Origin of the sequence: Actinomadura fibrosa (genome assembly GCF_900659615.1) — a bacterium.
GTDB lineage: Bacteria > Actinomycetota > Actinomycetes > Streptosporangiales > Streptosporangiaceae > Spirillospora > Spirillospora fibrosa.
In genome coordinates this window covers 1-54,319 of record NZ_CAACUY010000041.1, presented here as the reverse complement: position 1 = coordinate 54,319, position 54,319 = coordinate 1, and the positions used below count along the sequence as shown (strand labels likewise).

The window sequence follows — 54,319 nt, the reverse complement described above, 5'->3', positions numbered from 1 at the left end:
CGAGGCGAAGGCCCGGAACTGGGCGAACGTGTTCACGGTCTTCGAGACCGTGACCTACCAGGTCCGGGACCTGACCCTCACCGTGGGCGAGGACGTCGCCTTCGGGCACGCCTTCGCCCGCCTCAGCGGCACGTTGCGGAACGGGACGGCCACCGACGGCATGTGGGTCCGGGTCACCTACGGGCTGCGGAAGATCGACAGTACCTGGCTGATCGCCCACGACCAGGTCTCCGTGCCCCTGGACATCGCGTCCGGCAAGGGAGTGACCGACCTCCACCCCTGACAGCCCGCTGCGGTACCACACCCATGGAGACGACCATGAGCGCCATTCCCGCGCCCGCCGCGCTCTCCGACTACCTGACCGGCACCTGGAAGGCCGACCCGGGGTCATCGGCGGCGACCTGACGTTGCACGGCGTCACCCGCTGGGTGGACCCTGCGGGCCGTCGTCAGCGCGCACGTGGTGGCGATCTTCGGCCAGCCGGTGTTCGCCGACGTGCACCATCCCGTCCATCTGCACCTGGTCGGGTTCCGGGTGCTGTCACGTGGCGGCAGGCGCCCATTGCCTCACGACGCGGGTCTCAAGGACACCGTCTCGCTCCGGCCCGGCGAAGCAGCGGAGATTATTACGCGCTTCGACGGCTACCGCGGCCGCTACCTCTTCCACTGCCACAACGCCGAGCACGAGGACATGGGGATGATGGCCAACTTCGAAATCGTCTGATGGCCGGTGCCTTCAGCGCTTGCGGTAGTACGTCAGGAACATGTCGACTCCCCTGGTGATGAGGTCATCGGTGAACTGGGGGTCGAGCTTCTCGCCGTAGGCGCTGTGCACGATGTGGGGGTACAGCACCAGCGCGTAGAACTGGACGAGCGCCAGGTCCATGTCGGGGATGTCCAGGTCGTCGCGGGCGCCGAGCGCGGCGGCCAGCGGTTCGGCGAACCGGTCGGGCCCCTGCTCGCGCCAGGCGCGGCCGAGGTCGGGGAAGCGCCGGGCCTCGGCGGTGATCAACGCACGCAGGGCCAGCACCTCGGGCTGGGCGATGCCCTCGACCCACTCGCGCGCGGTGGCGGTCAGGATGTCCTCAAGGTCGCCGGTGCGCAGGCGCTCGCCCATGGCGCGGACGGTCCGCCCGAGGGCCTGTTCGAGCGCGTCGGTCACCACCTCGTTGAACAGCTCCTCCTTGCTGGCGAAGTGGTTGTAGACGGTCACCTTGGACACGCCGGCCTCGGCGGCGATGTGATCCATTCCGGCGCTGAAGCCCTGCTCCAGGAACCGCCGGCGGGCCGCGCGGACGATCGCGGCCCGCTTGCGCGCCGCGCGCTCTCCCGTCGGGACCCGCCTGCTCGTCGTCGTCATGCGGCCATCTTATCTGAACTGTACTGTTGAGTTCAGATGTACTGTTCTGTACAGTTCAGTTAGTCGCGCGGTGCGACCGCCGACAGGTCCCAACGGATGGAGAGGAAGCGAGATGAGGAACGAGCTCACGATCCTGGGCATCTCCGGAAGCCTTCGCGCCGGCTCCCACAACACCGCCTTACTGCGGGCCGCCCGGATGCACACGCCACCGAGCATCGACCTGGAGATCTACGACGGGCTGCGTGACATCCCGCCGTACGACATGGATTTGGACACCCCCGACCGCAGGCCCGCGGCCGCGCAGGACCTGCGCGACCGGATCACCGAGGCCGACGGCCTGCTGATCGCGACGCCGGAGTTCAACTACTCCGTCCCCGGCGTGCTGAAGAACGCCATCGACTGGGTCAGCACCGACTGGACCGGCACCGAAGGGGAACCGCTGCGCCGCAAGCCCATCGCCATCGCCGGCGCCGCCCCCACCGGCTTCGGCTCGGTGCGCGCCCAGCTCGCGTTGCGCCAGGTGTTCATCTGGCCCGACTCGGACGTCGTCGCCCAGCCCGAGCTCATCGTCCACCGCGCTCACGAGCGCTTCGACCCGGACGGCAACCTCGTCGACACGACCACCGTCAAGCTGCTGCGGGGCCTGCTGAACGCCCTCGCCGCCAAGATGGAGGCCTACGCGCGAACCAGGGTGAAGGCCGCCTGACGGCCGCGGTGCGGCTCAGTCGACCGGCGCCGCCTGGAGGCGGCTCTGCACGATGCCTTCGACTCCTTGCAGGAAGGTGTCGGCGATCAGCGCCGGGTCGAAGAGGCAGCCCGCCGCCATGGCGCCGTCCCTCAGCATGACCAGGTGGCGCCCGTCGGCGTCCGCGGGGGCGTCGCCGATGCGCGCCAGCAGGTCGGTGACCGTGTCGAGGAACCACTGCCGGTGCCGCAGGACGGTCTGGTGGACCGGATGGGCCGGGTCGGGGAACTCGGCCGCCGCGTTGAGGAAGGCGCACCCCCGGAACCCCTGGGACTGGATGCCCTCGGCGATGGATCTGGCGACCGCGCGTACGGCCTCGACGGGCGAGCCGGAGGCCGCCTGGGCGGCGGCGACCTGGCCGCGCATCATCTCGTCGGCCCGATCGAGGTAGGCCAGGACGAGGTCCTCCTTGCCCGCGAAGTGCCGGTAGAGCGTCGCCCGGGTCACTTGGGCCTCGGCAATGATCCGGTCGACCCCGACGGAGTGGATCCCCTCCGTGTAGAAGATCCGCGTCGCCGTGTCGAACAGTCGCGAGCGCGCTTCGGAGACCTTGCCGTTGCCGTCGGCGGCGTTGCGCGTCATGGCCTCAGTGTACGCCGTGAGGGAGAACGTTCGTTCTTGACATAACGATGCTCTGGCACTCATGATGGCCAAAGAGACAGAACGTTCTCCCTCAGGCTGGATCTCCGATCCGGTCATCTCCTCCGCCCAGGAAGGCACTCGCATGGACACCCTCACCGAACGCGCCTCCGCTCCGTCCGGCGCGCCCGCGACTCTGCGCAGGCTCTACCTGCTGCGCTTCGCGTTCGCCGCCGTGTGGGCCGGGCTGCTGTTCGCGACCGCGTCGAAGCTGGGACCGGCGAGTGCGGTCCTGCTGGTGATCTATCCCCTGTTCGACGTGGCGGCGGCGGTCGTGGACGTCCGGTCCGCCAAGGCCAGTGGCGGCCCGGTCCGGGGCCTGTACGCCAACATCGCGCTCAGCACGCTGACCGGCATCGGTCTGGCTCTGGCCGCGATGTCCGGCATACCCGCCGTCCTGCGCGTCTGGGGTGCCTGGGCCATCACCGCGGGGCTCGTCCAGCTCGTCGTCGGCGCCCTCCGCCGCCGGCTGGGAGGCCAGTGGGCGATGATCGTCAGCGGCGCCATCTCCACCGTCGCCGGCGCCTCGTTCGTCGCGCAGGCCGGTGGCGATGACGCGTCGCTGCGCAATCTCGCCGGTTACGCCCTCCTCGGCGGCGTGTTCTTCCTCGTTTCCGCGCTTCGCATCACGCGGGACGACGCCGGTGCGGCGGGCTGATCTCCGGACCGGCCCGATCGGTCGCAGCGATCGGGCCGCGGCCGCCGGACGTGCCGCAACGGCCTCGAAGGCACCGCTCAGGCCGGGGCGGACAGGTGGATCGAGGCGAGTTTGGCTGGATCGACGACGATGTGGATGCCGGTGATCCGGCGTTCGATGACGGTGAAGGCGATGACGGACAACGGGGTTCCGTCGGAGCGCCAGGACATGTGGCCCGGGACGCCGTTGACCAGCACGGGACGGTGGCGGGCGGCCTGGCCGGAGAACATGCGGGCGCCGGAGGCGACCTCGGTGGCGCCGAGGGTGACGACCACGCCGCCGGGGGTGTCGACGGTCAGCTTCACGTCCGGGTCCAGGACGCGCAGGAGCGCTTCGAAGTCGCCGCCGAGGGCGGCGGCACGGAAGGCCCGGACGGCCTCGCGGTGATCGCGGCCGGGGTCCGCCGGCCGGCCCGCGGCCCGGACCTTGCGGCGGGCGCGGCTGGCGGTCATCTTGGCGGCGCCGGCCGAACGGCCCAGGATCTGGCCGATCTCGTGAAACGGCACCGCGAACATGTCGTGCAGGACGAACGCCAGGCGCTCGCTCGGGGTGAGCGAGTCGAGCACGACGAGCAGGGCGAGGCCGACCGAGTCGGCCAGCGCCACCTGCTCGTCCGGTGCGGGGTCGTCGGCGGGTGTGACCACCAGGTCCGTGAACCGTTGACCGTAGGCGGCTTCGGGGTGGGCCTGGCGGGATCTCAGGAGGTCGAGGCTGATCCGTCCGACGACGGTGGTCAGCCAGCCCGCCAGGTTGGCGATGGTCGCCTCGTCCTGGCGGACGAGGCGCATCCAGGCTTCCTGCACGACGTCCTCGGCGTCGGCGTGCGAGCCCAGCACACGGTAGGCGACGGCGCGCAACCGGTCGCGCTGGGCTTCGAACGCCTCGGTCACGAGGTCGGAGGGACGGGCGGTCACCGGGTGCGCGGCTGCCGGAACGAGATCCGGTTCCCGTCGGGGTCCACGGCCTCGGCGCGGACCCCGAACGGGTAGTCCACCGGTTCGGGGTCGGTGAAGGTGACGCCGCGCCGCCGCAGGACCTCGAAGTCCTCGCGCAGATCGCCGGATTCGAGGACCAGCACGCCGGGCGCCGCGCTCCCGCCCGCCTCGTCCGGGCTTCCGGCGGCCTTCTCGTCCGGCCACAGGATGATCCGCACCGGGTGGTCGGGGACGCCGACGGCGAGGAAACGGCCGTCCGGCCCCGAGTAGTCGATCTGCTTCTCCAGTCCGAGCGCGCCGGTGTAGAACTCCAGCGCGCGGTCCTGGTCGGTGACGTGGACCGTCACGAACATGATGCCGTTGATCATTTGTCCTCGCTTCACTCGCCGGTGCGACGGCCGTCGATCCGGTCGTCACCCCCATGACGAGTGCCGGCGGGAGAAGGTAACAGGAGCGCGTGCCCGAGCTCTGACACCGGAAAGGGCTCAGGGCCGGCAGACCGGGTGGTCTGGCGGCCCTGGTGGGCGGGTCATGGTCAGGCCTTGTTGAAAGTGTGCTTGGCCCAGAGGTAGGAGGCGGCGGCGATGCCGGCGCACCAGGCGGTGGCGATGGCTCCGTCGTGGCCGATCGGGGAGCCGAGGAGCAGGCCGCGGAGGGTCTCCATGATCGGGGTGAAGGGCTGGTACTCGGCGAACCAGCGCAGGGCGGTGGGCATGGAGTCGGTGGGGACGAAGCCGGAGCCGAGGAAGGGCAGCAGGATCAGGGGCATGGGGGCGTTGCTGGCCGCCTCGGGGCTGGAGGCGTTCAGGCCGAGCGCGACCGACAGCCAGGTGATCGCGACGATGAACAGGGTGAGCAGGCCGAGGGCGGCGAGCCACTCGACGGGGGTCGCGTCGGGCCGGAAGCCGATCGCCAGGGCGATGCCGACGAGGACGGCCATGCCGAGGAGCTGCTGGACGACGCTGCCGACGACGTGGCCGGTCAGGACGGCGGGCCGCCAGATGCGCATGGTGCGGAAGCGGGCGATGACCCCCTCGGTCATGTCGGTGGCGACCATCACGGCGGTGCCGGTCGCGGCCGTCGCCGCGGCCATGAGCAGGATGCCGGGCAGCACGTAGTTGACGTAGGTGCCCCGGCCGCCGCCGAGCCCGCCGCCGAGGGTGCCGCCCAGGACGTACACGAACAGCAGCAGCAGGATCACCGGCGTGACGACGAGCTGGATGGTCATGGACGGGTAGCGGATCAGCCGCTTGAGCTGGCGGCGGACCATCGTCGAGGAGTCGCGGGCGGCGAGGGCGAGGGTGCTCATCGGGTGGTCTCCGTGTGCTGCGGGCCGGTCTGCCGGCCAGTGAGGGTGAGGAAGACGTCGTCGAGGTCGGGGGTGTGCACGGACAGGCCGGCCGGTTCGATGCCGGCCCCGTCCAACCGGGCCAGCAGGTCGCGCAGGGACGCGACACCGCCGTCGGAGGGGACCTGGAGGGTGAGCCGGTCGTCGTCGGACGGGTCCACGAAGCCCTCGCCGAGCGCGGCGAGCGCGGCGCCGAGGGCGGCGTCGTCGGTGAACCGCAGCGACACGTGACCGCCGGGGATGAGCCGCTTCAGCTCGTCGGCGGTGCCTTCGGCGATCAGGCGGCCGTGGTCGAGCAGCGCGATGCGGTCGGCGAGCTGGTCGGCCTCTTCGAGGTACTGGGTGGTGAGGAAGATGGTGACGCCGCCGGCGACGAGGTCGCGGACGATGCCCCACATGGTGCGGCGGCTGCGGGGGTCCAGGCCGGTGGTGGGCTCGTCCAGGAAGATCAGGCGGGGGTCGCCGACCAGGGTCATCGCCAGGTCCAGCCGGCGGGCCATGCCGCCGGAGTAGGTGGAGGCGGGCTTGCCGGCGGCCTCGACCAGGTCGAAGCGCTCCAGCAGTTCGGCGGCCTTCCGCTTGCCGTCGCGGCGGGACAGGTGCTTCAGGTCGGCCATGAGGAGCAGGTTCTCCTCGCCGGTGAGCAGCTTGTCGACGGCCGAGTACTGGCCGGTGACGCCGATCGCGCCGCGCACGTCGTCGGGCCGCCGGTTCAGGTCGTGGCCCGCGACCCGGACCTCGCCGCCGTCCGCCTGGATCAGGGTGGACAGGATCTGCACGGTCGTGGTCTTGCCGGCGCCGTTGGGGCCGAGCAGCGAGAAGATCGTTCCTTCGGGGACGGCCAGGTCGACGCCGTCGAGCACGACCTTCTCGCCGTTCTTCTTGTCGCGGTAGGACTTGCGCAGCCCGGTCGCCGCGATGGCCAGGTCCGTCATGGGACTCTCCTTCTTCGGGACGCGGATCAGAGGCTGCGGGCGGCGATGTCGCCGTGGCTGGTCGTGGCGCGGATGGTCAGGCCGGCGGTGCCGTCGTTCTTCAGGGAGTTGCTGACGCGGCCGTGGGAGGTGCCGGCGTCCAGGGCGGCCGAGACGCCGGTGGCGGCGCCGACCGAGATGTCGCCGGACAGGGTGGACAGCGTCACCTCGCCGCCGGTGGCCTCGGTGACGCGGATGTCGCCGCGCTGGGTGCTGATCTCGGCGGGACCGTGCAGGCGGCCGATCTCGACGTCGCCGTCGGTGGCCGCCAGGTGCGCGCCGGCGGCTTCGTCGATCTTGATGTGGCGGTAGGCGCCGGTGAAGGCGAGCCGGCCCAGGCGGCCGACGCCGCGCAGCTCGGTGGCGGCCGCGCTGCCCTGGACCTCGGATCCGGCGGGCAGCTGGACCGTCACCTCCACCGAGCCCGACGGCCCCAGCGGCGAGCGGCCCGCCGGGGCCGCCACGCGCAGCACGCCGTCGGCGAACTCGACCGTGGTCTGCTCGGCGGCCTTGGCGTCGCGGCCCTTCCCGGCGCCGGCCGGCCGGACCTCGACCACGGTGTCGGTCCGGTCGGCGGCGATGAGCTGGACCCGCCCGGAGGGGACGTCCAGGACGGCGGTGATCGGGGCGGGGGTGGCGAACGTGTGCATCAGGAGCTCCCTTGCGTTGTGGTGCTTCTCGTTTCTGACAAAGCAAACGCTACGTTGCATTCACAGAAGCGGCAACAAGCTTGTAGCTCTATAAGTGCATCTCTGCACTTCAATCGCCACTAATTGTTGCAACGGTTCTGATGGTTAATGCAACAAGGAGCTGCTGATCATTGCAATGGGTGAAGGTGAACGCTATGGCGGCGGTCGCGGTCAGGCCGCCGCGCGAGCCTTGGTGCCGGGGCGCGCGGGGGAGGCCGGTGTCCGCTCCCGGGTGAACGGGACGAGCGCCAACCAGATCAGCGCCGCGCCCGCCGGAAGCAGGTCGAGGTCGAGCGTGATGGCGACGAAGCCGAGGGCGACCAGGACGGGGCTCAGCGCGGCGACCGCCTTCCGTCCGGGGGTGACGACCGCGAACTGGATGAGCAGCGCGAGCAGGCCGAGCATGAAGAACACCGGGCCGATCTCGTAGACCGCCTGGGGGAGCACGGCGGGGACGTCCGCGTACCGGTCGGAGAGCATGCTCTTCTCGGCCGGGTTCGCGGCGCGGAGGCCGACGACGATGTCGACGAGCGCGACGCGGACGAACGTGACGAGCCCAAGGGCGGCGGCCGTCGCCGCGACGCCCGTCGTGATCCGGCGTGCGGTGCCGCCGGGCAGCGCCCGGAGACGGAAGTACAGGCCCGCGATCACCCCGCCGTACAGCAGGAGGGAGCCGAGGAAGATCAGATGGCCCGTGGTCCAGGCCGGGCCCGGGCCGTGCTGCCCGTCGCGGCCGTCGATGAGCCGGACGACGCCGTACGCGAGCATGAGGGCGGGGGCGAGATGGAAGGCGATCCTGGTCATGAGGGTTCTCCCGGAGTTCGAGGTCGGCGTTTCCACGTTCTCGATCTTCGGGAGAGCGGAGGCCGGGCGGATCGCCGCCGCGAGCGGTCTTCGGGCATCGGCGGCGCGGGGGAGGAACCGGGAGCGACTCCCCCGCGCGGCGGATGCCGTCCTCAGGAGGGCTCGATCAGCCGGGTCTCGTACGCCGCGATCACGGCCTGGACGCGGTCGCGGAGGCCGAGCTTGGCCAGGACGTTGCTCACGTGGGTCTTCACGGTGTGCTCGCTGACGACCATGGCCGCGGCGATCTCCGCGTTCGACAGGCCGCGGCCGAGGAGGCGCAGGGTCTCGCGCTCGCGCCCGGTCAGGACGGCCAGGCGGTCGGAGGCGATCGCTCCGGCGCGCGGACGGTTGCGCGTGATGTCGGAGATGAGCCGGCGGGTGACGGCGGGCGCGAGCAGCGACTCCCCCGCCGCCACCACCCGGACCGCGTGCACGAGGTCGTCGCGGCGCACGTCCTTGAGCAGGAAGCCGCTCGCGCCGGCGTAGAGCGCGTCGTAGACGTAGTCGTCCTGGTCGAACGTGGTGAGCATGATCGCGCGGGTGCGGGTGCCGGCGCACACGGCCTTCGCGGCCTCGATGCCGTCCACGCCGGGCATGCGGATGTCGAGCAGCACGACGTCGGGGTCGTGCTCGCCCACGGCGGCGATCGCGGCGGCGCCGTCGCCCGCCTCGGCGACCACCTCGATGTCGGGCTGCGCGTCCAGGATCATCGCGAAGCCGCTGCGGACGAGTTCCTGGTCGTCGGCGAGCACCACGCGGATCACGCGGTCACCGCCGCGGCGTAGGGGAGGCGTGCCGAGACCCGGAAGCCGCCGCCCGGCAGGGGACCGGCCTCGGCCGTGCCGCCGCAGGCGAGGACGCGTTCGCGGATGCCGATGAGGCCGTCGCCGCCGCGCCGCCAGCCCGGGTCCGCTCCGTCGCGGCCCTGCCCGTCGTCGGTCACCGTGATCTCCAGTTCGTGGTCGGTCCAGTGCAGGCGGACCTCGGCCGCCCGCGCGCCGGCGTGCTTCACCGTGTTGGTGAGCGCCTCCTGCACGACGCGGTACGCCGCCAGGTCGGCGTCGGACGGGAGGTCGCGGCTCGCGCCCTCGACCGTGAGGCGCACGCGGACCTGGGTGCGGTCGACGTGCTCGACCAGGCCGGGGAGCGCGCCGATGGTCGGCAGCGGCGCGCGGACGCCGTGGTCCTGCTCCTCCTTGAGGACGCCCAGCATGCGGCGCAGCTGGGCCATCGCGTCCCGGCCCGCGTCGGCGATGGCGTCGAAGACCCGTTCGGCCTGGTCCGGGTCGGTGTGGACCACCACCGGGCCGGCCTCGGCCTGGACGACCATGATGCTGACGGCGTGCGCGAGGACGTCGTGCATGTCGCGGGCGATGCGGGCCCGTTCCTCCGCCGCGGCGCGCGCCGCCTCGGCCTCGCGCTCGCGTTCGAGCGCCTCGCGTTCGCGTTCGAGCTGCGCGGAGCGCTCCACGAGCGCGTCCGACCGCTCCCGCCCGGTCCGCGCGAGGGTGCCGAGGAGGAACGCCGTCATGGGCAGGAGCAGCGTGAACATGAACTCGCCCGCGTCGTTGCTCTTGACCAGCAGCGCGCCGGGCGGGGTCGAGGCCACGATCGCGCCGATGAAGCCCCAGCGCTGCCAGCGGTGCCGGCCGAGGTCCGCGAGCGTGTAGATCGCCACCAGCGCGCCGTACTGGAGCGTCTGGCCGGGCCGGTGGTGCAGCGACACCCCCATGGCGAAGCACGCCACGACCAGCGCGACCGCGAACGGCGCGCGCCGCCGCCAGACGAGCGGGACGACGGTGCCGAGGTTGACCAGCACGCCGAGCGGCGTCACCTCCGGCGCCGTGGCGAACGGCACGAACACCGGGACGGCGACCGCGGCCGCGACGAGGACGTCCACGAGGCGGCCGTCGCCCGCGCGCCACCGCGAGGGCGCGAGGGAACCGAAACGGGAGTGATCCGACATTCGCTCAGTATCAGCCGGTAGGGGGCATGTCCGCCTCGGTCGCGCGAGGGATCTCGCGGGCTCGGCGACCGGTTCGGCGACCGGTTCGGCGGACGTGCGCGCGGAGCAGCCCGGTCAGCGGGGAAGCGCGAGGCGCTCGGCGGCCCGGACGACGCCGGCGCGGCGGCGGGCCCGCTCGTCCGGGTCGGCGGCGTCGGTGCCGGTGAGCATCCAGGCGAGCTGCGGGACGGAGAACCACCAGGCCGCGAGCGCGATGATCGAGAACGTCAGGTGGGCGGGGTCGAGGGAGTCGTCGAGGACGCCGGCGCGCTGGGCCGCCGCGAAGGCCGCGACCTTGTCCCGGTAGTGCGCGGTGCGGCCGGCCTCCTCGGCGATGGACCGGCCGGCGCCGCCCCCGGCGTAGGCCAGCCCCTCCCATTGCAGCAGGCGGAGGAGGTGGGGATGGTCGGCGTGGTAGTCGAAGGAGCGGCCGGCGAACTCCCCGATGTCGGCGAGGCCCGCCTCCGGGACGGCCACGTCGGCGGCGAGCTTCTCCAGCTCGTCCTTGAGCACGGTGTCGAACAGGTTCTGCTTGTCGCCGAAGTACTTGTAGAGCCGCTCCTTGTTGATGCCCGCCCGCTCGGCGATGCGCGCCATCGTCGTCCCGTCCGGGCCGTGCTCGGCGAACTCCAGCGTCGCCGCCTCCTTGAGCCGGCGTTGCGTCCCCTCGATGTCCCAGGCCATGGACGCCATCCTATGGTTGCCAACTCCAACGTTGCGGTTGGTAAACTGGGGACACCGATACGACCTGAGGGGACGCGCACCATGGCCGACAGCCGAACGCTGACACTCGCCGGCGACCTGACGATCACCCGCATGGGCTACGGCGCGATGCAACTCGCCGGCCCGAACGTCTTCGGCCCGCCGAAGGACCGCGCCGAGGCGGTCGCGGTCCTCCGCGAGGCCGTCGAACTCGGCGTCACCCACATCGACACCAGCGACTTCTACGGTCCCGTGGTGGTGAACGAGATCATCAAGGAGGCCCTGCACCCGTATCCGGACGATCTGCGCATCGTCACCAAGGTCGGCGCGCGTCGCGGCGCCGACGGCAGCTGGAACCCCTCGCTGACGCCGTCCGACCTCCGGGCGCAGGTCGAGGAGAACCTCGACCACCTCGGGCTCGACGTGCTCGACGTCGTGAACCTGCGCCTGTCCGTCCACAACACCGGGGACGAGTCGCTGGCGGAGGAGTTCGGCGCGCTCGTCGAGATGCAGAAGGAGGGGCTGATCCGCCACCTCGGGCTGAGCGCCGCCTCGATGCGGCAGTTCGACGAGGCCCGGTCGATCGCGCCGATCGTGACGGTGCAGAACGAGTACAACATCGTCAATCGGCAGGACGACGCCCTCGTCGACCGGTGCGCGGCCGAGGGCATCGCCTACGCGCCGTTCTTCCCGCTGGGCGGATTCACCCCGCTCCAGTCGCAGACGCTGGCCGCCGTCGCCGCCCGCCTGGACGCGACGCCGCACCAGGTCGCCCTGGCCTGGCTGCTGCACCGGTCCCCGACGATCGCCCTGATCCCGGGCACCTCGTCCCGCGCCCACCTGCGGGAGAACATCGCCGCCGCCGATCTGGAACTGCCCGCGGACGCGCTGGCCGAGCTCGACGCGATCGCCGGTTGACGAACGGCGCCCTCCCCGGCGGTCCGGACGCTCAGGACCGCCGGGCCGAGGTGGCGGCGAGCGAGCCGAGGAGCCGCAGGGCCTCGCTGCTCGCCGAGCCGGGCTCCGCGTGGTAGACGACGAGCTCCTGGCCGGGGCTGGACCGCACGTCGAAGGTCTGCATCGACAGCGTCAGCGGCCCGACCTCGCGGTGGTGGAACCGCTTGCTCTCCAGCGCCTTGCCGCGGGCGTCGTGCCGGGCCCACAGCTCGGCGAACTCGGGGCTCTGCGCCAGGAGCTCGGTGAGCACCTGCCGCATCCTCGGGTCGTCGGGCGCCTGGCCGTGGCCGAGCCGGAACCCGGCCGCGGAGTTGCGGGCGACGTCGTGCCAGTCGCGGTAGAAGGTCCGCGCGGCGGGCTCGGTGAAGACGACGTGCATGAGGTTGCGCGAGTGCGACCAGTCGTGGAAGAGCGCGTCGGCGATCGCGTTCGAGGCGAGCACGTCGTAGGCGCGGTTGTAGACGATGGCGGGGTTGTCCGGCCACGCGGACATGAGCTGGAGCAGGCTCGGATCGACGCGGTCGTGCACGGCGGCGGTCCGGGGGCGCGGGGCGAGCCCGGCCATGCGGAACAGATGCAGGCGGCCGTCCTCCGGTAGCCGCAGGGCGGCGGCCAGGGCGTCGACCACCTGCGCCGACGGCGTCCGCTCCCGTCCCTGTTCGAGGCGGATGTAGTAGTCGGCGCTGACCCCGGCCAGCGCCGCCACCTCCTCGCGCCGCAGGCCGGGCACCCTGCGGTGCCCCGTGCTGGGAAGCCCGGCCTGCTCGGGCGTGACCTGGCCCCGCCGGGCCCTCAGGAAGTCGCCGAGCTCAGAGGACGTCATGCCCGCCATGGTAGGCAGCGGGCCGCCGTGCTTCCTGGGTGCGCTGCTCCCAGGAGGAAGGCGCCCTTCCTCATGCCGCGCGGCTCGGCGAGGGTCGCGGACATGTCTACGAACCGAACCGAGGCCGGAGCCTCGGAGGAACGCAAGGTCGTCCTCGTCACCGGGGCCAGCAGCGGCATCGGCGAGGCCGTCGCCGCCCGGCTGGCGGCCGAAGGGCATCACGTCGTGGCGGGCGCGCGGCGGACCGACCGCCTCGACGCCCTCGCCGAGCGCACCGCGCAGGCCGCCGCCCGCAGCGGCGGGAGCCTGCGCCCGGTGCGGCTCGACGTCACCGACCGCGCGGACCTCGACGCCTTCGTGAAGGCCGCCCGCGACCGCCACGGACGGGTCGACGTGCTCGTGAGCAATGCCGGGGTCATGCCCCTGTCGCGGCTGGACTCCCTGCTCGTCGACGAGTGGGACCGCATGATCGACGTGAACGTCCGCGGGCTGCTGTACGGCATCGCCGCGGCGCTGCCCGTCTTCGGCGCGCAGGGCGGCGGCCACTTCGTCACGGTCGCGAGCGTCGGTGCCCACGAGGTCGTGCCGACCAGCGCCGTCTACTCGGGCACCAAGCACGCCGCCTGGGCGATCACCGAGGGCCTGCGCCAGGAGTCCGACCCCTCGATCCGCGTCACGACCGTCTCCCCCGGCGTGGTCACCTCCGAGCTCGCCGACTCGATCACCGACCCCGGAGCTGCGGAGGCCATGCGCGCCTACCGGGCGCACGCGATGGAACCGGACGCCATCGCCGCCGCCGTCTCCTACGCCCTCGCGCAGCCGCCCGGCGTCGACGTCAACGAGATCGTCGTCCGGCCGTCCCGCCAGCGCTGACCCGCTTCCAGTAAGGACATCATGAACGCTCCCACACTCCCGTCCACCTGGGACCTGACCGGCAGGGTCGCCGTCGTCACCGGCGCGGCGCGCGGCATCGGCCGCGCCACCGCCGTCCTGCTGCGCGAGCGCGGCGCCCGGCTCGTCGTCACCGACCGCTCCGAGGCCGTCGAGGAACTCGCCGCGGGCGACCCCGGCGTCGCCGCGCTGGTCGGCGACGTCGCGGACGAGGACCTCGCCCGAGCGACCATGCGGCTCGCCACCGACCGGTTCGGCCGGCTCGACGTCCTCGTCAACAACGCGGGCCGCACGCTGAACAAGCCGGTCACCGAGACCACCGTCGAGGACTTCGAGGGCATCCTGCGGGTCAACGCCCGCGGCAACTTCGTGCAGGCGCGCGAGGCCTTCGCCGTCATGGAGGCCGGGGGCGGCGGCGCGATCGTCTCGGTCGCCTCAGTCTCCTCCACCGTCGCCTTCGCGACGCAGACGGCCTACGCCGCGTCCAAGGGCGCCCTGGCCCAGATCACGCGCGTCCTCGCGATCGAGGGCGGTCCCAAGGGCATCCGCTCGAACGCCGTGCTGCCCGGCGTGATCGACACCGACATCATGGAGGGCGTCGTCGACAACGGCCGCGAGATGCTCGCCTCCTTCGGCCCAGCCCACCCGATCGGACGGATCGGACGTCCCGAGGAGGTCGCCGAGGCCATCGCCTTCCTCGCCTCCGACGCCGCCGCCTTCATCACCGGCGCGCTCATCCCCGTCGACGGCGGCTGGACCGCCCAGTAGACGCGCACCCGGCCGGCCGGACCGGCCTGTCCCTCGCCGTCCTGGTGTTGCGGCTTGCGGGGCGAGCGGTCACTGGGGGCGGCGGGGTAGGGGGTCTACGGCGCCTGCTCGTTTGAGGGTGCGCAGGACGGGGGCCGTCTCCAGCGTCTGGATGCCGTCGAGGACGCCGAGCCGCCGGGTCAGGTAGCGGTGCAGGTCGGCGGGGCCCGCGCAGAGGGCCTGCGCGAGCAGGTTCGTGGGTCCGGTGGTGGCCGCGACCACGGCCATCTCGTGGTGCCCGGCGATGGCGGTCGCGACCCGGTCGAGATGCGCGGGCGCGACCGCCATCCACAGCAGCGCGTGGGTGGTGCCACCGAGCAGCGCCGAGTCGATCTCCACGTCGAAGAAGACGGTGCCGTCGGCGCGGAGGGCGGCGAGACGGCGGGCGACCGTGGCCTGGGACCAGCCCGTCGCGGCGGCGAGGTCGGCGTACCCGGCGCGCCCGTCCCGGCCGAGCACGTCGAGGAGGGCGCGGTCGGCATCGGTCAGCGGCCGGGGCGCGGCGTCGCCGCCGGACGTGTCGCGCGGCGGGCGGAGCCGGGCCTGCTGCTCCTCGTCGAGGGCCTGGGTCAGGCCGCGCCACGCGGTCGGGCCGCCGAGGTAGGTGTGCAGCAGGCAGTGCGCGGACAGGGCGGTGATCGCCGTCCGGCGGGGGATGTCCTGGAGGAGCAGCGGGGGCGGGCCGGGGGCGTCGTCGGGCACGTGGACGAGCGCGAAGATCTCCGTTCCGCCCGAGGCGAGCTCGACCCAGGACGTGTCGGGGCGCCGGGCCAGCGAGTGCGCGAGGCTCTGGGCGGCGGACGGCGCGCAGGTCAGCCGGACCGTCCACGTCTCGCCGCCGCGGTACCGGTCGAGGAGGCCGACGACGCGCAGCCCCGCCTTCTGCCGCATCCGCCGGTAGCGCCGGGCGACGGTCTGCGTGGAGATGCCCAGGACCTCGGCGATGCGGCTGAACGGTGCCCGCCCGTCGATGTGCAGGGCGTGGATCACCGCGCGGTCGAGCTGGTCCAGCATGAACGGATTCCTCGTTCGGAAGTGGTCAGTGGAAGATTTCCGCCGTTGTGGATCGCCAGATGGAACGTCCGGCATCCGCGTCCAAGGCTAGATCACGTCGAGGACGAGGACGGAGGGATGCGGGATGCGAGTTCGGGAAGCCACGCGGCGGGACGCGCCGACGGGCGTTCATCGGTGGCGCTGGATCGCGCTCGGCGCGCTGCTGGCGGCCGAGGCGATGAACCTGCTGGACGCCACGATCGTGCAGGTGGCGGCGCCGGTGATCCACCGGGATCTCGGCGGCGCGGAGTCGGCCGTGCAGTGGTTCAGCGCCGCCTACACGCTGCCGTTCGCCGTGCTGCTGATCACGGGCGGGCGGCTGGGGGACATGCTGGGCCGCAGGCGGGTCTTCGCCGTGGGGACGGCGGCCTTCGCGGTCGCGTCGGTGTGCTGCGCGCTGGCACCCGGCACCGGGGCCCTGGTCGCGGCGCGGACCGTCCAGGGGGCCGCGGCCGCGCTGGTCATCCCGCAGACGATCGGGCTGATCAGGGCGATGTTCGACGGCGCGGAGATGGCGAAGGCGCTCGGCACGATCGGGCCGGTGATGGGGCTGTCGGCGGTGTGCGGTCCCGTGCTGGGGTCCGTCCTGACGCACGCGGTGTCGTGGCGGGCCGCGTTCCTCGTGAACGTGCCGATCGCCGTGCTGGTGCTCGCGGCCGTCCCGGCGCTGCGCGAGGACCGGGCCGCCGAACCGCCGCGCCTGGACGCCGTCGGGACCGTCCTCGCGGTCGCGGGCGCCGGGCTCGTCGTCTACCCGCTGATCCAGGGCGACACGGCCGGGTGGCCGCTGTGGACGTGGGGCGCGATGGCCGCCGGGGTCGCGGTCCTCGTCGGTTTCGGGTTCCAGCAGCGGCGCGCCGCCCGCCGGGGACGCGGCCCGCTGGTCGAGCCGAGCCTCTTCCGCGACCGGGGCTTCCCCGCGGCGCTCGCGACGTCGACGCTGCTGTTCGCGGCGGTGAACGGCCTGACGGTCGTGATCGTCTTGCAGGTCCAGATGGGGCTGGGCCGCGACGTGCTCAGCGCCGGGCTGACCCTGCTGCCGTGGTCGGGCGCGCTCGCCGTGTCGTCGCTGGCCGCCGGGGCGCGGCTGGTCCCGCGCTACGGGAACCGGGTGTTGTTCGCCGGGCTCGGCGTCCTGCTCGCGGGGGTCCTCGCCGCCGTCGCCGTCTACCACTGGACGCGGCCAGGCTCCTACCCGTGGGCCCTGCCGGGGGCGCTGGCGCTGGCCGGTGCCGGGAACGGGCTGGCCACCGTGCCGTTCTTCACGGCCGCGCTGTCCCGCGTCCGGCCGCACGAGACGGGGTCCGCGGCCGGGCTGCTGAACGCCGTCCAGCAGTTCGGCGGCACGCTCGGCGTCGCACTCCTCGGCTCCGCGTTCTTCCACGTCCTGGACGTCCCGCCGGCCCGGACGTCGCTGGACGCCGCGCAGGTCGCGTTCTGGCTGGCGGCTGGCCTGCTCGTCGCGACGGCCGGCGCCGCGGCGGTCATGGCCGGTGCGCGCGGCAGGTCATGATCCGGTCGGGTCGGCGGGCGCGGGGACGCGGTCGCCGGTCGCCGCGAGGGAGTCGAGCCAGTCGATGAGGCGGGCTCCCTCGCGGGTCATGATGCCGGGCTCGCGCAGCGCGTTGGCCATGAGCGACATGCCCTGGTAGGCGGCGACGAACGTGATGGCGAGGTCGTGCGGGCCGGGCAGCCCGAGCTCGCGGAACTGGGATTCGGCCCAGTCCACGAGCTGCCCGATGACCTTGCCCGCTTCGAGGTCGAGCGTTCCGTCGGCGCGCTTGTCGAGCTCGACCGCCAGGGTTCCGGTGGGGCAGCCGAAGCGGGCGGCGACGTCGCGCTGGCCGATCCACGTCTCGACGAGCGCCTTGAGGCGTTCGCGCGGGTCGGGCAGCTCGTCCAGGCGGCCGGTGAGCTCGGCCAGGTGGGCGGAGTGCTCGGACAGCGCCGCCTGGACGAGGTCGTCCTTGGTCTTGAAGTAGTAGTAGACGTTCCCGACCGGCACGTCCGCCGCGTGCGCGATGTCGGCGAGGGTGGTGCGCTCGACGCCCTGCTCGTGCAGGACGCGCGCCGCGGCGGCCGTCAGCCTGCGGCGCTTGTCGGCGCCCCGGGCCCGCGGTCTGGGTGAGTCAGTCACCCAACTCACTATAGACAACCCGCAGGGAGGCCGTGCTACGGTCCTTCTGAGTCAGCCAACTAACTAACTCGGGAGAGCGACATGATCGTGGTGACCGGAGCGACCGGCAACGTCGGACGGACGCTGGTACGCCTGCTGGCCGAGGCGGGTGAGCGCGTGACGGCGGTGGCCCGGCGGATCACCGAGGACGACGTCCCCGGAGGCGTGCGGGCGGTCCCGGCGGACCTCGCGGACCCGGCGAGCCTGCGTCCCGCGCTGGCCGGAGCGTCCGCGCTGTTCCTGCTCGTCGCCGGGGAGGAGCCCGAAGCCGTCCTCGGCGAGGCCCGGGACGCTGGGGTCGGCAAAGTGGTGCTGCTGTCCTCGCAGGGCGTCGGCACCCGGCCGCAGGCCTACGGGCATCCGGCCCGGTTCGAGGCCGCCGTCGCCGGGAGCGGGCTCGACTGGACGGTCCTGCGGTCGGGCGGGATGGCGTCGAACGTCCTCGCCTGGGCCGAACCGATCCGGACCCACCGGACGGCGGCCGCGCCCTTCGGCGACGTCGGGCTGCCGTTCGTCGACCCGGACGACGTGGCGGCGGCGGCCGCGGCCGTGCTGCGCGGGGACGGGCACAAGGGCGCGACCTACGTCCTGACCGGTCCCGCGCCGACCAGCCCGCGGGAGCGGGCCGCCGCGATCGCCGCGGCGATCGGCGAGCCGGTCCGCTTCGTCGAGCAGACGCGCGACGAGGCCCGCGAGCAGATGGCGCGATTCATGCCCCTGCCCGTCGTCGAGGGCACCCTGGCGATCCTGGGCGACCCCACGCCCGAGGAACGGCAGGTCAGCCCCGACGTCGCCCGCCTCATCGGCCGTCCCGCGACGCCGTTCGCCGCGTGGGCGCGGCGCAACGCCGCCGCCTTCCGCTGACGGGTTCCCCTGGCCCTCCCCCTCCCGGCGCGCGTGCGCCGCCCCTTCCCTAGGAGTGACATGTCGACCGACCAGGCGCTGCGGCGCCCCGATCCCGCCGGTCCCGCCGCGACCTCCCCGCCACGCCGTCCGGGCCTGATCCTGGCGTTCCTCTGCCTGGCCGGGTTCATGACCTTCCTCGACGTATCGATCGTCAACGTCGCGCTGCCGACGATCGAGGGCGACCTGCACATCGCGCAGACGTCGCTCCAGTACGTGGTCACCGTGTACGGGACGCTGCTCGGCGGCTTCCTGGTGCTCGCGGGCCGGCTGGGCGACACCTTCGGCCGCCGCCGCATGCTGCGGACCGGCCTGCTGCTGTTCGCGCTCGCCTCGCTGGCCGCCGGCCTCGCGCAGGACGCGCCCACGCTGATCGCGACGCGCGGCGCGCAGGGCCTCGGGGCGGCGTTCATCGCGACCGCCGCGCTGTCCCTGCTGAGCGCGAACTTCGCAGAGGGCCCAGAGCGCACCCGGGCCCTGGGCGCGTGGGGCGCGCTCAGCGGGATCGCCGCCGTCGCCGGTGTCACGCTGGGCGGCCTGCTCACCGACGGGCCGGGCTGGCGCTGGATCTTCTTCGTCAACGTGCCGATCGGCGTGCTGGGCGCGCTGGCCGCCCCGCTGGTCGTGGGCGAGAGCCGCGCGGCGGAGCGCCGCCGCGCGTTCGACGTCGCGGGGGCGGCGGCGCTCACCGCCGGCCTCGTTCTGCTGATCTTCAGTCTCGGCCAGACCGTGGACGACGGGGACACCTCGATGGCGCGCGTCTACGGCGGTTTCGCCCTCTCCGCGGCGCTGCTGGCCGCCTTCCTCGTCATCGAGCGGCGCGCGGAGTCCCCGCTGATCCCCCTCAACGTCTTCAGGCGCAGGTCCCTGCGGGCGGCGAACGCGGTCGCCGTCCTGCTGCTGGGCACCTGCGTCACGCTGTTCTTCTTCGCGAGCCTGTTCATGCAGCAGGTCCTCGGCTACTCGCCCCTCAGGACGGGCCTGGCCTACGTCCCCCTGGCAATCATCGTCGCCGTCGGCGCGGGCGTCGCGTCGCAGCTCGTGACGAGGGTCGCCGCCAAGCCGGTGCTCGTGGCGGGGCTCGCGCTGACCGGCGCGGGCATGCTTCTGCTCTGGCGCGCCCCGTCCGACGCGTCCTACCTCGCCGACCTGCTGCCGGCCTTCCTCCTCGCCGGCCTCGGCCTGGGCACCTCGTTCGTGCCGGTGCAGGTCGCGGCGTTCAGCGGGGGCCGGGACGAGGAGTCCGGCCTGGCCGCGGGCCTGATCAACACGGCGCAGGAGGTCGGCGGCGCCCTCGGCCTGGCCGTGGCCGCCACCATCGCCTTCCGCCGGGTCCCCGAGCTGACCGCCTGGGCGGACGGCGTGCCCGAGCGGATCGTCGAGGCGCGCACCATGGTCTTCCACGACGCTTTCCTCTCGGGCGCCGGGTTCGCCATGGCCGCCCTGCTGGCCGCCCTCCTGCTGCTCCCCTACACCAGGGCCTCGGACCAACCGACTCCCCCGCCGGGGCACTGACGTCCGCGCCCATGGCCTGCCCGAGGCGTCTCGGCCAGGCCATGGGCGTTCCGTCGCGCGGACGCCGCGGACGTCAGTCGGGCAGGTCGGCCACGCGGGGGACGACCCGTCCGAACAGGTCGCCGATCGTGGTCAGGGCCGCGGCGTGCAGGACGTCCGCGGGAACCGGCGTGCCGTCCGGTCCCGCAAGCGGCCGGGTCGCGCACGCCTCCGCCACGACGGTGGGCCGGTAGCCGCGGTTGAACGCGCCCTGAGCGGTGGACTGGACGCACATGTGGGTCATGAAGCCCGCCAGCACGAGGTCGGGTCCGGCGTCCAGGCGGCGCAGGACGTCCGGCAGGTCGGTCTCGTGGAAGGAGTCCGGGAAGCCCTTCACCACGACGGGCTCGCCGTCCGCGGGCGCGACGCGGGGCTCGATCTGCCCGATCTCGGCGCGGATGTCGTAGGGGCTGCCCGGACCGCCGTCGTTGACGACGTGCACGACCGGGGACCCGGCGGCGCGGGCGCGCTCCAGCAGCCGGGCGGCGGCGTCCAGCGCGGGGCCGGCGCTGGGCAGCGCCATGACGCCGGTCGTGTAGGTGTTCTGGAAGTCGATCAGGATCAGCGTGGCGGTCGCCAGCGCGGGCGGCGCGCCGTCCAGGCCGATCACCTCGCGCAGGGTCGTCGAAACGGTCATCGCGTACTCCTCGGTATCGAGAAATGGGCAGGGTGGAACCACCGGCCGGGCACGGCCGGTGAGCTTCGATGGGGTGGGCGCCGGGGTCAGGCGGCGGTGCGGAAGCGGCGGCGGTAGGCGGCCGGGGTGGTGCCGAGGCGCCGCCGGAACGCGCGGTGCAGCGTCTCCACCGACCGCAGGCCGCACGCCGCGGCGACCTGGTCGAGCGGGTCGTCGGTGCCCTCCAGCAGGCGCCGCGCCGCCTCCACCCGCGCCGCCTCGACGTAGGCCGCCGGGGTGGCGCCGGTCTCCGCGCGGAAGACGCGGGTGAAGTGCCGCTCGCTCAGGCACATCCGCTCGGCGAGCGCCGCGGCCGACAGGTCGGCGGCCGGGTTCGCGGTGATCCAGGCCCGCAGCTCGTCGATGTCGCGCCGCTCGGCCGGGGCCTGCCACAGCGGGACGCTGAACTGGCTCTGCCCGCCCTGCCGCTTCAGGTACATGACGAGCTGGCGGGCGACGGCCAGGGCGAGCCGTTCGCCGTGGTCCTCGGCGACGAGGGCGAGCGCGAGGTCCATGCAGGCGCTGATGCCCGCGCCCGTCCACACGTTCCCCGACCGGACGAAGATCGGGTCGGGGTCCACGGTGACGTCGGGGTGGTCGGCGGCCAGCAGGCCGGCGGTGGCCCAGTGCGTGGTCGCCGTCCGTCCCGCGAGCAGTCCGGCGGCGGCGAGCAGATGCGCGCCGACGCACACCGAGGCGACCCGGCGGGCGTGCCGGGCGGTGCCGGCGATCCACGCGACCAGCTCGGGATCGATCACCGGGACGCCGTCCGCGTCCAGGGAGCCGGGCACGACGAGGGTGTCCACCCGGTCACCGACCTCCTCGAAGCGCAGGTCGGTGACGAGCCGGACCCCGGCGGCCGTGCGCACCTGGCCGCCGTCCGGTCCGGCGAGCAGCACCTCGTAGGGCGCCCGGCCCGGCAGCTCCCGGTTCGCGATCGCGAACACCTCCGCGGGACCGGTGACGTCGAGGAGGTCGACGCCGGGGAACACGGCGATGATCACGCGATGCGAAGCGGACATGGCTCTATTCCACCAACGAACCCGGGTGTCCGCCACGACGAGCTTCTGTCACATCCGGACATGCCCCAGGGTTTCCCGGGCGAGGCGGGCGGCGTCCTGCGGACCGATGTCCGCGCCGCGCCGGAACGCCGCGGCGAAGGCGTCCTCGTCCGAGGCGATCGCCGCGCTGATCCGGTCGACGTCGCCGCGTTCGGCGGGAGGGAGCGGGACGCCGGCGCCGCGCCGGGCCGCGTCCGCCGCACCGAGCAGCAGGGCGGCGAGAGCCGGGTCGCCGAGGAGCGCCGCCGCGCCCGCCAGGCCCTCCAGGGAGAGCGCCACGGCGCGCGGCTCGGCGATCGACAGGGCGACCTCTAGGCCGCGGAGCTGGTGGGCGGCGGCGCCGGGGCCGTCCCCGCGGAGCTCGGCGACGAAGCCGAGCTCGGCGTGCAGCAGATGCTCACCGGCCTGCGAGGACGGGTGGTCGTCGCGCAGGCGGAGCAGGTGCGCCTCCGCCGCGTCGAGGTCACCGGAGCGGCGCGCACCCAGGGCGAGCCCCATCAGCGCGTGCACCTCCCCGTAGACGAAGCCCTGCTCCGCGGCCAGCCGCAGCGCCGTCTCGTGCAGGTCGCGCGCCCGTTCGACGTCGCCGGACAGCAGCGCCAGCCGTCCCAGCTCGGAGAGGCGGGCGGAGACCTCCGTCGCGAGGCCCAGTTCCCGCGCGATGCGCAGCCCCTCCTCCTGGCGGCTCGCGGCCTGCGCGTAGTCGCCCCTGATCGCGGCGAGCGCCGAGAGCGGCGCCACGGCCTGCAACTCGCCCCAGCGGTCCCCGAGCTCGCGGAAGAGCGCGGCGCCGCGCAGGCCGTCCCGCTCGGCGCCGGTCAGGTCACCGCGGGCCAGGGCATGCGTGGCGCTCAGCGCGAGGACGGCCGCGGTGCCCCACGCGTCCCCGGCGAGCAGATCGCGCGCCTGGGCGTTGGCCTCCTCGCTGGCCGCGAGCTCACCGGCGTTGAACAGGCCGTAGGCGTACGACCAGAGCAGCCGGCCGCGTCGGAGCGGATCCCCGGCGGACGGCACGGACGGCGCCTCGGTGCTCCTTCCGCTGGTGAGCAGCTCGAACGTGCTTCGCAGGAACCGGAGTCCGGTGTGGCCGGGGGCGGCGGCGAGCATGTCCGACAGCGTGCGGTGCGCCTCGGTCAGGCGTCCGCGCAGCAGCCACCACGGGGACAGGGCCGTGGCCAGCCGTGCCGCCTCGTCCGGCGGGGCGTGGCGCAGCGCCGCCCGGAAGTTGGCCGCCTCGGCGTCGAGGCGGACCAGCCATGCCCGCTGGTCCGGGCCGCGCAGGCCGTCCTCGGCGCGCTCCGCGAGGTCGAGGTAGTGGCGCAGGTGCCGGTCCCGGGTCGCGGCGAGATCGCCCGCCTCGCGCAGGCGGTCCAGCGCGTAGGCGGCCACGGATTCGAGGAGCCGGTAGCGCGGACCGGCCGGTTTCTGGACGAGGACGACGAGCGACCGGTCGACGAGCCGGCCGACCAGGTCGAACACCGCCTCGCGGGGCGCGTCCCCGCCCGCGCACACCGCCTCCGCGGCGTCCAGCGCGCAGCCGTCGGCGTGGACGGCGAGCCGGCGCAGGACGGTGCGCTCCGCCGCGCCGAGCAGGTCCCAGCTCCAGTCGATCACCGCCTGGAGGGTCCGCTGGCGGGCGGGCGCGCCGCGCCGTCCCGAGGTGAGGACCGCCAACCGGTCCTCCAGCCGGGCCGCCAGCTCGTGCACGCCCAGGCCGCGGACCCGCGTCGCCGCCAGTTCGAGCGCGAGCGGGATGCCGTCGAGCCGCCGGACGATCTCGGCGGCGGCCTCGCGGGCCGTCCCGTCCAGCGCGAGACCGGCCGCCGCGGCGCGCTCCGCGAACAGGTCCATCGCGTCGGACGGCGCGAGCGGTTCGACCGGGACGACCGTCTCGCCCGCGATGCCGAGCGGCTCGCGGCTCGTCGCCAGGACGCGCAGCCCGGGCGCGGTGCGCAGCAGCAGCCCGGCGAGTTCGGCGGCCGGTTCGACGAGGTGCTCGCAGTTGTCCAGGACGAGCAGCCCCCGGCGGTCCCGCAGCACGGTGGCGAGCCGCTCGGCGACACCGGACGCGCCCAGGCCGGGCAGGCCGGGCGGCGTGTCGTCGCGGAGGCCGAGCACGTCCGCGACCACCTGCGCGAGGTCGGCGGCGCCGCCCCGCTCCGAGCCGAGTTCGACCAGCCACACGCCGTCCGGCGCGGTCGCGGGGTCGAGACGCGACGCGCACTCCACCGCGAGCCGGGTCTTGCCCACGCCGCCCGGCCCCGTCAGCGTGACCAGGCGTGCGGTCCGCAGGAGCCGATCGACGTCCGCCATCGCCTCATCACGGCCGATGAGCTCTGTGAGCTGGGCGGGCAGATTCGATCGGAACCCCGCCGGGGCGCCGGACACCGAGGGGGAGGCGGGAGCGCCGAGTGACGCGTCCTGGCGCAGGATCGCCTGGTGGAGCGCGGCCAGTTCGGGGCTCGGATCGACGCCCAGTTCGTCGGCCAGGCGTTCGCGCAGATCCGCGTACGAGGCGAGCGCCTCGCTCTGGCGACCGGCCAGGTAGAGGGCGCGGAGCTGGACGGCGCGCAGCCGTTCGCGGAGCGGATGGCGGGCCACCAGGTCGGCGAGGTCGCCCGCGAGGAGGGTGCGGTCACCGGCGTCCAGGCGCGCCTCCGCCTGCTCCTCCAGGACGCTCAGCCGCTGCTCGGTCAGCCGCTGCGCCGCGGCGCGCGCGAACTCCTCGTCCGCGACGTCGGCGTAGGCGGGCCCGCGCCACAGCTCCAGCGCCTCGGTGAGCAGCGCGGCGCGCGTCCGCGGGTCCGCGGCGGAGCGGGCCTCGGCGGCGAGGGCGGCGAAACGGTCCGCGTCCACCTCGTCGGACGCCGGGTCGAGGACCAGCCGGTAGCCGGACGCCTGGAACGTCACGCGCTCGCGCCCGATGGCCCGGCGGAGCTGCGACACCTTGGCCTGGAGCGCGTTGGCGGGACGGCCCGGCGGCGCGTCCCCCCACAGGTCCTCGATGAGCCGGTCGGCGGACACCGGCCGTCCCTCGTGGACGAGCAGGTCGGCGAGCAGCGCCCGGACCTTGGCCTCCGGCACCGCGATCGGCGTGCCTCCGGCGTCCCGCACCAGCAGCGGGCCCAGCACTCCGAACCGCATGCGAGCACCGTACACAGCGCTGATCAGCGGCCGTCAGCGGACCCTCAGCCGCCCCGAAGCGCTCCCCGGCACAGTCGGTCACGTCAACGCGACCGCGGACGGCGGCCTCCTGACACGAGAAGGGAAGACACGACCATGTCGAGCACAAGTACGTCCGGCACAAGTACGTCCGGCACGGGCACGTCCGGCACGGGCACGTCCGGTGCGAGCGGGGCCGCCACCGGGTCTCGGTTGTTCGAGCCCGCCCACGTCGGCCGCCTCCACCTGCCCAACCGGCTGGTGATGGCGCCGCTGACCCGCAACCGCGCCGCCGCCGACGGCACCCCGCGGCCGATCATGGCGGACTACTACGCGCAGCGCGCCTCCGCCGGGCTGATCATCGCGGAGGCCACGACGCCGAACGCCGTCGGGCGGACCTATCCCGGCATTCCCGCGATCTACAGCGCCGGGCACGTGGCGGGATGGCGGCGGGTCACGGACGCCGTCCGCGCGGAAGGCGGCCGGATGTTCCTGCAGGTCCAGCACGGCGGCCGGATCGGCCATCCCGACAACAGCGGCCTGCACCCCGTCGCGCCGTCCGCCGTGCGGTTCCCGGACACGATCCACACTCCGGGCGGGTCCCAGCCGGGCGTCGTCCCGCGCGAGATGACCCTCGACGAGATCCGGTCCACCGTGGCGGACTTCGCCGCCGCCGCGCGCAACGCCGTGGACGCCGGTTTCGACGGCGTCGAGGTGCACGGCGCCAACGGCTACCTCATCCACCAGTTCCTCGCCCGCGGCACCAACCACCGCACCGACGCCTACGGCGGCTCCGTCTCCGCGCGCGTCCGGTTCGCCGTCGAGGTCGTCCGGGCGGTCGCCGACGCGATCGGGCCCGAGCGGGTCGGGCTGCGCGTCGCCCCGGGCTTCACCGGCCACGGCATCGACGAGGGCGACACCGCCGCCATCTACCCGGCGCTGCTCGGCGAGCTCGATGACCTCGGCCTCGCCTACCTGCACGTCGTGTGGGCCGACCCCGGCACGCCCCTCTTCCACGCGTTGCGCGGCGGCTGGCGCGGCACGCTGATCGCCAACCCGGCGCTGCCGTGGCCGGCGCCCTTCCCGGTGGACGGCGGGCGGCGCGAGGCCGAGCGGCTGCTGGACGCGGGGGCCGATCTCGTCTCGCTCGGCCGGGCGTTCCTCGCCAACCCCGACCTCGTCGAGCGGCTGCGCCGGGACGCCCCGCTCAACCCGATGCGCGACGAGTACTGGTACGGCGGCGGGGAGACCGGCTACACCGACTACCCCACCCTCCGCGCCACATCAGGTCAGCCCGCCGCGCCCGTGCCGCCCGATGCCTCCGCGACGCCCGTCGCCTCCGGCGCGTCCGCGACGCCCGTCGCCTCCGGCCAGCCCGGTGTGCCCGAGCATGTCAGGGCGCCCGAGACGGTCGGCTGCTGAGGCCGTGGCCCGGCCGCCGCGGCGAGGCATGGAGCCCGTCCCGGAACGCGGAGACCGCGGGTGCCTCCCAACACCCGCGGTCCCGCGCCCCGGATCAGGGGTTCTGGGTGATCGTGAACGTGGTGGTGGTGTTCCGGATGTCCTGGTAGTTGCCGCTGAATCGCAGGCCGGTGAAGCTCGCCGAGCCGACCGCCGGTCCCTGCCCGGGCTCGGGCATCTCGTTGGCCCAGATGCCGAAGCCGGACTTGGCGTCGAACGCGTCACCGCTCTTGCGCGCGCCGGAGATGCTGACGCCGGTGAAGGCCGTGTCCGTGATCGGGTTGAGCGGGCCGCCGTTGTACTTCGTCTGGAACATGATCCCCGAGTAGGTCGGATCGACGATGTCGAGGCCGGAGATCCGGATGCCGCGGAACGGGTACTCGCCGGAGAACAGCCACAGCGCCGGGAACGTCTGCTGTCCCCAGAAGTGGCCGCCGGCCCGCACGAGCGAGATGTTCTCGAACCGCGTCTGCGGGGACGACTCGAAGCCGAGGGCCGGGATGGACCCGAACCGCAGCGTCGCGATCGTGATCCCCGAGTAGACGAGCGTGTCGGCGATGTGGATGTTGCGGAAGGTGTTGCCGCCGCCTCCGTACACGGCGAGCCCCGCCGCGCGCCACGTCAGCAGCGAGGTCAGGTTCTCGAAGACGTTGCCGGTCTCCTGCTCGTTGACGTTGTCGGTGGCGGGGAACAGCGCGAAGCTGTCGTCGCCCGTGGTCCGGGTCTCGACGTTGCTGACGAGGTTCCCGCTGCTGCCGTTGGTGAAGTTGAGGCCGTCCGCCCAGGTGTCGCGGATCCGCGCGTTCTTAATCGTGGACGTGTCGACGTTGGTGCCCCAGAACAGGCAGACGACGTGCTCGGCCCAGACGTTGTCGATGGTCATGTCCTTGACGCCGGTGAAGTCGAAGACCTTGCCGGGGCCGTCGATGCGCGAGGTGTAGTTGCCGAAGAAGCCGAATCCGGAGAACGTGGAGCCGTTCGCGGACGCCTCCGTCCGGAAGCCCGCGTCGGTGTTCTCCTGATTCGCGGGGGTGCGGAAGCGGGTGAACCATGGGCCCGCTCCGACGACCTTGACGGCCTTGCCGTAGACCTGGAACTTCTGCGCGGTCTCGTAGTCGCCCGGCGGCAGGTAGACGCCGGTCAGGGAGGAGTCCTGGCGGACCTTGTCCAGGGCGTCCTGGACGTTCTGGTGGGTGAACCCGGCGGGCACCGCGTACTTCGCCGGATCGGGGTTCGGCGCCGCGGCCGCCAGCTCGGTGTTGACGAAGTCGATCGCGTACGTGCTGGTGTTGGCCGCGTCCTTCTGGAGCTTGATCTTGCTGCCCTTCGGCACGGTCGTGCCGAGCATCAGGTTGGCCTCGTCGTAGATGTGCCGGGCCGGTCCGGATCCGGGCGAGTTGTTCGGGCTCGCCTCGTCGCCGTACACCCACGTGTACCTGGACGTGAGGTCGATCGTCTTGAGGAAGGTCCCGTTCACGTAGACGTTGAGCGTCGAGGAGATGCCGCCGCCGCCCGCCGCGTCCGGGATGGAGTACCGGGTGACGAGGGTGTTCGTGTCGGCCCTGGTGGTGAACTCGACGCTGCTGCCCGTCGCGGTCAGCCGGACCGCGCGGCGCCCGGACGCCTCGCCCGCCAGGTCCCCGACCGTCCGGTTGGGGCCGACGACGGACGCGCCGCCGGCGAGCACGCCGTCCTCCGCCTCGTACATGTCGAACGGCAGGTTCGCGCCGCGGCCGACGAACAGCGCCTGCGTGGCGGTGTTGTTGCCGCGCTTGACGGGCACCTCGTTGGCGTCGTCGGCGATGACCGTCCGGACCGAGTACCGGCCGTTGGCCGCCGTCCACGTCCCGAGCGCGATCGGGGCGGTGGTCGCACCCGGTGCGAGCGCGCCGCTGTAGGAGCCGCTCAGCGTCTTCACCGCGTTCCCGTCACCGTCCAGGACGGTCAGCGTGATGCCGTGCGAGCCGCTCGCGGACGCCAGGGTCCCGTCGTTCCGCAGCGTCACCGAGAAGGTGACCGCGTCGCCGTTCTGCGGGTTGCCGGGACTCCAGGTGACGGCCTGCGCCACGAGGTCCGAGCTGGGAACGGGCCCGACCGTGAGCTTGGACGCGGCCGTGAGCGTGTTGTTGGTCTCGTTGAGCTCGATGTTGTCGTCGCCCGCGTCCGCCGTGGCGCCGACCGTGTAGGACCCGGCGTCCTTCGTGCCGATGGACGCCGACACGGTCGTCGACGCGCCCGCCGCCAGCGCTCCGACCTGCGCGGACGCCGCCTTCTGCCCGCCGATCAGGAAGTCGAGGCCGCTCGCGTCGGCGGCGCCCGTCCCGGCGTTGCGGACCGTCGCCCGCAGCGTGATCGCGTCCGTCTCGATCGGGGACGCGGGAGCCCAGGAGACGTCCGTGACGGTCAGGTCCGGGGTCGGCGCGGGAGTGCCGATGACCTGGAGCTCGGCGACCTGCGCGCCGGGCGCCCCGGAGTTCGCGGTGAACCTCAGCCGGACCTCCGCGGTGGTCGCGGTCACCGGGATCGTGACCGCGTTCCCGGTGGCCGGGTCGAACGTGTACGCGGCGGACGGCTTGATCGTCGTGAACGACGCGGTCGGGCTGCCGCGGCCCTGCACCTCGAAGGTCTGCGTGCGGGTCGCCCAGGCCGCGTCCGGGTTCAGCTTGACCACGACGGACGAGACGTCGGCCTTCCCGCCGAGGCTCACGGTCAGCGTCGCCGGGTAGGCGCCCGAGTCCGACTCCCAGTACGTCGCGGTGCTGCCGTCGTTGGCGTTCGCCTCGACGAACGAGAACACGTGCGACGACGCGGTGATCGGCTTGCCCGCGGCGAGGTTGGTCCCCCCGCCCTGCCCCTGCCGCGTCACGACGTTGCTGCCGGCGGACACGTTGCCCGCCGCGTCCTTGGCGCGGACGTAGTACGACACGGTCGCCGAAGCCGATTGCGTGTCCGTGTAGGTGAGGACGTTCCCGGCAACGCTGCCGCGCAGCGCGTCGTTGGCGTAGACGTCGTAGCCGGTCACGCCCACCGCGTCCGAGGACGCGTTCCAGGTCAGCCGGATCTGCCCGGGGGACGGCTCGGTGAACGCGAGACCGGACGGAGCGGTCGGCGGCGTCTGGTCGCCGGTGCTCGGCCCGTAGATCTCCAGCTCCGACAGCTGTGCGGCGGGCCAGCCGGTGTTGGCGCTGATCTGGACGCGCAGGTAGCGGGTGAGCCTGGTGCCGTAGGTCAGCGTGACGGTGTTGCCGGAGGCGGGGTCGAAGACGCGCCCGGCAGAGCTCACCAGGTCGGTGAAGGACGTCCCGTTGGTGCTGCCCTGCACCGACAGGGTCTGCGTGCGGGCGCTCCAGTTCGCGGTCGGCAGCTTCAGGACGACCTTGTTGGTGTCCACGGAGGCGCCCAGGTCGATCTGGACCCATTGCGGGAAGGCGTTGTTGACGCTCTCCCAGTACGTGGCCTGGTTGCCGTCGTTGACGTTGGCGGCGGTGTACTCGCCGTTCGCGTTGCTGGCGGATGCCGTCTTGCCGAGCGCGAGGTTCGTCTCGGCCGCGACCGCCGGGGACGCCACCGGGCCGAGCAGCCCGGTCGCGACCAGCGCCATGACCAGCAGGACGCGCAGGTACTTCTGTCTCATCGCTGGTTCTGCTCCCTTGTGGTGAGTGCGGGGGGTGGACACCTGCCTGGGAGGAGCGGCGGAAGCCGGCGCATGGTGCCGCGGTCGAGCCGTAGGGAGCGCTCGATTGCGAGGAACATATAAAGGCGAACATGGCAATGCAATACATGCATCGACATACGCAATTTCTCGATATTGGTACGTGCCAACCCTGCAAATGGCCGCCATCAGGCGCAAACGGCTACAGGCGCCGGAAGCTCCGACCGTCCGTGCAGGTGACCAGCGCTGCCGTGAGCGACAAGCCCGCTGAAGAAAGCAACGCAAGAAATTGTCGAGCCGCGCAAATCCTTGCTTCAGAAGGACGGACGACGCGCGCCCTCGGAAGCCTTTCCCCGGCTGATCACCTTAGCGCCGCGCCATCGCCGAGAGCGTCGCAAGGAGTCGGATCCGCGACCACCAGCGGAGGCACGGGCTCGCAGGGCGCGGACGGACGCCGGCGCGGTCGCAGCAGCAGGGCGGACGCGGCCAAGGCCCCCGGTACGGCCAGGTACAGGCCGCACGACAGCGTCACCGCGCCGGCGAAGAACGTCGCGGCGTACGCGAGGGCGCGGCGGCGTCCGGGTAGGAGGCGGGTGGCCGACGCCATCCCGATCACGGTGACGGTGGCAAGGCATGCGGCGGTGACGCGCATGAGGGGGTCCAGCCCGAGCCCGCCCCACAGGACGGCGGCGGACAGGACGGCGGTCAGGACCGCGAGCAGCGCGAGGCTCCGGCGCGGCACCTCACCGGCCGCCGACCCGCGGGCGAGGGGCGCGGGGAAGGCGCCGTCGCGGGCGAGCGCGGCGCCGAGCCGGGCACCGCCCGCGACGTAGGTGTTCATGGCGACGAAGCTGAGGACGAGCGCCGCCCCGGCGGTGAGGGGCCGCGCCGCGTCCGCGCCGATGCCGTCCTCCAGCAGCAGCGCGAGCGGGACGGGCGAGGACGCCGCGCGCTCGCCGAGGACGCCCGTCACCGCGACCGCGAGGGACAGGTAGAGGACCGCGACGACGGCGAGGGTGAGCGCGGTGGCGCGGGGCAGGAGGCGGCGCGGGTCGGCGAAGTCGGCCGACAGGTGGCTCGCCGCCTCCCAGCCGGCGAACGCGAAGGCCAGCACCCCGGCCGCGTGGACGACGCCGAGCGGCCCGTGCGGGGCGAACGGGGTGAACGCGGCCGTCCGGATGTGCGGTCCGGCGGCGAGGACCGCGGCGACGAGCAGCGCCGCGAGCAGCGCGACCAGGACGAGCTGGATCCGCCCGGACGTGCGCAGGCCGCCGTGGTTGGCGGCGAACGCGGCGAGCAGCAGCGCGAGGGCGACGCCGACGGTTCCAAAGCGTCCGAGCCCGGCGGCCGAGGCGACGTAGTCGCCGCCGATGAGCGCGCCCGCCAGCACGCCGACCGGGACGGCCGCGAAGAAGCAGAGGCCCGCGGCGGTCGCGAGGCGCGGCCCGAAGGCGCGGGCCGCGAACGTCGCGACGCCGCCCGCGTCCGGACGGTCCGCGCCGAGCGCCGCGAAGGTGAGGGCGATCGGCGCGCTGAGGGCCAGCAGCGCCGCCCACGCGATGATCGACGCTGGTCCGGCGGCCGCCGCGGCCAGGTGCGGCAGGGCCAGGACGCCGGGGCCGAGGACCGCGCCGACGAGGAGCGCCGTGCCCTGCCCGAGCCCCAGCCGGTGACCGCTCCCGCTTCCCATGGCGCCCCCACGTCCATACGACCGATGCGACGTCCCGAAAGTAGCCATATGGCCGCCGGGCATGACGGCTATCTGAACGGACGTTCGGAATCGGCGCGATAATCCGGGCATGGACGAACTTGATTCGGAGATCGTGCGGCTTCTCCAGACGGATGCCCGGCAGTCGAACCGCGAACTGGCCCGGACGCTCGGCATCGCGCCGTCCACCTGCCTCGAACGGGTGAAGGCGCTGACCCGGCGCGGCGTCATCCGCGGCTACCACGCCGACATCAGCCTGCCGGCGCTGAACCGCGGCGTGCAGGCCCTCGTGTCGCTCCAGGTCCGGCCGCTCAGCCGGACGGTGATCAACCGGACGAAGGAGGACGTCTCCCGGATGGCCGAGGTGATCAGCATCTTCGTCGTCGCGGGTGGCGACGACCTGGTGCTGCACGTCGGCGTCCAGGACCTCGACCACCTGCACGCCTTCCTGGTGGACGGCCTCAGCAAGCGCAAGGAGATCGCGGGCTTCCGCACCTCGGTGATCTTCCAGCAGGTCCACAACACCGTCCTCAGCCGCTTGGACGATCCGGACGAGTGACCGCAACCGCTGCGGGACGGGCGGGGTTCAGGGGGTGCGGCGCGCCGAGAGACGGCGCGCTCGGAGGAAGGGAACCTCGTGGACCTGAAGCTCACCGGCAAGGCCGCGGTCGTCACCGGCGCCTCGAAGGGAATCGGGCTGGCCGTCGTCAGGACGCTGCTGGACGAGGGGGCCCGCGTGGTCGCCGTCTCCCGCAAGCCGACCGCGGAGTTGGACGCGCTCGCCGGCCCGGACCTGCTGCACGTGGCGGCGGACCTCATGGACCCGGACGCGCCGGCGCAGGCGGTGGAGCGCGCGGTGGAGGCGTTCGGCCGCCTGGACGTCCTGGTCAACAACGCGGGCGGCCCGCCGCCGGGCGCGACCCTGCCGCGGTTCGGCTTCCTGACGCCGTCGGACGACGACTGGCGCGCGATGTTCGAGTTCAACCTGTTCGCGGTGGTGCGCGCGGTCCGGGCGGCGATCCCGCACCTGCTGGAGAGCGACGCGGCGTCGATCGTCAACGTCTCCTCGGGGAACGCGCGCCGCCCGGGACCGATGAACTTCGACTACAACGCGGCGAAGGCGGCGCTGAACAACCTCACGTTGGGCCTGTCGGAGGAGTACGGGCCGCAGGGCGTCCGGGTGAACACGGTGTCGCCAGGCCCGGTCCGCACGGCGTGGTGGACGGAGGAGGGTGGCGCGGCCGACGTCCTCGCCGGAGCCACCGGCGCCGACCGGGACGCCGTGATGGACAGCGTCGCGCCGGAGATGATGGGCCTCACCACCGGCCGGCTGGCCGAGCCGCAGGAGGTCGCGGACGTCGTCGCGCTGCTCGCCTCGCCGCGTTCGGCGAGCACGACGGGCGCGGAGTTCGCCGTCGACTCGGGCTACCTCAAGGAACTCTGACCGGCCCGCGCAGCCCGTGCCGGGCGGCAGGTCCCGGCACGGGCTGCGCCATAACCAACCCTGCTCATCTTAAGAAGATCTATCTCTTGGACTTATGGGAACGTCCTCACCAGGATGGTCGGGGAAGGAAAGGACACCGATCACTGGGGGCAGTGATGAGCACGCACAAGGCACTGGGCGCCAAGGTCGAGGGGCCCGTCTTCGAGCCGGGCGACGAGGGCTACGACGAAGAGCGGACGGGCTTCCAGACCGCCGATCCGCACCGTCCGAGCGTGATCGTCGGGGCGATCGGCGCCGAGGACGTGCGGGCGGCGGTCGAGTACGCGGCGGGGCACGGGCTGCCGGTCGCCGTGCAGAACACCGGGCACGGGCTCCCGCTCGCCGCCGACGGCGGGCTGCTGATCAGCACGCGCCGGATGGCGGGCCTCCGCGTGGACGCCGCGGCCCGGAGCGCGCGGATCGAGGCGGGCGTGCGCTGGGCGCAGGTCGTCCCGGAGGCCGCGTCCCACGGGCTGGCGCCGCTGAGCGGCTCGTCGCCGGGGGTGGGCGCGGTGTCGTACACCCTCGGCGGCGGCGTCGGCCTGATGTCGCGGCGGTACGGGTACGCCGCCGACCACGTCCGGTCCATCGACGTCGTGACCGCCGACGCCCGGCTGCGGCACGTCACGCCGGACGGCGATCCCGACCTGTTCTGGGCGCTGCTCGGCGGCCGTGCCAACTTCGGTGTCGTGACGAGCCTGGAGATCGGGCTGCTGCCGGTCACGCGCCTGTACGGAGGCGGCCTGTACTTCGACGCCGACCTCGTCCCGGCGGCGCTGGAGGCGTGGCGGACGTGGACGACGACCGTGCCCGACACGATGACCTCGTCGATCGCGCTGATGCCGGTCCCCGACGTCCCGGCGTTCCCGGAACCGCTGCGCGGGCGCCACGTCGCCCATGTCCGGATTGCCCATCTCGGGGACGCGGCCGAGGGCGAACGGCTGATCGCTCCGCTCCGCGCGGTCGGACCGCGGCTGATCGACACCGTCGCGGACATGCCGTACACCGAGTCCGCGACGATCCACAACGAGCCGCCGATCCCCATGGCGTACCGGGCGACGAACGTGACGCTGGACGAGCTCGACACCGACACGGTCACGGGCCTGCTCGACCTCGCCGGGCCGGGCGCGCCGGACCGCGCCATCGTCGAGATCCGGCAGCTCGGCGGGGCGATGGCCGAGGCGCCCGCCGTCCCGAGCGCCGTCCGCCGCCGCCCCGGCCACCTGGTCGGCCTGCTGTCCAAGCTCGGCCCGGACGTCCAGGACGAGCCCGTGCGCGCGCTGCACGACCGGTTCGGCGATCTCCTCGCCGAGCGGGAGACGGGCCGGATCCTCAACTTCCTGTTCGGCGCCGACGCGACGCCCGAACGGGTGCGCGCCTCGTACGATCCCGCCGCCTACCGGAGGCTCGCCGAGCTGAAGGCCGTCCACGACCCGTCCGGCCTGTTCCGGCTGAACCACACCATCCCGCCCGCCGCCTGACGGCGCGCCTCACGGACCCGCGAGGCCCCGCAGCGGCGGCAGGATCAGCCGGCGTCCCGGGCCCTCACGGCCCGACCCCCGGATCGGCCATCCGATCCGGGGGTTCCTAATCCGGGACGGTCAATCGTGCGGCTCCTTGACCCGGCGCGGCAGGAGCAACGCGGGCACGAGGGACAGCGTCAGCATCGCCAGCGTGAACAGGTACGTCTGCTGGAAGGCGTCAGCGAGCGGCTGCGCGATCGCCGCATGCGCCTCGGGGGTCAGCCTGTGCAGCGCCTGAAGCGCGCCGCCGTCGCCGCCGGCCGGGACGAGATCGCTCATCAGCGCCGACAGGATCACCGACGCCAGCGCCATCCCGATCGCCATCGCCGTCGTGTTGATCATGTTGACCGTCGTGCTCGCCGCGGGCACCTGGCCGTGCGACATGCCGCGCGTCGCCGCCGTCATCGCCGGAATCCCCGTCGCGCCGCCGCCGGCGCCCATCAGCAGCATCGCCCCGCACAGCCCCCAGTACGGCGCGTCCGCGTCGAGTTGCACGGTGAGCAGCACGAACCCGGTGAGGGACGTCGCGACCGACACCGGGACCAGCCGCCCGGGCGGCACCCGGTCCACCAGCCGTCCCGCGAACTGCGCCGCCGTGCCGGAGCCGAACGCGAACGGGATGCCGAGCAGCCCCGCCATCGTCGCGCTCTCGCCCCGCACCACCTGGAAGTAGAGCGGCAGGAGCAGCATCGACCCGAAGTACCCGAGCGTGAACAGCGTCAGCGTCCCGGCGGCCGCCGCGTACGTCCGGTCGCGGAACAGGCCGAGGTCGATCAGCGGATGCCGGGCCGTCAGCGCCCGCACCACGAACGCGACGATCAGCACCGCGCCCGCCGCCAGCGCGGCCAGCACCCCCGGCGAACCGAAGTCGCCCTGGTCGCCGCCCCTGGTCACGCCGTAGATCAGGGCCGCGAGCCCCGGGGACAGCATCAGCAGCCCCGGCACGTCCAGCGGGCGGCGCTCCTCCGGGACGTCCCGCGGGAACATCCGCGCGGCGAGCACCACCACCGCCGCCCCGATCGGCAGGTTGATGAAGAACATCCACCGCCAGGACACCTCGTCGATCAGCCAGCCGCCCAGCACCGGACCGGCCAGCGGCCCGACCAGGATCGCCAGCCCGAGCGTGCTCATGAACCGGCCGAGCCGCTCCGGACCCGCCGCGCGCAGCAGGATCGTCATCCCGACCGGCATCACCATGCCGCCGCCGAACCCCTGGAGGACGCGGAACGCGATCAGCGACCCGATGTTCCACGCCAGCCCGGCGAGCAGCGACCCCGCCGCGAACGCGACGATCGCGCCGAGGTAGAGCCGCCGGGCGCCGAACCGCCCGACCGCCCACGCGGTGCTCGGGATGACCGCCCCGAGCGCGAGCGAGTAGCCCGTCGCCACCCACTGGATCGTGCCGAGCGGCGCGTCGAAGTCCTGGGACAGCCGGTTGAGCGCCACGTTCACGACCGTCGTGTCCAGCGTGATCATCACCGACCCGAGCACCAGCACGAGGGCGATGAGCATGGGCCTCGAACCCGTCGCGGACGCCGAACCCGTCCGCGACGCCGTTCTCGTCGCAGCCATCGCCGTCACGCCTCGTACGGACGGACGGACCTGGCCTCGCGCAGGGCGTACCCCCACCACACGAGCTGGTCGAGCATCCCCTTGGCGGCGGTCGCGGCGCCCTCGGCGTCGCTCGGCCGCCCGTCGTCGCCGAACCAGTTCCACGGGCTGTGGAAGCTGACCGTGTCGCGGACCGTCACCGCGTGCAGCTCCGCGAAGACCCCCCGCAGGTGCTCGACCGCGCGCAGCCCGCCCGCGAGCCCGCCGTACGACACGAACGCGACCGGCTTGGCGCGCCACTCGAAGAAATGCGTGTCGATCAGGTTCTTCAACGTGCCGGGGAAGCTGTGGTTGTACTCGCAGGTCACCACGGTGTACGCGTCCGCCGCCTGGAGCTTCTCGGTCACCTCCTGGAACCGCGCGCCCTCCTCGGGAGGCAGCGCGGCGCCGAGCGCGCTCGGCGGCGGCGTGTCGGCCACGTCGATCACGTGGACGGCCAGGTCCGCGTGCTTCGCGGCCTCGCCGGCGAACCACGTCGCGACGGTCGGACCGAACCGACCCTCCCGGGTGCTGGCGACGATGATCGCAAGACGGAGCGGGTTGTCGCTCATGCCGTTCTCCTCAGTGTCCGTGCGGCTCACCGGCTCCGACGCGAACGCCGGGCCGTACGGGGCGCCTGCCGGTCTGCCGACCCCGCACTGGACACTCTGAGACCTCAACAAAACTTGAGGTCAAGCCCGAGCGCGCGAATTCACGCACCCGGACTACCGACCGGCTAACCGAAAGCCCGATCGACCTCGGCTTTCTCGACCACCCACGGACGATCCTCGTCCGAGATCCGCCGGACGCACCCCCGCGCCAGCACGTCCAGGACGGCACGCGGATCGCACCCGTACAGCCCCGCGCCCCACGCCGCGTTGGCCTCCACGACCGCCCACCCGCGACCCCGGACGAACCCGACGTCCAGCACGATCGCGGGCGGCACCTCGACCTCCGCGATCAGCGTTTCGGCGTACTCCCGGGCCGCCTCCGCCTCGCCGTCCGCGGTGGCCCAGACCCCCTCGTCCGTCAGCGCGAGCTCACCGTCCCGCAGGTAGGGCGACATCGCCACGACCACGCCGTCCAGGACGTGGCAGCGGAACTCGACGTCCCAGGTCACCGGCTCGCAGACGAACACGTCGAGATCATCGCCCAGCACGTCCGGCCCTGGGAGTTCACCGGGAGCGCCGTAGACCCTGCCCTCGAACGCCTTGCGCCCGTCCGCCGGCTTGACGAACACCGGCCGCGCCAGCGACGAGCGGACGTCCCCCAATGTCGACATGTCAATCGACCGCCGCCGGTGCCGCTCCGGCAACCCCGGCAGCCACCCCTGCGGGACGTCCAGCAGCGCAACACCCAGCTGCGCCGCGATCACCTCGACGAACGTCGGCTCGCCGTACAGCGCCACATCCTCGCCCCGCAGCCGCTCGGGCGCCCGCCACCCGCTCAGCCGCTCCGTCCGCCACCCGGCAAGCCCCGCCGCACTCCGCAACACCTTCGAGTCGGACGTGTAACGAGGCGACAGAACAAGCGTCGGCACGAAGACCTCCAGAGAATCGGCAGCCCTCCAACGGCCCTCCGTCCGGACTCGCAGCGAACCGGGCGGAGCGCGAACTCTACCGTCCCGGTCAGATCCCTGCCCTGACCGGTGAGGACGACCTGGCAGACCCGGCGATCGTGGAGGTCCGGCCGCCTGCTGAGGAGTGAGCCCGAGCTCGCGGCCGGTGGTGGCCCTGACCCCCGCGACCACGCAGCACAGTTCGAGCAGTGCCTCCGCGAGATCCGGACCAGGCGCTGCGGACGTCGCCGACCCGAAGGGAATCCGCACACTGTTCGACGCGGCCGAGCGGCACTACGGTCGCCTGGACGTGCTGGTGCACAGCGTCGCCGGGTTCGTGCGCGGTCCGCTGACCGCGGCCACCGACCGTGACTATCTGCACACCTTCTCGCTGAACGCCCGCGCCACGTTCGTCGCGCTCCGCGAAGCCGGGCGCGCGATGCGCGACGGCGGCCAGATCGTCTTCATCTCCTCCGCGGCCACCCGCGTCGATCCGCAGGGAGAAGCCCTCTACGCGGCGAGCAAGGCCGCCGGTGAACACCTCGTCCGCGGCGCCGCCCGTGAACTCGGCGCCCGCCGCCTCACCGTCAACAGCGTGCTCCCAGAGCATCACCGTCGACGGCGGCCTGTGCTGACCCACCCCTTCACCCGGCCCCGATCCACGCCGCGTGATCCCCCCGAATGACCTAGACAAGGCCTAGGATGCCGCGTCCCCGTCACCGGTCGCGTTCTCGTACTGGAGGCGCACGACGCCGTTTCCGAAGGTCCGCGTATCGACGAGCCGCATCGGGATCTGCGCGTCCGGTGGGAACGGCGTCCTGCCCTGCCCGATCGCCACCGGATGGACGTAGATCCAGTACTCGTCGACCAGGCCGTGCCGGATGAACGTCGCGGCGAGGTCGGCACCACCGACCACCATGTCGCCACCGGGCTGCGCCTTGAGCGCCTTCACCTCGTCCACCACGACGTCCCGCGCGATGGTCGTGTTCCACCCGGCCCGGTCCAGCGTCCGCGAGTACACGATCTTCGGCATGTCGCACCAGATCCGGGAGAACTCCCGCTCCGTCTCGGTGCTCTCCGGATCGGTGTCGGCGGTCGGCCAGTAGTCCGCCATGAGCTCCCAGGTGACGCGCCCCTCTAGGAACGCGCTCATCGGCGCGAACTGCCGGTTCATGTGCCCGTGCAGCTCCTCGTCGACCCTGTGCCAGCCGATGTCGCGCTCCGGCCCCTCGAAGAACCCGTCCAGCGACACCGACATCGAGTAGACGATCTTTCGCATGGCACTCCTTCGAACGCTCGTCCGGCCAGCATGCCGTGCCCCTCCGACACTCCACCGCGGCCACGACCTGGTCATCCCCTCCGCCACGGCCCCCGGCCGCCGTCGATCTCCGCGTCCCCGCTCAGGGGCGGGACCATGCGGAACTCCGCCCACACTGCCGTGCCGTTGAGCGCCGGATGACATCCCCAGGCTGTGGACAACGCCTCGACGAGCAGCAGCCCGCGCCCGTCCTCCGCACAGAGATCGGTCCGCACGCACGGTTTGCCCAGCGTGCCGCCTTGATCGAGAACCGTGATCCGCAGGACGTCCCGCGTCGCGCTCACGACGACCGTGACCTGCCCGCCCGTCCCGGACGCCGTGTGCTCGCAGGCGTTCGCGACCAACTCGTCCACGCAGAGCGCGATGTCGGCCATGGCCTCACCATCGACCTGCGGCAGAAGCTCCCGCACGAACCTCCGCGCCCGAGGAGCCGAAGCCGCCACCCCGGGAAGCCGAACCGTCCCCAGCAACCTCATGCCCCCACACCCCCGACAACCCACCCGATCAGCCCCCGAGGACCGAGAAATCCCCCCGAACATCCACTACTTGTCGTCATTGCCCCACTCCTCTGCGTGACGTAGTCGCCAGGATGAATCGGCAGGTCAGAGGGCGCAATCGGCTCGGCCAAGAGAGGGAATCGGCGACTTCGGGAAACGAAGAAAGCGGGATATCCCCATCTTGAGGAAGTCGAGACAGAGCGTGGCCAGATGAGCACACTTGGTGATATGGCGAAACGACCACCCACCGTCCGCATCAAGCGGCTCGGTGTCCAGCTCAGGAAACTCCGCGAGGAACGCGACCTCACGCTCGACCAGGCCGCCGCGCTCCTCATGATCTCGAAGTCGGCCCTCAACCGGATGGAGAACGCCCAGGTCATCACCCGCGCGCACGAGGTCACCTACATCCTGATGATGTACGGCGTCAGCGAAAGCGACGACCTGTGGACATCGATGATCGGTCTCGCCTCGGCGGGCCGCTCACGCGACTGGGTCAAACGGCACGCGGCGGTCGGGGCGGCGAGCCGGGCGAACGAGTTCATCCGTCTCGAACAGGACTCCCGAGCGGTCCGAGCGTACGAACCGCTGCTCGTTCCGGGTCTGCTGCAGACCGCCGACTACACCCGCGCCGTCATGCAGTCGGTTTCACCCCTACCCGGGGTCGACATCGACCAGGCGGTGGAATACCGGATGGCTCGTAAGGACGCGCTCACCCGGCAGAATCCGCTCAAGCTCGATGTGGTCCTCGGGGACACCGCGCTCCGGCAGCGATTGGGAGGCCGCGCTGTGATGCGGGCTCAGCTCATGCACGTGGTGGACGCCATGGATTGCGACAACATCAACGTGCAGGTCTTCCCGACGGGAACCGTCAAACATCCGGGGCTGGACGGGGCGTTCACCATGCTCGATGTTGAGATGGGCGACTTCACCGTCGTGCTGATCGACAGCCGTACCCGCAGCATCTGCATCGAGGACGAAGAGGAGGTCGAGCCCTATCGGCAGACCTTCCGTGACCTGCAAGAACTCGCGTATCCGCCGACTGAGTCCCGGCAGATCATCAAGCGCGCCGCAGAGGAGTTCGATGATGTCAGCAACGACGACGATTCCCGTGGAGCAATGGCGTAAGAGCAGCTACAGCGGCACTCATGGGGAGCACCAGTGTGTGGAGGTGGCCGCGCTGCCAGGAACGGTGGGCGTCCGGGATTCCACAGATCCCCAGGGCGGGCGGCTTTGGTTGAGTGCGCGGGACTGGGATGCGCTGCTCGCGAGGCTGAAGGACGCTGGGTAAGGGCGGAACGTCTTCCCTCAAGGACGTCGGCCGCTATGTACGCGAGGCGTCGGCGAGCCGTCGCCGGGTCTCGCGCTGTCTGTGCGCGGGGTAGCCCGACATCCGCGTCCATGGCGTCCAGAAGGTTCCTGAAAGAACTTCTGGGAGATGTGTCGGGTTGGGGCGGTGGTGTTCGTAGCAGGGGTGAGGCCGCCGCAAGGGCGGCACGAACCTCGTCCCGCAGGAGTCATCATGAGCGCCACCTACACCTTCGACATCTTCTCCACGCTCGACGGCTACGCCAACCACGAGGGCGACTGGGGCGGCTACTGGGGCAAGCAGGGTCCCGAGTTCCTCGCCCACCGCGCCGCCGCCTACCGCGACCCGCTGCGCATGGTGCTGGGAGCGAAGACCTACTCCTCCAACGCGCCGTTCCTCGCCCCGGGCTTCGACCGCAGCGGGTTCGACGAGTGGATCACGCGCATGTTCGACTCCCCGGTCACGGTGCTGTCCAGCCGGCTGACCGAGCCGCTCGACTGGCCGGACGCGACGATCGAGTCCGGCGACCCGGTCGAGGTGGTCGCCCGGCTCAAGGCCGAGTCCAATGTGCCGCTGCGCTCGCACGGCAGCCTGGCGCTCAACCGGACGCTGCTGAACGCCGGTCTGGTCGACGCCATCGAGGTGACGATCTTCCCGGTGATCTCCGGGGCGACCGGCGTGGACCGGGTCTTCGACGGTGCCGACGACTTCGACCTCGAACTGCTCCAGGCCCGGACGTTCGACGGCCACACGCAGGTGCTGACCTATCGGCCGACCCGGCACGGCTGATCGGCCGAAACCAGCCCCGTTCGCACCGCGCTGGGGCGGGGTGGTGCGAAGCCCTGGCGATCCGTCGCCGGGGCTTCGCGCTACCTGATCGACGTCGTAACGTCCGCGCCCATCAGCGTGGGCGATGAGTTTGGACGGCTGATCGGGTCTGCCCTGGCATGAATCACCTGACCACAGCGCACGGGATCACTCTGGGCATCGAGTCGTTCGGTGACGACGGCGCGCCGCTCGTCCTGCTCGCGGGTGGGACGACCATGCTCTCCTGGCCCGACGCGCTCTGCGAGCGCCTCGCTGCGGGCGGGCGCCGTGCGGTGCGCTACGACCTGCGCGACAGCGGGGAGTCGACGACGGTGGACCCGGAGGCGCCCGCCTACACGCTGCGCGACCTCGCCGCCGACGCGGTGGCCCTCGTCGACGCGCTCGGCGGGGGACCCGCGCACCTCGCGGGCATCGGCGTCGGCGGGATGGTCGCCCAGGTGGCCGTGCTCGACCGTCCGGATGCGTTCTCGGCGCTCACCCTGGTCGGCACCCGCGCGGTCGCCCCTGGCCCGACGGACGATGACCTTCCCGACCATGACCAGGCGACGATGGGCCGGTTGTTCGCGCGTCCGATGCCCGACTGGGCCGACCGCGAGGCGGTCGCGGAGTTCGCCGCCGCCGGGGCGGAGATCTTCGGCGACGACCCGGCCGCCGCTCGCGCGACCGCGGCGCGCATCTGGGACCGCACGCCCGGTACCGCACCTCCGGTCCAGATGGCCAACCAGCTGGGCATGGTGTTCTCCAAACTCGACTGCACGCCCAGGTGGCGGGAGCGCCTGCCGGACATCGGGGTCCCCACGCTCGTCGTCCACGGTCGCCGTGACCCGTTCTTCCCCGTCGGCAACGGCGAGGCGATCGCGCGCGAGATCCCCGGGGCACGGCTGCTCGTCCTCCCGGAGGCCGCCACCGCGATCCCCGATACGGCGGTCGCCGAGGTCGCGGAGGCAATGCTCACGCTCGGATAGCGCCTTGGTGGACGGGAATGTCAGGGCGGGGGTGGTGGTTACATGTGATGGTCGGTGTGCCTGGTGTCCCCGGGCCTCACCTTTTGCCTTCGCGGAATACCGTTTGGCTGGAGCCGTGTTGTGCCACTCGCCGAGAGGCGACCCGCACATCGGCCACTACGTATGCGAGGCCCCGGCGATCCGTCGCCGGGGCCTCGCGCTGTCTAACCTGACCGCGGGGCCTGCCGGGCATTGACCGACTGGGACTGGTACCCGCCCGCCTCGACGGCTCTGACGAAGAGGTCCCGGACGGGCCGAGGTTCCTTCTCCAGCAGGTCGTTCAGGTCCGTGGCCCGGGCTTGCAGGCGGCCTGCGCCGATGTTGGAGAACAGCGAGAGCGTGTGCATGGCCTGGTAGGGCTCAAGGCCGAAGCCCTCCAGTTCTTTCCGTGCCTCGCCGAGTGCGACCGGACGGTAGCGGACCGGGCGGCCGAGCGTTTCGGTGAGCACCTCGGCGATGTCGTGGCCGCCGACAGCGGTGACGCCCTCCAGCTCATATGTCCTGGCGGCGTGAGGACTGCGCCTGTTCGCGGCGAGATGCTCCTGCGTCTCGGCTGCGACACGGACGGCCACGTCCGCCAGGTCCTCCCTGGCGACCACGGACACTCGGCCCTGTCCGAGCGCCGCGGCGAAGACACCGGTCTCGGCGGCGGAGGCGGCACCCACCATGGCCAGTCCCACGGGCACTTCGGCGTACAGGCCGTTGCGCAGGATCGTCACGTCGAACGGGGCCGCGGTCAGGCGTTCCTCCGTCCAGCGGTGCGCGAGGGCGAGAGTCGTCAGGTCGGCCGAGCCGGCCAGGCTCGTGTAGATGACATGCCGGACGCCCGCCGCGGCCGCCGCGTCGACCACCGCGCCATGACGGGCCAGGACCACGTCGTCCTCGGCGTATCCGGCGGAGACGAAGACCAGGACGTCCACGCCATGGAAGCCGTCGGCCAGGTCGGCGGGCGCGTCGAAGTCGATGCGGCGCGCCGTTCTCCCGTCACCGGAGCGAGTGCCTGCTGCCACTTCCAGGCCGTGAATCGCGGACAGACCGTCCAGGATCAGACCGCCGAGCGCCCCGGAGACGCCGGTCACGAGAATCATCGAACCACTTCCTACGTTGAGCGATGCGGGCGGAAACCAAGCATCCGGGCGAATCGCCGGCGCGGTAAGGAGGCATTTCGATGTCAGTGACGAACACCGATGTGAGTTCCCAGGCGGACGCGGCCCTCGGTCCCTGCGGCGACGACGACTGCGGCATCCGGGAGGTGCTCGACCGGCTCGGTGACCGGTGGTCGGTCCTGGTCGTCGTGGAACTGTCGAAGGGCGTGCGCCGGTTCCGCGAGCTGGAGCGGGCCGTCCCCGGGATCTCCCAGCGGATGCTGACGCTGACGACCAAGCGGCTCTGCCGGGACGGTCTCGTCGAACGGACCGCCTATCCGACCATCCCACCGCAGACCGACTATCGGCTCACCTCGATGGGACGCACCTTCGCCGACGTTATCCAGCATCTCGCCGACTGGTCCCGCGACCACAAGGACGCACTCGTCGACGCCCGCGCCCGCTGGGACGCCGACCATGGCGACACCACCGGCCCCAGCTGACCAGGTTCGCGTCCGCGTGCATCGGCCCGGTCGCCATGTGCGCCGCCTGTCTCCGCCGATGTCTTGGCGGGCGGGAATGCTGGGGGTGGGGTGGTGGTTACATGTGATGGTCGGTGTGCCTGGTGTCCCCGGGCCTCACCTATTGCCTTCGCGGAATACCGTTCGGCTGGAGCCGCGTTGTGCCACTCGCCGAGAGGCGACCCACACATCGACCACTACGTACGCGAGGCCCCGGCGATCCGTCGCCGGGGCCTCGCGCTGTTTAAACGGTTGGACGCGCCGCCGCCCGGCTCGGTGAGATGAGGGGCCCGCAACAGCCAGCCAGCTCGGGAGTGCCCTGTGACGGAGCGGCGTCCTGGTGAGGTCCGCACGGACGTCGGCCTCGTTCGGCGGTTGCTGGCGGCGCAATTCCCGGAGTGGGCGGGGTTGCCGATCGTGCCCGTTCCCGCGTCCGGCATGGACAACGCGACCTACCGGCTGGGCGACCGCATGTCGGTGCGGCTGCCCCGGTTCGAGCGGTGGGTGGGGCAGGTCGAGCGGGAGCATCGATGGCTGCCGAGGCTGGCGCCGCATCTTCCGCTGCCCGTCCCCGCACCGCTCGCGAAGGGTGTGCCCGGTGAGGGCTATCCGTTCCCGTGGTCGATCTACCGGTGGCTGGACGGGGAACGCGCGACGCCTGAGCGCATCGCCGACCCGATAGCGGCAGCGCGGGATCTCGGGCGATTCGTGGTGGCGCTGCGCGGCATCGACGCGGACGGTGGTCCGCCTCCGGAGTGGAGCAACGCGTTCCGCGGGGTGCCCATGGGTGATCCCGCGGACTCGCTGGCCAGGGACGAGCGGGTTCGTCCGGCGATCGCGGCGCTGGACGGCGGGATCGACGTCGGTGCGGTGAGCGCTGTTTGGGAGGCGGCTTTGCACGCCCAGCGTGGGATCGTCCGCCGGTGTGGGTTCATGGGGATCTTGATGTCGGCAACCTGCTCGTCCGGGACGGGCGGTTGAGCGCCGTCATCGACTTCGGGACGCTCGCCGTCGGTGATCCGGCGTGCGATCTGCTGGCCGCGTGGTTGGTCTTCCCCGCCGGTGCCAGGGACGTTTATCGCGCGGCGGTGGGTGCTGACGAAGCGGCTTGGGCGAGGGGGCGTGGGTGGGGGCTTGCCGCGCTGTTGTCACTGGTCACGGGAGCGGACTCGGGACGGGGTGCTTGGGCGCGGGGGCGTATCCAGGAGCTCGTCGACGACCTTCGTGGCTGATGGCCGTTCGCCCGTACGGTGCGGCGACCGTACGGGCGGACGGGGTGCGGCGGCTATTGCCGGGTGCCTGTGATCGCGCTGCCGGGGCGGTCGCGTAGCAGGGCCAGCGTGGGCAGGAGTGTGGCGGCCAGGGTGAGGGCGAGTGCGGCGGTGATCACTGTGGCGAGGATCCAGGGGGAGCCGTACGGGACGGGGCCGCCGAGGACGCTCAGGCTCAGCGGCACCAGGGTCGCCGCGGCGACCAGCAGTCCCGCCGCGATCCCGGCCGCGGTGACCAGGACGGCCTCCACCGCCATCATGTGCAGGACCTGCCGGCGGGCGGCGCCGGCGAGCCGCAGCAGCCCGAACTCGCGCCGCCGCTCGCCGGTCGCGACGATCTGGGCGTTGACCAGGGCGATCGCGGCGTAGCCGACGACGACGGCGAGGACCAGCCAGGACATCCACGCCTGGGTCTCGTCCTGGTCGGCGCGCAGGGCCGACAGCGCACCGCGGTCGATCACGCGCAGGCCGGGTTGGCTCTGGGTGAGCGCGCGAGCGAGCTGGGCGCGGTCGGTGCCGGGGGCGGCGGTCACGAGGATCTGCGGGACGAGCCCGCTGTCGGTGTGGGGCAGGAGGGTTCGTGCGGGCAGGAGCGCGGTCTCGTAGCCGGGCCGGGACCGGACGGTGGCGACCAGCCTGAGGGCGGCGCGGCTGCCGTCGCCGAGCCGCATCGGGACCGTGTCGCCGATCCGGTACGGGGCGGCGTACCGCTCGGGCAGGGCGACCGTCGCGCCGTCCAGGGCGCCCAGGTCGCCGCTGGTGGCGCGGAACGCCGTGGTCGCGGTCACTCCGGCGGCGGTGACGCCGAGCAGCGACATCGTGGGCGGCTGCGGGGCGTCCTCGCCCGCGTCGCCCTTGTGGACGAGCGGCCCGGCGAGTTCGGCGGGCTCGATGTAGCCGGTGCTGGTGACCTGCGCGGAAGCGGCGGTGACGCCGGGCTGGCGGGCGATCCGGTCGACCGTGTCCGGTGCCAGGCCCGAGGGTGAGGTGACCGCCAGGTCGGCGCGCAGGCCGTCCTCGAACACCTCACGCGACCCCTTCGTCTGCGTGGTCTGCATGTAGACGAGCGCCAGCGCGAGACCGGCGGCCAGCATGACCGGCAGGACCGCGCCGGTCAGCCGGGCGGTGCGGGCCCGGGCGTTCTCGGTGGCCAGGTGGCCGGCGTATCCGGTCGCGGCGCGCAGCGGGCGTCGCAGTGCCGCCGTGACGGCCCTGGACAGCAGCGGTCCGAGCAGCGCGAACCCGGCCGTCCACACCATCGCGGCGGGGGTGGCGACTCCGGCCGCGTCCGGGCCGTCCGACCCGATGGTGCCCATCGCCAGCGCGGCGCCGCCGATCACGAACCCCAGCCCCAGGACGAGGCGGACCTTGCTGAACCGGCGCTTCTCCAGGGACGCCTCGGCCAGGGCCTCGACGGGCCGGGTGCGGGCCGCGGCGTGGGCCGCGATGAACGCGGCGCCGAGCGCGGTGAGCAGCGCGGTGCACGCACCGGCGATGAGCGGGACGCTCCCGGCGCGGTAGGCGAGGGTGTCCGGGACGACTCCGGCCTCGGCGAACGCGGCGAGCAGCCACCGCCCGGCGTGCGGGCCGGGCAGGCAGGCCAGGGCGGTGGCGGCCACCGCGAGCAGCAGCGTCTCGCCGACGAGGAGGCGGCGGATCTGGCCGGGGGTGGCGCCGACGGCCCGCAGCAGCGCCGTCTGCCGCTGCCGCCTGCGGATCGACAGGCCCAGCGTCGCGGCCACCACGAACACGGTCACCATCGCCGACAGCCCGCCGAACGCGGCGGCGAGGGGGATCAGGTCCTCGCCTTCGGACATGACGTCCGGGTTCTCGGCGCGGCCCCGCTCGTCGCCGGTCAGCACCGAGACCTGCCGGCCGTCGACCGCCTTGGCGACGGCCCGCTTCACCTGCGCGACGTCCGTTCCCGGGGCGGTGAACAGGCCGAGCGAGTCGATCTGATTCGGGCGGCCGGTGAGCCGCGCGGCTTCCGCGTCCGAGACGAAGGCGCCGTCCCCGACCAGGCCGGACACCTGGTAGCGCTTGGTGCCGCCGTGAACCAGGACCTCGACCGTCTCGCCGGGACGCATTCCGAGCCCTGCCGGCAGCGCGATCTGCCCGTCTCCGGACGGCGCCGAGCCCTGCGTCAGTGTGGACGGGCCGAGCCGGGTAGACGACCAGCCGTGCCCGGTGACCTGACGGCCGCCGGGCAGCGTGACCGGGAACGACACGTCGGCTGCCACACCGGCCACGCCCGGCACGGACGCCAGCTCGCCCGCCAGTCCCGCGTCCAGCCGGACCCTTTCGGGGAAGACCTCGTCACTCGCGGTGCCGTGGTAGCGCTGGTCCCCGGTCACCACGATCGGGGCGGCGCCCAGCCGCTGCGGCGGTGCCGCCCGGTGGATCCCCGACTCCAGCAGCCCGCCGCAGCCGATGACGATCACCGCGCCGAGGAACATCGCGGCGAACGAGGCGGCGAACCCGCCCTTGTGGAAGCGCAGCGTGCGCAGCGCGATCCCGATCACCACAGCTCCCGCACGGTCTCGGTCGCGCCACCGGGCGCCTCGCCTGGCAGCCGGGTCAGCCATTCGGCGACCCGCTCGGGCGTGGGACGGTTCAGCATGCCGGCGACCCGGCCGTCCGACAGGAACACCACCCGGTCCGCGTACGCGGCGGCCACCGGGTCGTGCGTCACCATCACCACCGTCCGCCCTGCGTCCCGGGCGACCTCGCGCAGCAGCGCCAGGACGGCCCGCGCGTTGCCGGTGTCCAGCGCGCCCGTCGGCTCGTCACCGAAGATCACCGCGGGCCGGGTGATCAGCGCCCGCGCGATCGCCACCCGCTGCTGCTGCCCGCCTGACAGCTCCGCCGGACGGTGCCCGCGCCGGTCGCCGAGGCCGACCCGCTCCAGCGCCCCGTCCACGGCGCCCCGGCCGGGCCTGCGCCCGGCCAGGCGCAGCGGCAGCGTCACGTTGTCCGCCACGGTCAGTTCCGGCAGCAGGTTGAACGCCTGGAACACGAACCCGATCCGCTCGCGCCGCAGCCGGGTCAGCGCCCGCTCGCCGAGCGACGCCAGGTCCGTCCCGTCGAGCCGCACCGCTCCCGACGCCGGCCGCTCCAGGCCCGCCGCGCAGTGCAGCAACGTGCTCTTGCCCGATCCGGACGGTCCCATCACCGCGGTGAACGTCCCGCGCTCGAACCCGAGGGTGACCCCGTCCAGCGCGGTCACGGCGTGCTTGGAGCCGCCGTACACCTTGCGCACGGCCTCCAGCCGCACCACCTCGTCCGGCCCGGTCACCGGCCTCCGGCCTGCCCGCTCAGCAACTTCTGTCATGACGTCAATGCTGGTCGCGGGCATGGGACCGCCGACAGCCTCGATCGGCTGTACCTGGTGTCCACCGATCGGTGGACACCAGGCCCTGATTGGGAGGTCAGATGGCGGACGTGTCGGTGCGGGCGCCCGCGAGGATGGCGTCCAGGAGGCCCGGGTAGCGGGCGTCCAGATCGTCGCGGCGCAGGGTCACGAGGTTCTCCCGGCCGGACGGCTCCTGGAAGATCACGCCGCCCTCGCGCAGCACGCGCCAGTGGTGGGTCATCGTCGACTTGGCATTGATGTCCAGTTCGGCGAGCACGCTGCCGCAGTTCCGCTCGCCGCCGCCGTCCAGCACGCGGACGGCGGCGAGCCGCACCGGATGGCCCAGCGCCGACAGGACACCGTCGATGCGGATCTGGTCGCGGTCCGGGTGGCGGTACCTCATGGTCCCACCGTACCGCGATGGTCGAACAATCGTCCGCGCACGCCTTGCCAGATCGTTCGATTGTACGTAAGTATTCGTACAGTAGTACGTCGGGACGATCGCGGTCCCGGCGCGACATCCCCTGATCCGTGAAGGGTTTCTTCGGCATGCCCGCTTTCTCGAAGGAGGGCGGGGGCCGGCCGGGCTGGATCCTCGTCCTGCTGGCGCTCGCGCAGCTCGTCTACTCGCTGGACCTGAACATCGTCTTCGTCGCGCTCCCCGAGATCGGAGCGGACCTCGGCTTCCCCGGCCAGACCCAGCAACTGGTGGTGAGCGCCTACGTGGTCTTCGCCGGCGGGTTCCTGCTGTTCGGCGGGCGCGCGTCCGACCTGCTGGGACGCCGCCGCGTCTTCGTGCTGGCGCTGGCCCTCTACGCCGTCTCGTCGCTGGCGGGCGGCCTCGCGACGTCACCCGCGACGATCATCACGGCGCGGGCGGTGCAGGGGATCGGCGGCGCGCTGCTGCTCCCGGCCACGCTCGCGCTGATCAACACGCTGTTCGCCGAGGGGGCGCCGCGCAACCGGGCGCTGGCGGTCTGGGGCGGCGCGGGCGCCAGCGGCCTGACGATCGGGGCGCTGCTCGGCGGGGTGCTCACCGAGGGCTTCGGCTGGCCCGCCGTCTTCTACGTCAACGTCCCGCTGGCCGGGCTGGTGGCGCTGGCGGCGCTCGCGGTGATCCCGCGCGACCCGGCCGGCCGGGAGCGGCGGCGGTTCGACCTGCCGGGCTCGCTGACCGTCACCGGCGGCGCGACGCTGCTGGTGTTCGCCCTGGTCGAAGGGCCGGAGCTGGGCTGGGGCAGCCCGCCGGTGGCCGGCGCGGCCGGGCTCGCCGCCGTGCTGCTCGCGGCGTTCGCGGTCGTGGAGCGGCGCAGCGCCGACCCGCTCATGCCGTTCCGGCTGTTCCGCAACCGCAGCCTCACCGCCGGGACGGGCATCACGTTCGTCTACATGGCGACGTTCGGCGTGCTGCCCTACTTCCTGACCGTGCTCATGCAGGGCGTGCACGGCTACGGCGCCCTGCGGACCGGGTTCGCCTTCCTCGTCCCCTCGCTCGCGATCGCTGCGGGCACGCAGCTCGGCGAGCGGATGACCATGCGGTTCGGCCTGCGGCCGACGCTGCTGACCGGCTTCGCGGTCGGTGCCGCCGGCACGGCGGCCATGGCGCTCGGTTTCGACGCCCACGCAGGCTACGGGACGCTCGTGCCCGGGCTCGTCGTCTCCGGCGTGGGGCAGGGCATCGCCTGGACGGCGATGTGGATCGCCGCCGCGGCCGGGACCGCGGCGCAGGAGCAGGGCGTCGCCAACGGCATCGCCTCGACCGCCCTCAACCTCGGCAACGCCATCGGCCTGGCCGTGTTCACCGCACTCGCCGGGATCGGCACCGGGGGCAAGACCGGCGAGGCGCTGCGCTCCGCCACCGCGCACGGCGAGTCCGTCGTGGTGCTGCTGACGGCGGCCGGGATGATCGCCGGGCTGCTGATCGCCCTCACCCTGCCGCGCGCGGCCGCACCCGCCGCCGAACCCGCCGATCCGGGACCTGTCGCCGTGCACTGATCGTCCGCGCGTCCCCGTCCGAGACTCCGGGCGGGGACGCGGCGCTCACAGCCCTGTCCGGTCCGGGGACGGCAGCCAGCAGGACGGGTCGTCCGGAGTCGGGGGCGGTGGTCCGAGGAGGTCGAGCAGGCGCCGGAGCCGGGGATTGCGGTCGTGGCGCCGCCAGACGATCGACCAGGAGAAGAGGGGGACGGGGGCGACGATTGGGATCCGGACGGTGTCGCCGTCGAACGGCAGCACCATGTCCCGTTCCGCGATGGCGACGGCGCGGTGTTCGCGCTCCATCAGGTCGCGGTAGCCGAGCAGTCCCACGGCCGGTTCGGAGAAGCGCAGCGGGACGCCGAACTCGGCCGCGAACCGGGTCAGGTAGCCGTGCCACTCCGTCGAGCCCGCCGGGTCGGGCATCGCGATCCCGGCGGACGCGAGGTCGGCGACGGGCAGCGACGTCCGGGACGCGAGCGGGTGCCCTTCGAGGACGTAGGCGTACAGGGGGACGTACGAGAACGGGCGGCTGGCGAGCTCGCCGGGCCAGGGGCGGCCGAGGTCGTGGACGCGGCCGAACGCGGCGTCGATCTCGCCGCGGAGCAGCGCGGGCAGGGCGGCGGCGAGCCCCTGGCGCATGGTGGCCTCGACCGTGAGGGACGGGTCGGGGGCGAGCGCGCGGCGGATGGCGGCGAGCGGCGTGAACCGCTCGTGGTAGACGTCGACGCGCAGCGGGGCGGGCACGCCGCGGACTTCGCCGACGGCCGTGTCGAACGCGGCGATCGCGTCCCGGGCGAGGGGCAGGAGGCGCAGCCCGGCCGCGGTGAGGGCGACCGTGCGGGTGGTGCGCTCGAACAGCGGCGTGGCGAGGGCGTCCTCAAGACGGCGGATCCGCTTGGACAGGGCCTGCTGGGTGAGGAACAGGCGCGCCGCGGCCCGTCCGAAGTGCAGCTCCTCGGCGGCGGCGACGAAGGCGCGCATGCCGGGCAGGTCCGGATCCATGGGGCGCAGATTAACAACCCGAGGTTGTCACCCGCGCGGAAGAAGTTGTTGGACGCGGGTCGTGACGTGCGGTTTTCCTGGACGCATGAACCATGACCTCCTCCACCGTCCGGCGGCCGAAGCCGACGACGCCGCGGCGCGGCTCGCGGGCGAGCACGTCTTCCAGCGGTTGCTGCGGCAGCGCATCATCGTCCTCGGCCAGCAGGTGGACGACGCGATCGCGAACCGGATCTGCGGGGAGATCCTGCTGCTGTCCGCGGAGGACAGGACCCGCGACATCCACCTCTACATCAACTCGCCCGGCGGCTCGGTGACCGCCGGGATGGCGATCTACGACGTGATGCAGTTCGTCCCGAACGACGTGGCGACGCTGTCGATGGGCTTCACCGCGTCGATGGGGCAGTTCCTGCTGTGCGCGGGCGCGCCGGGCAAGCGCTACGCGCTGCCGCACGCGCGGATCCTGATGCACCAGCCGTCGGGCGGCATCGGCGGCACGGCGTCCGACATCAGGATCCAGGCGGAGAACATGGTGTTCACCAAGCGGATCTTCCAGGAGCGCGTGGCCTTCCACACCGGCCAGCCGGTGGAGCGGATCTCCGCCGACTCCGACCGCGACCGGTGGTTCACGGCCGAGGAGGCCCGCGAGTACGGCTTCATCGACCATGTCGTGAGCCACGCAGAGCAGGTCGCGGCCTAGAAGCCGGGGCGGGCGGCGGTTCAGGCGAAGTCGGCGGCGTGGTCGGACGCCCACGCGGCGAACGGCCGGGCGGGGCGGCCGGTGATCTCCTCGACGGTGCTTGTCACCGCGGCGGGCTTGCCCACCGTGGCCGCCATCAGGTCGAACAGCGCGTTGACGAAGTCGCCGTCCATGAACCGCGCCATCTGCTCGCGGACCGGACCGTCCGGCACCTCCTCGAAGACCAGCGGGCGGCCGAGGGCCTCGCCGAGCACGCGCACCTGGTCGGCCTGCGTCAGCGACGCCGGGCCGGTGAGGTCGTAGGCCCGCCCGCTGTGCCCGGTGTCGGTGAGGACGCGCGCGGCGACCTCGGCGACGTCCCGCTCGTGGACGGGGGCGCTCGTCGCGGCGGCGTACGGGGCGCGGACCACGTCGCCGCCCTTGAGCTGCATGCCGAACGCCAGGGCGTTGATGGCGGGGAAGAGCAGCCGCAGGAACGTCCAGTCCGCCCGGCTCGCGGCGATCGCCTGCTCCACGCCGGCGTGGTAGCGCGCGATGACGTCCGGCTGCCGGTCCGCGCCGTCGATCACGGCGCCGGAGGACAGGAACACGATCCGCCGCACCCCGGCGTCGCGGGCCGCGCCGAGGAACGTGGCCGGGTCCAGGCCGTAGGGCAGGACGAGGAACGCGGCCGTGACGCCGTCCAGCGCCGGGCCGAGCGTCGAGGCGTCGGCGAGGTCGCCGCGCACGACCTCCGCCCCGGCCGGGAGGTCCGCGGTGGACGGGTCGCGCGTCAGCGCCCGGACCGGCTCGCCCGCCTCAAGCAGCGCCTCCACGGTCTGGCGGCCGAAGTGGGCGGTGGCACCGATGACCAGGATCATGGCGATTCCTTCCCGAAAGGACGGCTCGGACGCCGCCCGCGTGGATGCCTCCACGATATCAGAACGGAATACTTTGTTCCGCAAGTAGGCAATGGCCGGGTGCGGCCAGGGAGACGATGACGCCTAGCGGGCCTTGCCGCCCCGCTTCCGGCCGGGCGCGGCGCCGGGGCCCCGGCCGCCGAACTTCGCGGCGGTGTCGCCCGACTTCTCGTTCTTGGGCTTCTTCGACTTCTTCGCCTTCTTGGGCTTCTTGGCCTTCTTCGGCTCCTTTGTCTGCCCCGGGGGCTCGGGCTTCGCCTGCCCTGGCGGCTGCGACCGGCCCGGCTTCCCGTTCGGCGGGCCGCCGCTCGACGGGCGGCCGCCGCTGGGCGCCGCCGTGGTCGGGGCGTTCGGCGTGCGGGGCGCGCCCTTGTGCGGGTCCAGGTGGTTCTCGTCCAACCCGGTGATCTTGGGGGTGTGATGCGCCGGTGCGGGAGACGGCGCCTGGCCCGGCAGGTGCCCGGTCCCCGCGGCGATGGCGACGCCTCCGGCGGCGGCTGGCGCCGGTGCGCGGCACCCGGGAGCTGTCCAAGGCCGACATGCGGCTGAACGACGCGCTGCCGAGGATCGACGTCGATCCGGACA

The 54,319-nt window shown here is 72.9% G+C and carries 55 protein-coding genes (1 of these 55 cut by a window edge); 24 read left to right on the top strand and 31 right to left on the bottom strand.

Translation table 11 applies throughout. The features are described from left to right. Together E1300_RS17015 and E1300_RS17010 are read left to right on the top strand one after the other, a co-directional pair. Positions 1-283, top strand: partial view of a YybH family protein gene (locus tag E1300_RS17015; RefSeq protein ID WP_131757985.1) — the 3' portion only. Its footprint begins 164 nt before the window's first position; 283 of the gene's 447 nt are visible here — the last part of the coding sequence; its start codon lies beyond the left edge, outside the window; its stop codon occupies positions 281-283. A 179-nt stretch (positions 284-462) separates the two neighbouring features. Then, complete coding sequence (locus E1300_RS17010; protein WP_242619194.1) at positions 463-723, top strand: multicopper oxidase domain-containing protein; 261 nt, start codon at positions 463-465, stop codon at positions 721-723. A 12-nt stretch (positions 724-735) separates the two neighbouring features. Here the strand turns inward: E1300_RS17010 and E1300_RS17005 are convergent, their stop codons facing one another. Continuing rightward, entirely contained in the window at positions 736-1,359 is a 624-nt protein-coding gene (locus E1300_RS17005) for a TetR/AcrR family transcriptional regulator (RefSeq protein WP_131757984.1), read from the bottom strand. Positions 1,360-1,471: 112 nt separating this feature from the next. Here E1300_RS17005 and E1300_RS17000 point away from each other — a divergent pair, with 112 nt between their 5' ends. Further along, a complete protein-coding gene (locus E1300_RS17000) occupies positions 1,472-2,065 on the top strand; it encodes an NADPH-dependent FMN reductase (protein WP_131757983.1) in 594 nt (197 codons plus the stop codon). A gap of 15 nt (positions 2,066-2,080) precedes the next feature. Here the strand turns inward: E1300_RS17000 and E1300_RS16995 are convergent, their stop codons facing one another. Further along, positions 2,081-2,686: a TetR/AcrR family transcriptional regulator gene (locus E1300_RS16995; protein ID WP_131757982.1), complete on the bottom strand. Its 606-nt coding sequence runs from the start codon at positions 2,684-2,686 to the stop codon at positions 2,081-2,083. Positions 2,687-2,828: 142 nt separating this feature from the next. Here E1300_RS16995 and E1300_RS16990 point away from each other — a divergent pair, with 142 nt between their 5' ends. Next, positions 2,829-3,401, top strand: coding sequence for a hypothetical protein (locus E1300_RS16990; protein ID WP_131757981.1), 573 nt, complete (start codon positions 2,829-2,831; stop codon positions 3,399-3,401). A 77-nt stretch (positions 3,402-3,478) separates the two neighbouring features. Here E1300_RS16990 and E1300_RS16985 read toward each other — a convergent pair whose 3' ends face one another. The 9 genes from E1300_RS16985 to E1300_RS16945 form a co-directional block, all read right to left on the bottom strand. Continuing rightward, on the bottom strand, positions 3,479-4,354 hold the full coding sequence (locus E1300_RS16985; RefSeq protein WP_131757980.1) for a sigma-70 family RNA polymerase sigma factor: 876 nt from the start codon (positions 4,352-4,354) through the stop codon (positions 3,479-3,481). Continuing rightward, the gene (locus tag E1300_RS16980) at positions 4,351-4,743 is read right to left on the bottom strand and encodes a VOC family protein (RefSeq protein WP_131757979.1); all 393 of its coding nucleotides are present in this window, start codon (positions 4,741-4,743) and stop codon (positions 4,351-4,353) included. Before E1300_RS16980 ends, E1300_RS16985 begins: the two co-directional genes overlap by 4 nt. Positions 4,744-4,910: 167 nt before the next feature. Then, entirely contained in the window at positions 4,911-5,684 is a 774-nt protein-coding gene (locus tag E1300_RS16975; protein ID WP_131757978.1) for an ABC transporter permease, read from the bottom strand. Then, entirely contained in the window at positions 5,681-6,658 is a 978-nt protein-coding gene (locus E1300_RS16970) for an ATP-binding cassette domain-containing protein (RefSeq protein WP_131757977.1), read from the bottom strand. The genes E1300_RS16975 and E1300_RS16970 overlap by 4 nt, the downstream gene beginning before the upstream one ends. Before the next feature lie 26 nt (positions 6,659-6,684). Continuing rightward, positions 6,685-7,347 (bottom strand): DUF4097 family beta strand repeat-containing protein, encoded by a 663-nt coding sequence (locus tag E1300_RS16965; RefSeq protein ID WP_131757976.1) that lies wholly within the window; start codon positions 7,345-7,347, stop codon positions 6,685-6,687. 210 nt (positions 7,348-7,557) lie between these two features. Continuing rightward, positions 7,558-8,190: a hypothetical protein gene (locus E1300_RS16960; RefSeq protein ID WP_131757975.1), complete on the bottom strand. Its 633-nt coding sequence runs from the start codon at positions 8,188-8,190 to the stop codon at positions 7,558-7,560. Positions 8,191-8,342: 152 nt separating this feature from the next. Then, positions 8,343-8,996: a response regulator gene (locus E1300_RS16955; protein WP_131757974.1), complete on the bottom strand. Its 654-nt coding sequence runs from the start codon at positions 8,994-8,996 to the stop codon at positions 8,343-8,345. Next, positions 8,993-10,198 carry a sensor histidine kinase gene (locus E1300_RS16950; protein WP_131757973.1) on the bottom strand — a complete coding sequence of 402 codons (1,206 nt, stop codon included), beginning with the start codon at positions 10,196-10,198 and terminating at the stop codon, positions 8,993-8,995. Before E1300_RS16950 ends, E1300_RS16955 begins: the two co-directional genes overlap by 4 nt. Positions 10,199-10,312: 114 nt before the next feature. Continuing rightward, positions 10,313-10,921, bottom strand: coding sequence for a TetR/AcrR family transcriptional regulator (locus E1300_RS16945; protein WP_131757972.1), 609 nt, complete (start codon positions 10,919-10,921; stop codon positions 10,313-10,315). Positions 10,922-11,002: 81 nt separating this feature from the next. Between E1300_RS16945 and E1300_RS16940 the strand changes: the two genes are divergently transcribed. Then, a complete protein-coding gene (locus E1300_RS16940) occupies positions 11,003-11,857 on the top strand; it encodes an oxidoreductase (RefSeq protein WP_131757971.1) in 855 nt (284 codons plus the stop codon). A 31-nt stretch (positions 11,858-11,888) separates the two neighbouring features. Here the strand turns inward: E1300_RS16940 and E1300_RS16935 are convergent, their stop codons facing one another. Beyond that, on the bottom strand, positions 11,889-12,719 hold the full coding sequence (locus tag E1300_RS16935) for a helix-turn-helix transcriptional regulator (RefSeq protein ID WP_207399787.1): 831 nt from the start codon (positions 12,717-12,719) through the stop codon (positions 11,889-11,891). Between the two features lie 102 nt (positions 12,720-12,821). Between E1300_RS16935 and E1300_RS16930 the strand changes: the two genes are divergently transcribed. Together E1300_RS16930 and E1300_RS16925 are read left to right on the top strand one after the other, a co-directional pair. After that, positions 12,822-13,592 (top strand): SDR family oxidoreductase, encoded by a 771-nt coding sequence (locus E1300_RS16930; RefSeq protein ID WP_131757969.1) that lies wholly within the window; start codon positions 12,822-12,824, stop codon positions 13,590-13,592. Between the two features lie 21 nt (positions 13,593-13,613). After that, entirely contained in the window at positions 13,614-14,378 is a 765-nt protein-coding gene (locus E1300_RS16925; protein ID WP_131757968.1) for an SDR family NAD(P)-dependent oxidoreductase, read from the top strand. A 69-nt stretch (positions 14,379-14,447) separates the two neighbouring features. On the opposite strand, the gene E1300_RS16920 is transcribed toward E1300_RS16925, so the two are convergent. Then, complete coding sequence (locus E1300_RS16920; RefSeq protein ID WP_131757967.1) at positions 14,448-15,431, bottom strand: Lrp/AsnC family transcriptional regulator; 984 nt, start codon at positions 15,429-15,431, stop codon at positions 14,448-14,450. A 124-nt stretch (positions 15,432-15,555) separates the two neighbouring features. On the opposite strand from E1300_RS16920, the gene E1300_RS16915 reads away from it, so the two are divergent. Then, positions 15,556-16,983: an MFS transporter gene (locus E1300_RS16915; RefSeq protein WP_131757966.1), complete on the top strand. Its 1,428-nt coding sequence runs from the start codon at positions 15,556-15,558 to the stop codon at positions 16,981-16,983. Here the strand turns inward: E1300_RS16915 and E1300_RS16910 are convergent. Continuing rightward, complete coding sequence (locus E1300_RS16910; protein ID WP_131757965.1) at positions 16,978-17,607, bottom strand: TetR/AcrR family transcriptional regulator; 630 nt, start codon at positions 17,605-17,607, stop codon at positions 16,978-16,980. The two genes, E1300_RS16915 and E1300_RS16910, sit on opposite strands and share 6 nt — an antisense overlap. An 81-nt stretch (positions 17,608-17,688) precedes the next feature. On the opposite strand from E1300_RS16910, the gene E1300_RS16905 reads away from it, so the two are divergent. Then, complete coding sequence (locus E1300_RS16905; protein WP_131757964.1) at positions 17,689-18,510, top strand: NAD(P)H-binding protein; 822 nt, start codon at positions 17,689-17,691, stop codon at positions 18,508-18,510. Positions 18,511-18,570: 60 nt separating this feature from the next. After that, a complete protein-coding gene (locus E1300_RS16900) occupies positions 18,571-20,064 on the top strand; it encodes an MFS transporter (RefSeq protein WP_131757963.1) in 1,494 nt (497 codons plus the stop codon). Between the two features lie 73 nt (positions 20,065-20,137). On the opposite strand, the gene E1300_RS16895 is transcribed toward E1300_RS16900, so the two are convergent. The 3 genes from E1300_RS16895 to E1300_RS16885 all read right to left on the bottom strand — a co-directional run bounded on the left by E1300_RS16895 (position 20,138) and on the right by E1300_RS16885 (position 24,984). Continuing rightward, positions 20,138-20,740 carry a cysteine hydrolase family protein gene (locus E1300_RS16895; RefSeq protein WP_131757962.1) on the bottom strand — a complete coding sequence of 201 codons (603 nt, stop codon included), beginning with the start codon at positions 20,738-20,740 and terminating at the stop codon, positions 20,138-20,140. An 86-nt stretch (positions 20,741-20,826) separates the two neighbouring features. Then, positions 20,827-21,801: a GlxA family transcriptional regulator gene (locus tag E1300_RS16890; RefSeq protein ID WP_131757961.1), complete on the bottom strand. Its 975-nt coding sequence runs from the start codon at positions 21,799-21,801 to the stop codon at positions 20,827-20,829. Positions 21,802-21,849: 48 nt separating this feature from the next. Beyond that, entirely contained in the window at positions 21,850-24,984 is a 3,135-nt protein-coding gene (locus E1300_RS16885; protein ID WP_207399785.1) for an AfsR/SARP family transcriptional regulator, read from the bottom strand. Between the two features lie 135 nt (positions 24,985-25,119). On the opposite strand from E1300_RS16885, the gene E1300_RS16880 reads away from it, so the two are divergent. After that, positions 25,120-26,424, top strand: a complete 1,305-nt coding sequence (locus E1300_RS16880; protein WP_131757960.1) for an oxidoreductase — start codon at positions 25,120-25,122, stop codon at positions 26,422-26,424. Between the two features lie 94 nt (positions 26,425-26,518). On the opposite strand, the gene E1300_RS16875 is transcribed toward E1300_RS16880, so the two are convergent. Further along, a complete protein-coding gene (locus tag E1300_RS16875; protein WP_131757959.1) occupies positions 26,519-30,097 on the bottom strand; it encodes a galactose-binding domain-containing protein in 3,579 nt (1,192 codons plus the stop codon). A gap of 379 nt (positions 30,098-30,476) precedes the next feature. After that, entirely contained in the window at positions 30,477-31,805 is a 1,329-nt protein-coding gene (locus tag E1300_RS16870; RefSeq protein ID WP_131757958.1) for an APC family permease, read from the bottom strand. 109 nt (positions 31,806-31,914) lie between these two features. Here E1300_RS16870 and E1300_RS16865 point away from each other — a divergent pair, with 109 nt between their 5' ends. The 3 genes from E1300_RS16865 to E1300_RS16855 all read left to right on the top strand — a co-directional run bounded on the left by E1300_RS16865 (position 31,915) and on the right by E1300_RS16855 (position 34,787). After that, a complete protein-coding gene (locus E1300_RS16865; protein ID WP_131757957.1) occupies positions 31,915-32,382 on the top strand; it encodes an Lrp/AsnC family transcriptional regulator in 468 nt (155 codons plus the stop codon). A 78-nt stretch (positions 32,383-32,460) separates the two neighbouring features. Continuing rightward, positions 32,461-33,267, top strand: coding sequence for an SDR family NAD(P)-dependent oxidoreductase (locus E1300_RS16860; RefSeq protein WP_131757956.1), 807 nt, complete (start codon positions 32,461-32,463; stop codon positions 33,265-33,267). Between the two features lie 155 nt (positions 33,268-33,422). Then, positions 33,423-34,787, top strand: coding sequence for an FAD-binding oxidoreductase (locus tag E1300_RS16855; protein ID WP_131757955.1), 1,365 nt, complete (start codon positions 33,423-33,425; stop codon positions 34,785-34,787). Positions 34,788-34,907: 120 nt separating this feature from the next. On the opposite strand, the gene E1300_RS16850 is transcribed toward E1300_RS16855, so the two are convergent. From E1300_RS16850 to E1300_RS16840, 3 genes are all read right to left on the bottom strand, one after another. Next, a complete protein-coding gene (locus E1300_RS16850; RefSeq protein ID WP_131757954.1) occupies positions 34,908-36,401 on the bottom strand; it encodes a DHA2 family efflux MFS transporter permease subunit in 1,494 nt (497 codons plus the stop codon). Positions 36,402-36,406: 5 nt separating this feature from the next. After that, positions 36,407-36,991, bottom strand: a complete 585-nt coding sequence (locus tag E1300_RS16845) for an NADPH-dependent FMN reductase (protein ID WP_131757953.1) — start codon at positions 36,989-36,991, stop codon at positions 36,407-36,409. A gap of 164 nt (positions 36,992-37,155) precedes the next feature. Then, positions 37,156-37,959, bottom strand: coding sequence for an ATP-grasp domain-containing protein (locus tag E1300_RS16840; protein WP_131757952.1), 804 nt, complete (start codon positions 37,957-37,959; stop codon positions 37,156-37,158). A gap of 163 nt (positions 37,960-38,122) precedes the next feature. Between E1300_RS16840 and E1300_RS16835 the strand changes: the two genes are divergently transcribed. After that, the gene (locus tag E1300_RS16835) at positions 38,123-38,662 is read left to right on the top strand and encodes an SDR family oxidoreductase (protein ID WP_131757951.1); all 540 of its coding nucleotides are present in this window, start codon (positions 38,123-38,125) and stop codon (positions 38,660-38,662) included. Positions 38,663-38,674: 12 nt separating this feature from the next. Here the strand turns inward: E1300_RS16835 and E1300_RS16830 are convergent, their stop codons facing one another. Beyond that, positions 38,675-39,256, bottom strand: a complete 582-nt coding sequence (locus E1300_RS16830) for a dihydrofolate reductase family protein (protein ID WP_131757950.1) — start codon at positions 39,254-39,256, stop codon at positions 38,675-38,677. A 71-nt stretch (positions 39,257-39,327) separates the two neighbouring features. Further along, on the bottom strand, positions 39,328-39,771 hold the full coding sequence (locus E1300_RS16825; RefSeq protein WP_278045364.1) for an ATP-binding protein: 444 nt from the start codon (positions 39,769-39,771) through the stop codon (positions 39,328-39,330). Between the two features lie 231 nt (positions 39,772-40,002). Between E1300_RS16825 and E1300_RS16820 the strand changes: the two genes are divergently transcribed. The 4 genes from E1300_RS16820 to E1300_RS16805 all read left to right on the top strand — a co-directional run bounded on the left by E1300_RS16820 (position 40,003) and on the right by E1300_RS16805 (position 42,891). Beyond that, positions 40,003-40,917 carry a helix-turn-helix domain-containing protein gene (locus tag E1300_RS16820; RefSeq protein ID WP_131757948.1) on the top strand — a complete coding sequence of 305 codons (915 nt, stop codon included), beginning with the start codon at positions 40,003-40,005 and terminating at the stop codon, positions 40,915-40,917. Beyond that, the gene (locus E1300_RS16815; protein WP_306440661.1) at positions 40,874-41,080 is read left to right on the top strand and encodes a DUF397 domain-containing protein; all 207 of its coding nucleotides are present in this window, start codon (positions 40,874-40,876) and stop codon (positions 41,078-41,080) included. Before E1300_RS16820 ends, E1300_RS16815 begins: the two co-directional genes overlap by 44 nt. A 231-nt stretch (positions 41,081-41,311) precedes the next feature. Then, positions 41,312-41,887, top strand: a complete 576-nt coding sequence (locus E1300_RS16810; protein WP_131757947.1) for a dihydrofolate reductase family protein — start codon at positions 41,312-41,314, stop codon at positions 41,885-41,887. A 158-nt stretch (positions 41,888-42,045) separates the two neighbouring features. Then, complete coding sequence (locus E1300_RS16805) at positions 42,046-42,891, top strand: alpha/beta fold hydrolase (protein ID WP_207399784.1); 846 nt, start codon at positions 42,046-42,048, stop codon at positions 42,889-42,891. Positions 42,892-43,094: 203 nt separating this feature from the next. On the opposite strand, the gene E1300_RS16800 is transcribed toward E1300_RS16805, so the two are convergent. Next, a complete protein-coding gene (locus tag E1300_RS16800) occupies positions 43,095-44,018 on the bottom strand; it encodes an NAD(P)H-binding protein (protein ID WP_131757946.1) in 924 nt (307 codons plus the stop codon). An 80-nt stretch (positions 44,019-44,098) separates the two neighbouring features. Here E1300_RS16800 and E1300_RS16795 point away from each other — a divergent pair, with 80 nt between their 5' ends. The 3 genes from E1300_RS16795 (at position 44,099) to E1300_RS53440 (ending at position 45,768) form a co-directional block, all read left to right on the top strand. After that, entirely contained in the window at positions 44,099-44,518 is a 420-nt protein-coding gene (locus E1300_RS16795; RefSeq protein WP_131757945.1) for a winged helix-turn-helix transcriptional regulator, read from the top strand. 339 nt (positions 44,519-44,857) lie between these two features. After that, complete coding sequence (locus tag E1300_RS53445; protein ID WP_278045363.1) at positions 44,858-45,517, top strand: phosphotransferase; 660 nt, start codon at positions 44,858-44,860, stop codon at positions 45,515-45,517. Continuing rightward, the gene (locus E1300_RS53440; RefSeq protein WP_278045362.1) at positions 45,460-45,768 is read left to right on the top strand and encodes a phosphotransferase; all 309 of its coding nucleotides are present in this window, start codon (positions 45,460-45,462) and stop codon (positions 45,766-45,768) included. Before E1300_RS53445 ends, E1300_RS53440 begins: the two co-directional genes overlap by 58 nt. 53 nt (positions 45,769-45,821) lie before the next feature. On the opposite strand, the gene E1300_RS16785 is transcribed toward E1300_RS53440, so the two are convergent. The 3 genes from E1300_RS16785 to E1300_RS16775 form a co-directional block, all read right to left on the bottom strand. Next, positions 45,822-48,329 carry an FtsX-like permease family protein gene (locus tag E1300_RS16785; protein ID WP_165502870.1) on the bottom strand — a complete coding sequence of 836 codons (2,508 nt, stop codon included), beginning with the start codon at positions 48,327-48,329 and terminating at the stop codon, positions 45,822-45,824. After that, positions 48,326-49,138, bottom strand: coding sequence for an ABC transporter ATP-binding protein (locus E1300_RS16780; RefSeq protein WP_131757943.1), 813 nt, complete (start codon positions 49,136-49,138; stop codon positions 48,326-48,328). Before E1300_RS16780 ends, E1300_RS16785 begins: the two co-directional genes overlap by 4 nt. Before the next feature lie 97 nt (positions 49,139-49,235). Beyond that, positions 49,236-49,562 (bottom strand): ArsR/SmtB family transcription factor, encoded by a 327-nt coding sequence (locus tag E1300_RS16775; protein WP_131757942.1) that lies wholly within the window; start codon positions 49,560-49,562, stop codon positions 49,236-49,238. Between the two features lie 146 nt (positions 49,563-49,708). Here E1300_RS16775 and E1300_RS16770 point away from each other — a divergent pair, with 146 nt between their 5' ends. Further along, positions 49,709-51,154 (top strand): MFS transporter, encoded by a 1,446-nt coding sequence (locus tag E1300_RS16770; protein WP_131757941.1) that lies wholly within the window; start codon positions 49,709-49,711, stop codon positions 51,152-51,154. A 45-nt stretch (positions 51,155-51,199) separates the two neighbouring features. Here E1300_RS16770 and E1300_RS16765 read toward each other — a convergent pair whose 3' ends face one another. Continuing rightward, a complete protein-coding gene (locus E1300_RS16765; protein WP_131757940.1) occupies positions 51,200-52,138 on the bottom strand; it encodes a LysR family transcriptional regulator in 939 nt (312 codons plus the stop codon). A gap of 85 nt (positions 52,139-52,223) precedes the next feature. Between E1300_RS16765 and E1300_RS16760 the strand changes: the two genes are divergently transcribed. Then, positions 52,224-52,835 (top strand): ATP-dependent Clp protease proteolytic subunit, encoded by a 612-nt coding sequence (locus E1300_RS16760; RefSeq protein WP_131757939.1) that lies wholly within the window; start codon positions 52,224-52,226, stop codon positions 52,833-52,835. Positions 52,836-52,855: 20 nt separating this feature from the next. Here the strand turns inward: E1300_RS16760 and E1300_RS16755 are convergent, their stop codons facing one another. After that, positions 52,856-53,695, bottom strand: coding sequence for an NAD(P)H-binding protein (locus tag E1300_RS16755; RefSeq protein WP_131757938.1), 840 nt, complete (start codon positions 53,693-53,695; stop codon positions 52,856-52,858). Positions 53,696-53,818: 123 nt separating this feature from the next. Further along, positions 53,819-54,133 (bottom strand): hypothetical protein, encoded by a 315-nt coding sequence (locus tag E1300_RS16750; RefSeq protein WP_131757937.1) that lies wholly within the window; start codon positions 54,131-54,133, stop codon positions 53,819-53,821. Positions 54,134-54,319 lie beyond the last annotated feature (186 nt).

Bases quoted from the DNA above. Each gene is read 5' to 3' on its own strand.
- E1300_RS17000 (WP_131757983.1), top strand. From the start codon at position 1,472: ATGAGGAACGAGCTCACGATCCTGGGCATCTCCGGAAGCCTTCGCGCC.
- E1300_RS16780 (WP_131757943.1), bottom strand. From the start codon at position 49,138: ATGACAGAAGTTGCTGAGCGGGCAGGCCGGAGGCCGGTGACCGGGCCG.
- E1300_RS16870 (WP_131757958.1), bottom strand. From the start codon at position 31,805: ATGGGAAGCGGGAGCGGTCACCGGCTGGGGCTCGGGCAGGGCACGGCG.
- E1300_RS16915 (WP_131757966.1), top strand. From the start codon at position 15,556: ATGCGAGTTCGGGAAGCCACGCGGCGGGACGCGCCGACGGGCGTTCAT.
- E1300_RS16760 (WP_131757939.1), top strand. From the start codon at position 52,224: ATGAACCATGACCTCCTCCACCGTCCGGCGGCCGAAGCCGACGACGCC.
- E1300_RS16925 (WP_131757968.1), top strand. From the start codon at position 13,614: ATGAACGCTCCCACACTCCCGTCCACCTGGGACCTGACCGGCAGGGTC.
- E1300_RS16965 (WP_131757976.1), bottom strand. From the start codon at position 7,347: ATGCACACGTTCGCCACCCCCGCCCCGATCACCGCCGTCCTGGACGTC.
- E1300_RS16825 (WP_278045364.1), bottom strand. From the start codon at position 39,771: ATGAGGTTGCTGGGGACGGTTCGGCTTCCCGGGGTGGCGGCTTCGGCT.
- E1300_RS16820 (WP_131757948.1), top strand. From the start codon at position 40,003: ATGAGCACACTTGGTGATATGGCGAAACGACCACCCACCGTCCGCATC.
- E1300_RS16875 (WP_131757959.1), bottom strand. From the start codon at position 30,097: ATGAGACAGAAGTACCTGCGCGTCCTGCTGGTCATGGCGCTGGTCGCG.
- E1300_RS16900 (WP_131757963.1), top strand. From the start codon at position 18,571: ATGTCGACCGACCAGGCGCTGCGGCGCCCCGATCCCGCCGGTCCCGCC.
- E1300_RS16810 (WP_131757947.1), top strand. From the start codon at position 41,312: ATGAGCGCCACCTACACCTTCGACATCTTCTCCACGCTCGACGGCTAC.
- E1300_RS16880 (WP_131757960.1), top strand. From the start codon at position 25,120: ATGTCGAGCACAAGTACGTCCGGCACAAGTACGTCCGGCACGGGCACG.
- E1300_RS16995 (WP_131757982.1), bottom strand. From the start codon at position 2,686: ATGACGCGCAACGCCGCCGACGGCAACGGCAAGGTCTCCGAAGCGCGC.
- E1300_RS16850 (WP_131757954.1), bottom strand. From the start codon at position 36,401: ATGGCTGCGACGAGAACGGCGTCGCGGACGGGTTCGGCGTCCGCGACG.
- E1300_RS16940 (WP_131757971.1), top strand. From the start codon at position 11,003: ATGGCCGACAGCCGAACGCTGACACTCGCCGGCGACCTGACGATCACC.
- E1300_RS16975 (WP_131757978.1), bottom strand. From the start codon at position 5,684: ATGAGCACCCTCGCCCTCGCCGCCCGCGACTCCTCGACGATGGTCCGC.
- E1300_RS16895 (WP_131757962.1), bottom strand. From the start codon at position 20,740: ATGACCGTTTCGACGACCCTGCGCGAGGTGATCGGCCTGGACGGCGCG.
- E1300_RS16795 (WP_131757945.1), top strand. From the start codon at position 44,099: ATGTCAGTGACGAACACCGATGTGAGTTCCCAGGCGGACGCGGCCCTC.
- E1300_RS16865 (WP_131757957.1), top strand. From the start codon at position 31,915: ATGGACGAACTTGATTCGGAGATCGTGCGGCTTCTCCAGACGGATGCC.
- E1300_RS16775 (WP_131757942.1), bottom strand. From the start codon at position 49,562: ATGAGGTACCGCCACCCGGACCGCGACCAGATCCGCATCGACGGTGTC.
- E1300_RS16770 (WP_131757941.1), top strand. From the start codon at position 49,709: ATGCCCGCTTTCTCGAAGGAGGGCGGGGGCCGGCCGGGCTGGATCCTC.
- E1300_RS16935 (WP_207399787.1), bottom strand. From the start codon at position 12,719: ATGACGTCCTCTGAGCTCGGCGACTTCCTGAGGGCCCGGCGGGGCCAG.
- E1300_RS16970 (WP_131757977.1), bottom strand. From the start codon at position 6,658: ATGACGGACCTGGCCATCGCGGCGACCGGGCTGCGCAAGTCCTACCGC.
- E1300_RS16855 (WP_131757955.1), top strand. From the start codon at position 33,423: ATGAGCACGCACAAGGCACTGGGCGCCAAGGTCGAGGGGCCCGTCTTC.
- E1300_RS16945 (WP_131757972.1), bottom strand. From the start codon at position 10,921: ATGGCCTGGGACATCGAGGGGACGCAACGCCGGCTCAAGGAGGCGGCG.
- E1300_RS16805 (WP_207399784.1), top strand. From the start codon at position 42,046: ATGAATCACCTGACCACAGCGCACGGGATCACTCTGGGCATCGAGTCG.
- E1300_RS16765 (WP_131757940.1), bottom strand. From the start codon at position 52,138: ATGGATCCGGACCTGCCCGGCATGCGCGCCTTCGTCGCCGCCGCCGAG.
- E1300_RS16950 (WP_131757973.1), bottom strand. From the start codon at position 10,198: ATGTCGGATCACTCCCGTTTCGGTTCCCTCGCGCCCTCGCGGTGGCGC.
- E1300_RS16830 (WP_131757950.1), bottom strand. From the start codon at position 39,256: ATGCGAAAGATCGTCTACTCGATGTCGGTGTCGCTGGACGGGTTCTTC.
- E1300_RS17005 (WP_131757984.1), bottom strand. From the start codon at position 1,359: ATGACGACGACGAGCAGGCGGGTCCCGACGGGAGAGCGCGCGGCGCGC.
- E1300_RS16885 (WP_207399785.1), bottom strand. From the start codon at position 24,984: ATGCGGTTCGGAGTGCTGGGCCCGCTGCTGGTGCGGGACGCCGGAGGC.
- E1300_RS16960 (WP_131757975.1), bottom strand. From the start codon at position 8,190: ATGACCAGGATCGCCTTCCATCTCGCCCCCGCCCTCATGCTCGCGTAC.
- E1300_RS16930 (WP_131757969.1), top strand. From the start codon at position 12,822: ATGTCTACGAACCGAACCGAGGCCGGAGCCTCGGAGGAACGCAAGGTC.
- E1300_RS16990 (WP_131757981.1), top strand. From the start codon at position 2,829: ATGGACACCCTCACCGAACGCGCCTCCGCTCCGTCCGGCGCGCCCGCG.
- E1300_RS16815 (WP_306440661.1), top strand. From the start codon at position 40,874: ATGATGTCAGCAACGACGACGATTCCCGTGGAGCAATGGCGTAAGAGC.
- E1300_RS16905 (WP_131757964.1), top strand. From the start codon at position 17,689: ATGATCGTGGTGACCGGAGCGACCGGCAACGTCGGACGGACGCTGGTA.
- E1300_RS16920 (WP_131757967.1), bottom strand. From the start codon at position 15,431: ATGCTGGACCAGCTCGACCGCGCGGTGATCCACGCCCTGCACATCGAC.
- E1300_RS16890 (WP_131757961.1), bottom strand. From the start codon at position 21,801: ATGTCCGCTTCGCATCGCGTGATCATCGCCGTGTTCCCCGGCGTCGAC.
- E1300_RS16980 (WP_131757979.1), bottom strand. From the start codon at position 4,743: ATGATCAACGGCATCATGTTCGTGACGGTCCACGTCACCGACCAGGAC.
- E1300_RS16755 (WP_131757938.1), bottom strand. From the start codon at position 53,695: ATGATCCTGGTCATCGGTGCCACCGCCCACTTCGGCCGCCAGACCGTG.
- E1300_RS16800 (WP_131757946.1), bottom strand. From the start codon at position 44,018: ATGATTCTCGTGACCGGCGTCTCCGGGGCGCTCGGCGGTCTGATCCTG.
- E1300_RS16845 (WP_131757953.1), bottom strand. From the start codon at position 36,991: ATGAGCGACAACCCGCTCCGTCTTGCGATCATCGTCGCCAGCACCCGG.